Annotated in this window: 56 protein-coding genes, 1 pseudogene, 1 riboswitch and 1 other annotated feature; of the genes and pseudogenes, 17 read left to right on the top strand and 40 right to left on the bottom strand. The window is 47.2% G+C overall.

Annotation, left to right across the window (positions count from 1 at the left end; genetic code table 11):
* Positions 1-256: 256 nt before the first annotated feature.
* From DFQ00_RS15330 to DFQ00_RS15305, 6 genes are all read right to left on the bottom strand, one after another.
* A complete protein-coding gene (locus DFQ00_RS15330) occupies positions 257-598 on the bottom strand; it encodes a hypothetical protein (RefSeq protein ID WP_110897360.1) in 342 nt (113 codons plus the stop codon).
* Between the two features lie 14 nt (positions 599-612).
* Positions 613-1,890, bottom strand: a complete 1,278-nt coding sequence (locus DFQ00_RS15325) for an MFS transporter (protein ID WP_110897359.1) — start codon at positions 1,888-1,890, stop codon at positions 613-615.
* Positions 1,891-1,908: 18 nt separating this feature from the next.
* The gene (locus DFQ00_RS15320; protein WP_110897358.1) at positions 1,909-2,361 is read right to left on the bottom strand and encodes an NUDIX domain-containing protein; all 453 of its coding nucleotides are present in this window, start codon (positions 2,359-2,361) and stop codon (positions 1,909-1,911) included.
* Between the two features lie 186 nt (positions 2,362-2,547).
* A complete protein-coding gene (gene rarD, locus DFQ00_RS15315; RefSeq protein WP_110897357.1) occupies positions 2,548-3,426 on the bottom strand; it encodes an EamA family transporter RarD in 879 nt (292 codons plus the stop codon).
* Between the two features lie 252 nt (positions 3,427-3,678).
* Positions 3,679-4,320, bottom strand: a complete 642-nt coding sequence (locus DFQ00_RS15310; protein WP_110897356.1) for an NAD(P)-dependent oxidoreductase — start codon at positions 4,318-4,320, stop codon at positions 3,679-3,681.
* A gap of 202 nt (positions 4,321-4,522) precedes the next feature.
* Positions 4,523-4,879 (bottom strand): HesB/IscA family protein, encoded by a 357-nt coding sequence (locus DFQ00_RS15305; RefSeq protein WP_110897355.1) that lies wholly within the window; start codon positions 4,877-4,879, stop codon positions 4,523-4,525.
* 448 nt (positions 4,880-5,327) lie between these two features.
* On the opposite strand from DFQ00_RS15305, the gene mqnE reads away from it, so the two are divergent.
* The gene (mqnE, locus tag DFQ00_RS15300) at positions 5,328-6,434 is read left to right on the top strand and encodes an aminofutalosine synthase MqnE (RefSeq protein WP_110897354.1); all 1,107 of its coding nucleotides are present in this window, start codon (positions 5,328-5,330) and stop codon (positions 6,432-6,434) included.
* Between the two features lie 263 nt (positions 6,435-6,697).
* Positions 6,698-7,759 carry an NAD(P)/FAD-dependent oxidoreductase gene (locus tag DFQ00_RS15295; RefSeq protein WP_110897353.1) on the top strand — a complete coding sequence of 354 codons (1,062 nt, stop codon included), beginning with the start codon at positions 6,698-6,700 and terminating at the stop codon, positions 7,757-7,759.
* Here the strand turns inward: DFQ00_RS15295 and DFQ00_RS15290 are convergent, their stop codons facing one another.
* The gene (locus DFQ00_RS15290; protein ID WP_110897352.1) at positions 7,760-8,014 is read right to left on the bottom strand and encodes a YuzB family protein; all 255 of its coding nucleotides are present in this window, start codon (positions 8,012-8,014) and stop codon (positions 7,760-7,762) included.
* 80 nt (positions 8,015-8,094) lie between these two features.
* Between DFQ00_RS15290 and DFQ00_RS15285 the strand changes: the two genes are divergently transcribed.
* Positions 8,095-8,340, top strand: a complete 246-nt coding sequence (locus DFQ00_RS15285; protein ID WP_053783253.1) for a NifU family protein — start codon at positions 8,095-8,097, stop codon at positions 8,338-8,340.
* Between the two features lie 77 nt (positions 8,341-8,417).
* Here the strand turns inward: DFQ00_RS15285 and DFQ00_RS15280 are convergent, their stop codons facing one another.
* Positions 8,418-9,185, bottom strand: coding sequence for an SDR family oxidoreductase (locus DFQ00_RS15280; RefSeq protein WP_110897351.1), 768 nt, complete (start codon positions 9,183-9,185; stop codon positions 8,418-8,420).
* A gap of 243 nt (positions 9,186-9,428) precedes the next feature.
* Here DFQ00_RS15280 and DFQ00_RS15275 point away from each other — a divergent pair, with 243 nt between their 5' ends.
* Positions 9,429-10,385, top strand: coding sequence for a DUF2167 domain-containing protein (locus DFQ00_RS15275; protein WP_167433742.1), 957 nt, complete (start codon positions 9,429-9,431; stop codon positions 10,383-10,385).
* A gap of 96 nt (positions 10,386-10,481) precedes the next feature.
* On the opposite strand, the gene DFQ00_RS15270 is transcribed toward DFQ00_RS15275, so the two are convergent.
* The 6 genes from DFQ00_RS15270 to DFQ00_RS15245 form a co-directional block, all read right to left on the bottom strand.
* Positions 10,482-11,318, bottom strand: a complete 837-nt coding sequence (locus DFQ00_RS15270; protein ID WP_110897349.1) for a MetQ/NlpA family ABC transporter substrate-binding protein — start codon at positions 11,316-11,318, stop codon at positions 10,482-10,484.
* 39 nt (positions 11,319-11,357) lie between these two features.
* The gene (locus DFQ00_RS15265; RefSeq protein ID WP_110897348.1) at positions 11,358-12,017 is read right to left on the bottom strand and encodes a methionine ABC transporter permease; all 660 of its coding nucleotides are present in this window, start codon (positions 12,015-12,017) and stop codon (positions 11,358-11,360) included.
* Positions 12,017-13,051: a methionine ABC transporter ATP-binding protein gene (locus tag DFQ00_RS15260; protein WP_110897347.1), complete on the bottom strand. Its 1,035-nt coding sequence runs from the start codon at positions 13,049-13,051 to the stop codon at positions 12,017-12,019. The genes DFQ00_RS15265 and DFQ00_RS15260 overlap by 1 nt, the downstream gene beginning before the upstream one ends.
* A gap of 126 nt (positions 13,052-13,177) precedes the next feature.
* Positions 13,178-13,317, bottom strand: a riboswitch (SAM riboswitch).
* A 209-nt stretch (positions 13,318-13,526) separates the two neighbouring features.
* Positions 13,527-14,246: a Cthe_2314 family HEPN domain-containing protein gene (locus tag DFQ00_RS15255; RefSeq protein ID WP_110897346.1), complete on the bottom strand. Its 720-nt coding sequence runs from the start codon at positions 14,244-14,246 to the stop codon at positions 13,527-13,529.
* 260 nt (positions 14,247-14,506) lie between these two features.
* Positions 14,507-15,394 (bottom strand): COX15/CtaA family protein, encoded by an 888-nt coding sequence (locus DFQ00_RS15250; RefSeq protein WP_244213864.1) that lies wholly within the window; start codon positions 15,392-15,394, stop codon positions 14,507-14,509.
* 601 nt (positions 15,395-15,995) lie between these two features.
* A complete protein-coding gene (locus DFQ00_RS15245; RefSeq protein WP_110897344.1) occupies positions 15,996-16,340 on the bottom strand; it encodes a thioredoxin family protein in 345 nt (114 codons plus the stop codon).
* 141 nt (positions 16,341-16,481) lie between these two features.
* Here DFQ00_RS15245 and DFQ00_RS15240 point away from each other — a divergent pair, with 141 nt between their 5' ends.
* Positions 16,482-17,771 (top strand): DUF2515 family protein, encoded by a 1,290-nt coding sequence (locus tag DFQ00_RS15240; RefSeq protein WP_110897343.1) that lies wholly within the window; start codon positions 16,482-16,484, stop codon positions 17,769-17,771.
* Between the two features lie 110 nt (positions 17,772-17,881).
* On the opposite strand, the gene DFQ00_RS15235 is transcribed toward DFQ00_RS15240, so the two are convergent.
* The 11 genes from DFQ00_RS15235 to DFQ00_RS15185 form a co-directional block, all read right to left on the bottom strand.
* A complete protein-coding gene (locus DFQ00_RS15235; protein ID WP_110897342.1) occupies positions 17,882-19,510 on the bottom strand; it encodes a putative polysaccharide biosynthesis protein in 1,629 nt (542 codons plus the stop codon).
* Positions 19,511-19,575: 65 nt separating this feature from the next.
* Positions 19,576-20,016, bottom strand: a complete 441-nt coding sequence (locus DFQ00_RS15230) for a DUF456 domain-containing protein (protein WP_110897472.1) — start codon at positions 20,014-20,016, stop codon at positions 19,576-19,578.
* Positions 20,017-20,070: 54 nt separating this feature from the next.
* On the bottom strand, positions 20,071-20,820 hold the full coding sequence (locus DFQ00_RS15225) for a Cof-type HAD-IIB family hydrolase (protein ID WP_110897341.1): 750 nt from the start codon (positions 20,818-20,820) through the stop codon (positions 20,071-20,073).
* Between the two features lie 290 nt (positions 20,821-21,110).
* A complete protein-coding gene (locus DFQ00_RS15220) occupies positions 21,111-21,983 on the bottom strand; it encodes a metal ABC transporter permease (protein ID WP_110897340.1) in 873 nt (290 codons plus the stop codon).
* Positions 21,984-22,943: a metal ABC transporter permease gene (locus tag DFQ00_RS15215; RefSeq protein WP_110897339.1), complete on the bottom strand. Its 960-nt coding sequence runs from the start codon at positions 22,941-22,943 to the stop codon at positions 21,984-21,986. It lies immediately after the preceding gene.
* Between the two features lie 3 nt (positions 22,944-22,946).
* Positions 22,947-23,711 carry a metal ABC transporter ATP-binding protein gene (locus DFQ00_RS15210; RefSeq protein ID WP_110897471.1) on the bottom strand — a complete coding sequence of 255 codons (765 nt, stop codon included), beginning with the start codon at positions 23,709-23,711 and terminating at the stop codon, positions 22,947-22,949.
* 104 nt (positions 23,712-23,815) lie between these two features.
* The gene (locus tag DFQ00_RS15205) at positions 23,816-24,727 is read right to left on the bottom strand and encodes a metal ABC transporter solute-binding protein, Zn/Mn family (protein ID WP_174812311.1); all 912 of its coding nucleotides are present in this window, start codon (positions 24,725-24,727) and stop codon (positions 23,816-23,818) included.
* A 329-nt stretch (positions 24,728-25,056) separates the two neighbouring features.
* A complete protein-coding gene (locus tag DFQ00_RS15200; RefSeq protein ID WP_110897338.1) occupies positions 25,057-27,027 on the bottom strand; it encodes a peptidoglycan D,D-transpeptidase FtsI family protein in 1,971 nt (656 codons plus the stop codon).
* 328 nt (positions 27,028-27,355) lie between these two features.
* Entirely contained in the window at positions 27,356-29,386 is a 2,031-nt protein-coding gene (locus DFQ00_RS15195) for a peptidoglycan D,D-transpeptidase FtsI family protein (RefSeq protein ID WP_110897337.1), read from the bottom strand.
* 105 nt (positions 29,387-29,491) lie between these two features.
* On the bottom strand, positions 29,492-30,637 hold the full coding sequence (locus DFQ00_RS15190; protein WP_110897336.1) for a transglutaminase domain-containing protein: 1,146 nt from the start codon (positions 30,635-30,637) through the stop codon (positions 29,492-29,494).
* Positions 30,638-30,656: 19 nt separating this feature from the next.
* Entirely contained in the window at positions 30,657-31,112 is a 456-nt protein-coding gene (locus DFQ00_RS15185; RefSeq protein WP_110897335.1) for an ATPase, read from the bottom strand.
* A 215-nt stretch (positions 31,113-31,327) separates the two neighbouring features.
* Here DFQ00_RS15185 and DFQ00_RS15180 point away from each other — a divergent pair, with 215 nt between their 5' ends.
* Positions 31,328-32,545 (top strand): MFS transporter, encoded by a 1,218-nt coding sequence (locus DFQ00_RS15180; RefSeq protein ID WP_110897334.1) that lies wholly within the window; start codon positions 31,328-31,330, stop codon positions 32,543-32,545.
* Positions 32,546-32,723: 178 nt separating this feature from the next.
* Positions 32,724-33,068, top strand: coding sequence for a toprim domain-containing protein (locus DFQ00_RS15175; RefSeq protein WP_110897333.1), 345 nt, complete (start codon positions 32,724-32,726; stop codon positions 33,066-33,068).
* Between the two features lie 94 nt (positions 33,069-33,162).
* Here the strand turns inward: DFQ00_RS15175 and DFQ00_RS15170 are convergent, their stop codons facing one another.
* Entirely contained in the window at positions 33,163-33,780 is a 618-nt protein-coding gene (locus DFQ00_RS15170) for an SCO family protein (RefSeq protein ID WP_110897332.1), read from the bottom strand.
* A 399-nt stretch (positions 33,781-34,179) separates the two neighbouring features.
* On the opposite strand from DFQ00_RS15170, the gene DFQ00_RS15165 reads away from it, so the two are divergent.
* On the top strand, positions 34,180-35,160 hold the full coding sequence (locus tag DFQ00_RS15165) for a metal-dependent hydrolase (RefSeq protein ID WP_110897331.1): 981 nt from the start codon (positions 34,180-34,182) through the stop codon (positions 35,158-35,160).
* 101 nt (positions 35,161-35,261) lie between these two features.
* Here the strand turns inward: DFQ00_RS15165 and DFQ00_RS15160 are convergent, their stop codons facing one another.
* Positions 35,262-35,477: an alpha/beta-type small acid-soluble spore protein gene (locus tag DFQ00_RS15160; RefSeq protein ID WP_090919614.1), complete on the bottom strand. Its 216-nt coding sequence runs from the start codon at positions 35,475-35,477 to the stop codon at positions 35,262-35,264.
* Positions 35,478-35,596: 119 nt separating this feature from the next.
* Between DFQ00_RS15160 and DFQ00_RS15155 the strand changes: the two genes are divergently transcribed.
* The gene (locus tag DFQ00_RS15155) at positions 35,597-35,794 is read left to right on the top strand and encodes a hypothetical protein (protein ID WP_110897330.1); all 198 of its coding nucleotides are present in this window, start codon (positions 35,597-35,599) and stop codon (positions 35,792-35,794) included.
* 154 nt (positions 35,795-35,948) lie between these two features.
* Here DFQ00_RS15155 and trpS read toward each other — a convergent pair whose 3' ends face one another.
* A complete protein-coding gene (trpS, locus tag DFQ00_RS15150) occupies positions 35,949-36,941 on the bottom strand; it encodes a tryptophan--tRNA ligase (protein WP_110897469.1) in 993 nt (330 codons plus the stop codon).
* Between the two features lie 101 nt (positions 36,942-37,042).
* Positions 37,043-37,304, bottom strand: a binding site (T-box leader).
* Between the two features lie 254 nt (positions 37,305-37,558).
* Between trpS and DFQ00_RS15145 the strand changes: the two genes are divergently transcribed.
* Together DFQ00_RS15145 and DFQ00_RS15140 are read left to right on the top strand one after the other, a co-directional pair.
* A complete protein-coding gene (locus tag DFQ00_RS15145) occupies positions 37,559-38,536 on the top strand; it encodes an aldose 1-epimerase (protein ID WP_110897329.1) in 978 nt (325 codons plus the stop codon).
* Between the two features lie 208 nt (positions 38,537-38,744).
* On the top strand, positions 38,745-38,978 hold the full coding sequence (locus DFQ00_RS15140) for an alpha/beta-type small acid-soluble spore protein (protein ID WP_076211017.1): 234 nt from the start codon (positions 38,745-38,747) through the stop codon (positions 38,976-38,978).
* Positions 38,979-39,057: 79 nt separating this feature from the next.
* Here the strand turns inward: DFQ00_RS15140 and DFQ00_RS15135 are convergent, their stop codons facing one another.
* Complete coding sequence (locus DFQ00_RS15135) at positions 39,058-39,465, bottom strand: O-methyltransferase (protein WP_174812162.1); 408 nt, start codon at positions 39,463-39,465, stop codon at positions 39,058-39,060.
* Between the two features lie 289 nt (positions 39,466-39,754).
* Entirely contained in the window at positions 39,755-41,554 is a 1,800-nt protein-coding gene (locus tag DFQ00_RS15130; RefSeq protein WP_110897327.1) for a M3 family oligoendopeptidase, read from the bottom strand.
* A gap of 121 nt (positions 41,555-41,675) precedes the next feature.
* Between DFQ00_RS15130 and DFQ00_RS15125 the strand changes: the two genes are divergently transcribed.
* Both DFQ00_RS15125 and DFQ00_RS15120 read left to right on the top strand, forming a co-directional pair.
* Complete coding sequence (locus DFQ00_RS15125) at positions 41,676-41,846, top strand: YycC family protein (RefSeq protein WP_110897326.1); 171 nt, start codon at positions 41,676-41,678, stop codon at positions 41,844-41,846.
* Positions 41,843-42,073, top strand: coding sequence for a hypothetical protein (locus DFQ00_RS15120; RefSeq protein WP_110897325.1), 231 nt, complete (start codon positions 41,843-41,845; stop codon positions 42,071-42,073). The genes DFQ00_RS15125 and DFQ00_RS15120 overlap by 4 nt, the downstream gene beginning before the upstream one ends.
* A 17-nt stretch (positions 42,074-42,090) precedes the next feature.
* Here the strand turns inward: DFQ00_RS15120 and DFQ00_RS15115 are convergent, their stop codons facing one another.
* From DFQ00_RS15115 to DFQ00_RS30165, 3 genes are all read right to left on the bottom strand, one after another.
* Positions 42,091-42,822, bottom strand: a complete 732-nt coding sequence (locus tag DFQ00_RS15115; RefSeq protein WP_110897468.1) for a DUF2225 domain-containing protein — start codon at positions 42,820-42,822, stop codon at positions 42,091-42,093.
* Positions 42,823-42,863: 41 nt separating this feature from the next.
* Positions 42,864-43,241, bottom strand: a complete 378-nt coding sequence (locus DFQ00_RS15110) for a globin domain-containing protein (protein WP_110897324.1) — start codon at positions 43,239-43,241, stop codon at positions 42,864-42,866.
* Between the two features lie 327 nt (positions 43,242-43,568).
* Complete coding sequence (locus tag DFQ00_RS30165; protein ID WP_279630415.1) at positions 43,569-43,703, bottom strand: hypothetical protein; 135 nt, start codon at positions 43,701-43,703, stop codon at positions 43,569-43,571.
* 15 nt (positions 43,704-43,718) lie between these two features.
* Here DFQ00_RS30165 and ylbJ point away from each other — a divergent pair, with 15 nt between their 5' ends.
* Complete coding sequence (ylbJ, locus tag DFQ00_RS15105; RefSeq protein WP_110897323.1) at positions 43,719-44,957, top strand: sporulation integral membrane protein YlbJ; 1,239 nt, start codon at positions 43,719-43,721, stop codon at positions 44,955-44,957.
* Positions 44,958-45,059: 102 nt separating this feature from the next.
* Positions 45,060-45,863: an NAD kinase gene (locus DFQ00_RS15100; protein WP_110897322.1), complete on the top strand. Its 804-nt coding sequence runs from the start codon at positions 45,060-45,062 to the stop codon at positions 45,861-45,863.
* A gap of 73 nt (positions 45,864-45,936) precedes the next feature.
* Here DFQ00_RS15100 and DFQ00_RS15095 read toward each other — a convergent pair whose 3' ends face one another.
* Positions 45,937-46,341, bottom strand: a complete 405-nt coding sequence (locus DFQ00_RS15095) for a YutD family protein (RefSeq protein ID WP_244213856.1) — start codon at positions 46,339-46,341, stop codon at positions 45,937-45,939.
* Positions 46,342-46,355: 14 nt separating this feature from the next.
* Positions 46,356-47,255, bottom strand: a complete 900-nt coding sequence (gene lipA, locus DFQ00_RS15090) for a lipoyl synthase (RefSeq protein WP_110897321.1) — start codon at positions 47,253-47,255, stop codon at positions 46,356-46,358.
* Positions 47,256-47,498: 243 nt separating this feature from the next.
* On the opposite strand from lipA, the gene DFQ00_RS15085 reads away from it, so the two are divergent.
* Positions 47,499-48,530 carry a M23 family metallopeptidase gene (locus DFQ00_RS15085; RefSeq protein WP_110897466.1) on the top strand — a complete coding sequence of 344 codons (1,032 nt, stop codon included), beginning with the start codon at positions 47,499-47,501 and terminating at the stop codon, positions 48,528-48,530.
* Between the two features lie 170 nt (positions 48,531-48,700).
* Here DFQ00_RS15085 and yunB read toward each other — a convergent pair whose 3' ends face one another.
* The 3 genes from yunB to zwf all read right to left on the bottom strand — a co-directional run bounded on the left by yunB (position 48,701) and on the right by zwf (position 52,685).
* Entirely contained in the window at positions 48,701-49,639 is a 939-nt protein-coding gene (gene yunB / locus DFQ00_RS15080; protein ID WP_110897320.1) for a sporulation protein YunB, read from the bottom strand.
* Positions 49,640-49,957: 318 nt separating this feature from the next.
* The gene (gene gnd, locus DFQ00_RS15075) at positions 49,958-50,851 is read right to left on the bottom strand and encodes a phosphogluconate dehydrogenase (NAD(+)-dependent, decarboxylating) (RefSeq protein ID WP_110897319.1); all 894 of its coding nucleotides are present in this window, start codon (positions 50,849-50,851) and stop codon (positions 49,958-49,960) included.
* 379 nt (positions 50,852-51,230) lie between these two features.
* Entirely contained in the window at positions 51,231-52,685 is a 1,455-nt protein-coding gene (gene zwf / locus DFQ00_RS15070; protein WP_110897318.1) for a glucose-6-phosphate dehydrogenase, read from the bottom strand.
* Between the two features lie 438 nt (positions 52,686-53,123).
* On the opposite strand from zwf, the gene DFQ00_RS15065 reads away from it, so the two are divergent.
* Positions 53,124-53,444 carry a winged helix-turn-helix transcriptional regulator gene (locus tag DFQ00_RS15065; protein ID WP_110897317.1) on the top strand — a complete coding sequence of 107 codons (321 nt, stop codon included), beginning with the start codon at positions 53,124-53,126 and terminating at the stop codon, positions 53,442-53,444.
* Between the two features lie 108 nt (positions 53,445-53,552).
* Here the strand turns inward: DFQ00_RS15065 and DFQ00_RS15060 are convergent, their stop codons facing one another.
* Both DFQ00_RS15060 and DFQ00_RS15055 read right to left on the bottom strand, forming a co-directional pair.
* Entirely contained in the window at positions 53,553-53,825 is a 273-nt protein-coding gene (locus tag DFQ00_RS15060; RefSeq protein WP_110897316.1) for a hypothetical protein, read from the bottom strand.
* A 134-nt stretch (positions 53,826-53,959) separates the two neighbouring features.
* Positions 53,960-54,174 (bottom strand): annotated as a pseudogene (locus tag DFQ00_RS15055) (lipase family protein); the annotation flags it as partial.

Below are 54,174 nucleotides of genomic sequence, written 5' to 3'. Positions count from 1 at the left end.
CAGGGCACTTCAGGCGTTTAGGGCCGGAGCTGCGGGTGGACGCTCCGGGGGCGGGGTGTTCTTCCGATCGCTGGTTGTCCTCGGATTTACTTGAATTCCCCTTTATAGGGGAAAATCCGTGGACAAACGCGAGCGCTTCGCTTCTACAGAATCACTCCCGCCCCCCTCCACTACGCGCTACTCCTTGGAAAGCTTCTAAAACGTGCTCTGACTTGGCACAGGAGCAGGGTAAAGCAAGACGAAAAGCGATAGCTCTCTACATGATCAACATAGCAGTCACAAGACATGCAGCAAAGCTCATGACAGCAATTAACGCTTGAATGCAGCTGAAGGACAGGTTTTCAAGCCAGATGATGCGTTTTCTCTGCACAGCATATGAATATATAAAAGCCGGAAGCATAACAGGCAGATATTGATGCAGATCCGCTCCATCTGTGCTTGGCAGAATTTTGTTGATATAAATAATTGCCGTTTCGTTAGTAATCAGCGCAGCATATATAACACCAATCATCATTGAAAATATAAAGGGAGAGATAAGGCGGCCCTTTCTTTGCCGAACGAAACGACCATTTTTTGGGCTCAAATCATCGTTGACCATTGCACTCCCTCCTTTTAATTCATCTTCTGAGGATGAACCGTTCTATCCTGAAAAGCACGGTAGTTCAGCAGACCCGCGGCGATTGCCAGTAGCGTCAGAACGGCTGCGAACAGATAGAGATTGATAATTCCGATATATTCGGCAAGCCCTGCCATACCCAGTAAAGAAATGCAAAATACGAGATGCATCATCGAGGCTTGAGCAGACAACACTTTGGGCAGCATTAGAGCAGCCACACTACTCTGAATCAACGTACGTCGGTTGATCATAGCAAGCTCGGCAAATGGCCCCATTAGCATCACAAGGATCAATGCAGTAAACGGCTGCGAATTGACTGCATATATTGCGGTCAAGACACCATACCCTGCCATACCCAGCAGCATCACTCCAAAATATCGGCGTCCAATAACCTTGGATAGAGCAAGCACCAGCAATCCACCGCCAATTGTACCGGCAAAATAAGCCGCATTGATGAAGCCCCACCATTCTTCTCCTTGACCAAGTGCCACCTGGACGAACGCTAATGTAAATGCACCTACCCAGATGGCCCCTCCTAGCATGTCAATCATATCCATGAACGTAAGCACGCGTAAACGCGGTGTTTGCCAGATCATTTTCCAGCCTTCCGTTAAGGTATGCCACCTGCTCATGCCCGTATCCGTTGTAATTTCCGCCGAATATTGCAATTTGCTCTGCGCCAAGTCTGTGTCGTTTGGCTCCTTGACTCCAATGGTAAAGGCTGCAGCCAAGCCATAAATTACAGCAGTAATCAGCAGCGTTGGGCTTGAACCGATCAAGGCAACGATTACACCACTTAATCCCCAGCCGGCGAACTGCACAACTTGGTCACTAACACTCATGAGCCCATTCGCTTTAAGTAAACCCTGCTCATGTGCCACCAACCGTGGTATTAATGCATTACGTGCGGGAGTTGTCCATCCATCAAGAAAAGACATCACAAATACAAGCGAGAATACAAGCAGCAAAGAGGATGAAGCCGCATGAAGCTGTAGATACAAGGCAAGACAAATAAATAGCAGAAACTGCCCTGTTTGTGACAATAGAAGCAGTCTGGACAATGGAAACCGTTGAATAAGCAGCGGTGCAGCAAGACTGCTTAACATCTGGGCTCCACTGCGCATCAAGGGCAAAAGGGCCGCAGATACAAGTGAATTGGTGCGGTCCAGCACCATGACTGTCAGGGCCATAATATATAACACATCAGCAGCATTTGCTGCCGTCTGGGTAGTCCATAAATAGTAAAAAGAACGAGTTAAATATGAAGACTTCATACATATGTTGCTCCGTTTCTATATCTGGTTGTGAAAAAGCGTCAATGGATACTCTTTATTAGATATCATATTGCTTGTAATCTGCTTCATCACAACTCGATCACGCAGCTCCAGTGATTCCGAATTGAATAGTTCCATAGGTGTGATCCACTTCGCATCTGCAATTTCCGCTGTATCCAGCTTCAGCGAACCACCCATAATTTCACCGAGAAAATGAAACAAAACCACTTGCTGCTGCAAGCTGCTTATGAAATTGTACACTCCTGTCGCCGCTGTCAGTCTAACATCATATCCCGTCTCTTCTCTCGCTTCCCGACGCGCCGCTTCCATTAGCTCTTCCCCATACTCCACTCTACCTGAAGGGAAATTCCAGGTATTCCGGACAGATGCCTTGTTCTCTTTGATGATAAGCACCTTACCCTCATGCAGGATCGAAACACTAACAACCAACATAATTCCATGCTGCTTCATTGTTAAAAAAAACCTCCACAATCCGAAAATTTCCACTCCTATAATTAGAACATACGTTCCTTTATTTGTAAATAAAAGAATCATTCAAACTTTCTTTATCTATGCACAACAGTAATAAAACAGCCCTCTCCATCCTAAAGGACGGAAAGGGCTGCGCGATAATATCTTATTACTTCTGTAATTCATTTACACTGCCTTTGCCATTTTAGCCGCACGCATTGATGAAACAGCATAGACGATAAGTGCTGTCCAGATCAAAGCAAATCCGCCAAGCAGCACAGGAGAAACCGATTCCTTAAATACAAATATGCTTAAAATCAGCATGATGGTTGGACCGATATACTGAACAAATCCGAGTGTAGAGAGTGACATACGCGCAGCTGCTCGTGCAAAGAACAACAGCGGAAGCGCCGTCACAACACCCGAAAGCAGCAATTCGAAGAACATCGTTGGCGGAAGCGTCCAGGCTGTTGTTTGACCAGCAATCCCTAGATAAATCCAGTATCCTAATGCAAGGGGCAGGACAATTGCAGTCTCTGACAACAGCCCCACCGAAGCATCCTGCTTAATTTTTTTCTTTGCCAGACCATATAAACCAAAGGAGGCCGCCAACGATATGGAAATCCACGGGAAACGCCCGTAGTCAACAGCGATAATCAGCACCGCAACTGCTGCTATAGCGATAGCAACCCATTGTCCCCGGTTTGGTTTTTCATGAAGAAAAACTACGGCGAGCAGCACGTTCAGCAGTGGGTTCAAGTAGTAACCCAGGCTGGTCTCTACCACATGCCCATTGTTAACAGCCCAGATGAAGATCAGCCAGTTGATCGCAATCAAAAGTCCGCTGGCTGTAAGCGGCAGTAAAAGTGAGCGGCTGGTCCAGATTCGTTTGACATCACTCCAGCGGCGCTGAATCGCAACTAATATTCCCATAAACACAAATGACCACACAACACGATGGGACAAAATTTCACCTGCCGGCACATCATTAAACAATTTCCAATATAGCGGGAGCACGCCCCACATAATATAAGCGATAATGGCATTAATTAATCCGTTGTTCATGATTCCTACCTCTCTTTTTTGTTCTCTCTTTCTATCTCTCATGTCTCAACGGATTATACGCCCCGTCCCTTCCATAAGTAAAGAAATACTTATAGACCGCCCATATAGACTCATCAGGTACAAGGTCGAATGATCTCTGCCGCTTACCGTGCAAGCTTTCTTCCCTCGCGACGAGCTACAACAAAAACGCTGATCTGCTTCGACCAGCGCTCGTTTGAAAGATGGATATCTTTTATAAACAGGATTAAGGAATTACTTCGCTTCGCCAACTACTGTAAAACGCTCATTTTTGTGCTGCGGATTTTCAATCTCGTCCACCAGCGCAATCGCATAATCGGCGTAGCTGATGTAGCTGTTGCCTTCACTGTTCACAATCATAACATCATTGCCTGATTGATATTTGCCAGTACGCACGCCTTCAGGATTGAAGAATCCAGCCGGGCTAAGGAACGTCCATTGCATGCCGGAGGAAGCTTGAAGATCCTTGAGGTTTTGCCCTTGATTCGAAGCCGTTGCTTTATACGCATCCGGGAACCCAGGGGAATCGACAAGACGCAGCGTTTTGGATTCGTCTGTAAACAGGCTGCCAGCACCACCCACAACGATCAGACGGGTATTCGGGGTTTCCTTGAGAATGTTAATCAGAGCTTGTCCCACTTCTACATGCAGATGTTCTTTGCCCGCTGGTGCACCAAATGCATTAACAACGACATCAAAACCTTCCACGTCCGAAGCCGTGAGATCAAACACATCTTTTTCCAGTACATTCAGGCTCTTGTCTTGCAGCTTGGATGCATTACGCACAATCGCCGTTACTTCATGTCCACGGTCCGCGGCTTCTTTCAAAATGATACTTCCTGCTTTACCTGTTGCACCAATAACTGCAATGTTCATTAATGATCTCTCCCTTAAAATCAAATTTATTATGAGATTGTGTTTGTTTAGAATGCTATAATGTAACTATAATTGTTACAACTAATTCTGTCAACCTTTCCTCTCATTAAAGCTACAACAATTCAAAAACTAACAAAAAAAGCCCCCGTAACGTAATTAGCTCATTCCTAATCCGCCACAGAGGCCTTGATTTCAACCCTATTTAACAATCTTTATCCGGTACACCCGCTTCTTCTCTCGTACGGAACGATGAGCCGCAGCCGCATGTTGCTACTGCGTTCGGGTTATGAATGGTGAACCCACCAGACATGCCGGATTCTTCAAAATCAATTTCGAGTCCATTCAAATATTTCAAATTCTCTTTCTCCACGACAACCTTCATGTCCTGAATGTCCATATATATATCCTCATCGGACTCTTTATCGTCAAAGCCCATGGCGTACGAAAATCCGGTACAACCGCCCGGTGCTACGCCAAGACGCAGGAACATTCCGGGTGTCTCTTGCTGTGCAAGCATTTCTTTCAATCGGTCCGCAGCTGTTTCGCTGATGCTAATCATGCCAGGTCACTCTCCTTTTCATCGACTCTTCCCTTAAATTATACTCCACCCCGTCAAGGGGCTCAAGTCATGTTTACCCGTTTCCGCGTTCACCCTGAACTCCTTTTTCTTCCCAGTGTATTGAACCCCCGGGACACGAGGTTTATAATGGATAGGTGGTCACTCTGAAACTGTCAATATTTTGCCACGACTTATTCGGATGATGGTCATATATGGAGTTGTAATTTTTTTCACATTTCGAGACTGTACTACAGTCCCCAATGCATATAGAGTCGTCAGACTCATTTTAGGAAAAAAGAATTTTTCGCATGCAGCACAGGCTGCACCGGGTAATAAGAGTTAGTCTTTCACAAGAAGGCGGCAGTTGACCGCATCTTTGCTATGTAGTTCTGCTTAGAAGCCCTACACATCACAACTCGAATTCCGGTAAAGAACAGGAGGAAACAGCATGTCTACATTGGTAACACCGTTCACAGACAAAAGAATGGCTGAAATCGTGGAGAAAGTACAGAACGGCGTAAGGCTGAGTGTAGAAGACGGCGTCTATCTGTATCAAACAGATGATCTGCTGACTTTGGGCCAGCTGGCCAATGAGGCCAATCTGCGGAAGAATGGTAAGAAAGTATACTTTATCGAGAACATGAGCCTTTATTTCACCAACGTCTGCGAAGCTCGCTGTGCGTTTTGTAATTTCCGCAAAGATCAGGGTGAGGAAGGCTCTTATACGTTATCTGGTGCGGAAATGATTGATTATGTGGAACAGCATATTCATCCGGGTGTGCGTGAGTTCCACATTGTCGGCGGACATAACAACCATGTTCCTTTTCAATATTATGTCGATTCCCTGCGTGCTTTAAACGAGAAATATCCAGAAGTTACGCTGAAGGCGTACACTGCGGCAGAGATTGATTTCTTCACTCGCATCAGCGGCCTGAGCATCAAGGAAGTGCTGCAAGAGCTGCAGAAGGCTGGCCTCAAATCACTGACGGGCGGCGGCGCAGAGATTCTGTCGGATGAATATCGCAAAAAAATGCGCGTGGACAAAGCGAACGTAGATCGCTATCTCGAAGTACACCGCACAGCACACAATCTGGGCATGCGTACTCATACAACGATGCTGTATGGTTCCATCGAATCCTATGAGGATCGTGTTAACCATATGGTACAGATTCGGGAATTGCAGGATGAAACGAATGGATTCATGGTGTTCATTCCACTCTCCATGCAGCCGAAAAGCAAATCCGCCAGTATTATGCGCCGCAACTCCGCGTATGAGGATCTCAAAACGATTGCCATCAGCCGTCTGATGCTGGATAACATTCAACACGTGAAGGCTTACTTCATTAATATTGGTCCACAGCTGACACAAGTGGCGCTGAGCTTTGGTGCTTCTGACGTGCATGGTACCATTGTACGCGAGAAAATCAGTCATGCTGCTGGCGCACTAACACCAGAAGGACTGACACGCAAAGAGCTGATCTGGCTCGTCAAAGGGGCAGGTCGTATTCCAGTAGAGCGTGATACGTTCTACAACGAAATTCAGGTTTATGAATAATCTTGCTCACTCACATCAATTATAATTTGAATTTATGATGACTGCAGTAGAGGCATCACTCATCGAACGAACTTGCTTGAACCAGGGGTACGTTCGATACAGAGTGATGCTTCACTGTGATTTCATATTTCAAATTTTGATTTTCACTTTTTCAAATATTGGATTTAGACCAAAACAACACACGGAGCAGCTATGTCAATACATAGCTGTTCTGCAGGTTACAGCCCCAAAGCTTGGGACTGATGCAGAAAGGAAGCCGAGTCATGAAAAATTTCGTCATTCTTGGAGGCGGCTATGGCGGCCTCACGATCATCAAGGAACTTCTGGAAGGTAAAATTCCTGCAGACACACAGATTATTCTGGTGGACCGCAGTCCCTTTCAGGGGTTGAAGACTGAATACTACGCACTCGCAGCAGGAACCGTATCCGATTACGACCTGCGCATCCACTTTCCGGTGAATGAGAAAGTCACCCACCGTTACGGTGAAGTAACTGCCATTAACCTGGAGCAGCGTCAGATTGAATTTGAAGGCCAGGAGGCACTTGAATATGACAAGCTCGTCATTGGACTCGGATGTACGGATCGTTTCCACAACACTCCCGGCGCCGAGGAATATAGCTGTACCATTCAAAGCTTTAGCAAAACACGCGAGACTTATCTTCGGCTTAACGAAGTTAAGGCCTATGGACATGTTCACATCGTGGGCGGCGGCTTGAGTGGAGTTGAGATGGCTGCCGAGCTTCGTGAGAGCAGACCCGACCTGAATATCAGCATTCTGGATCGGGGGGAGCGAGTACTTTCCGCATTCCCTCAACGTCTCTCCTCTTATGTCCATGAATGGTTCAGTGAGCATCAGGTGGAAACGCGTGGACATATCGCGATCTCTCGCGTTGAGCCTAATGCCATTTATAACCGGGACGAGCAGATTCAGACGGATGCCGTTGTATGGACCGCCGGTATTCAGCCAGTGAAGGTCGTTCAGGACCTCGATGTAACCAAGGACCCGCAGGGCCGTGTCGTATTAAACGAATATTATCAAATTCCGGAGTACACCGATGTTTATGTCGTAGGTGATTGTGCAAGTGTACCTTATGCGCCAAGTGGTCAGGCTGCGGAGGTTCAGGGTGAGCAGATCGCTCATATTCAGCATGCGCTCTGGAAAGGCGAAAAGCCCAATCCCCAGCCACTCAAGCTTCGCGGCACATTAGGCGCACTCGGCAAGAAGGCTGGATTTGGGCTCATGGGCAAAACATCCATGATGGGACGTGTGCCTCGTATTTTGAAAAGCGGTGTGCTCTGGATGTCCAAACGCCATCTCGGTTAGTTATTCGAGATCGAGGGCATCCCAGGCATCCGCTTCAGCGATTTTGGCAAGAATGGCGTTGTATAGATCCTCCACCTTGTCCGTGGTAACCACTTCACCGTTGACCAAGGCAAAAGGTGTCATATAACATTGACCGCAATTGGTCAGACAGCCATATTCAATGACGTCGTAGTCCGGATTTTCATCTAGCTGGTCCATGACTTCATCCGTGCCAAAATGCATATTGTTAGCACAAAATTCAATAATTGGTCTCATTTCAGTTCACCTGCTTTGTTTGACCATTTTAATTTGTGGTCGTTTGTAATATACTATAAGGAGGAAAGGAGTTGAACAATATGAGCGAAAACGCACAAAGCACCATGTATGATGAGGTATCTGATGTGCTTGATAAACTTCGTCCGTTCCTGCAACGCGATGGCGGTGACGTGGAACTGGTCGACGTGGAGGACGGCATCATTAAGCTGAAACTGGTCGGTGCCTGCGGCAGTTGCCCAAGCTCCACCATTACCTTAAAAGCCGGGATTGAACGCGCCCTTCTTGAAGAAGTTGAGGGTGTACAAGAAGTCGTACAAGTATTCTAAATCAATCCTTCACGAAATAAACCTCAGAGAGCCTTTCGCTTCGCAAGAAGCGGAGGGCTCTTTTTTTGAAAGATACTCTATTGTATTGTAGGCCGAATTGGATCAAGCCCTCCAGACACATCCATTATGTTCCCTGTGATAAAATCCGAATGATCCAGACACAGATACGTAATCACTCGTGCTATATCTTCTCCGCTACCCGGTCTCCCTCTGGGCGTTTCTTTATCAGGTATGTCCGCAATGTCATCAATCGTTTTCTCTTTGTTCGCTCCGCGAATATCTCCGGGACATACCATATTCACCGTAATTCCGTAAGGTGCTTCTTCCACGGCAAGTGTCTTCGTAAATGAAACCAGACCCACCTTCGCAGCAGCATACACTGCACGATGAGGCCACGACCTCGCTTCACCCGCATGACTGAAGCCAAAATGAATAATTCGCCCCCACTGCTTGCGGCGCATTTCCGGTAGAACGAGCTGATCCAGAATCATTGGTCCCAGCAGGTTTCCCTGCACTAACATCTGAACCTCTGCCTCGGAATAGTCCGCAAACACCCGGCGCTCACGTACGAACGGCCCCGCATTATTCACTAAAATATCTATATGCCCTAGCTGCGCTTCCACGGCAGCCACGAGCGCATGAATCTCGTCTGCTTTGGATATGTCCGCCTGCACAGCAATACAGCGCACGCCTTTGGCGATAATTAGAGCCTGCAGTGCTTCAGCCTCTGATCGGCTGTGCACATAATTGAGGGCAATATGGCATCCTTGATCTGCCAAACGAAGTGCTGTCATTTTCCCAAGGCCTTTGGCACTTCCCGTTATGAGGGCAATCTTTCCCTTCACGTTCATCCCCCTCTTCAAAGAACAGTCACTCATCCAGTATAAAAGATTTATCCCTCGCCCACAACTTGCCCGTGGTTCACAATCCGTTCCAGCTGAAAATAAACCCTGATCATCCAAATTTATCTTGATCTTGATCTGAATGCTATGATACTCTCGATAAGTCCTCATGGTCTTATGATGATAACGGCAACATACATATTAATGTGCAAATCACTACTCAGATCGTTTGAAAGGATTAATAAAATGAAAAAGAAATGGTACCTCTTCGTTTTCACCTTGCTTCTTTTGACCTCACTTCCATTTTCAACAGCAAAAGTTATTGCAGGAAGCTACGGTTCAGCCGACGGGCTTGAGTGGCAGAATGGTCCCGCAACAATATCTTTAGATGGTATAGCTACAATAAATGTTCCAGATAATTTCGCTTTTTTTGATGAGGAAAATGCTAAGAGGTTTATGCAAGAAAACTCTCCTCCTCCAAATGGATCAGAAATCGGAGCTCTGTATAACATGAAAATGCAGTTATTTTGGAACGTCATTTTCGAGTACCATAACACAGGATACATCAATGATAGTGACAAAAGTGACCTGGATGCAGATGAATTACTTGAAAGCTACCAACAGAGTCCTGAAGGACAACGTGAGAAAGCCACCGCAGAAAGTAAATCCTCTGTGTTGCGCTGGGATGTTGAGCCTAAGTATGAAGAAGATAAACATCAGTTACGATATTCTTTAGGATGGCGAGATTCTTTGCAGAGCGGGTTGGTAAAATACAAAGTAAACTTTTTAACACGCGAAGGATACTTTAGTGTCATACTTGTAACAACAAGTCATAAATTTGAAGAAAGTCAAAAGCAGTTCGAAGACATGGTGCTCCAACATATTACAATCAATAACGGCCATACATACGAGGAATTTAATGCTTCCGTAGATAAAAAATCTGAGCTGGGTCTAACAAATCTAATTCCTGGCGGTGACAAAGTAGCCTCTACCAAAAAATCAGAAAGGGTAGCTTTACTCATAAGAGTCATAATTTTCATTGTTGCTGCAAGCGCTGTAGCTAGTATAAGCATCGCGCTTTACCGCAAGCAGAAACATCGCCAGCCCATTGCTTCCTTATCATCAACAGAATTGACAGAGGCTGTTACACCGACACACATTGAAGCGGTTGATCAACCACATCCTGAGAAACACAAATATTAAAATATTTAAAACGTGCAGCAGATCAATGAAAAGAGCCCCGCAATTCTCTAGATGAGAAAAGCGGGGCTTCTTAGCTATGGCTAATGGTTATGAACCTTAAAACGCAGGTTCAACTGCACCTTGGTAACGTTCTTTGATGAATTTTTTCACTTCCTCGGAGTGAAGAGCTTCAGCCAGTTTTTTGATAGCATCTGCGTCCTTGTTATCCTCACGGGACACCAGAATGTTGGCATATGGATTGCCTTGCAGATCTTCGATTAGCAACGCATCCTTAGCCGGATTAAGATTTGCCTCCAGTGCATAGTTTGCATTGATGAACACCAGGTCTGCTTCGTCCAGCTGACGAGGCATCATTGCTGCATCCAGCTCAATGATATCCAGGTTTTTCGGATTCGCTGTAATGTCCTTCTTTGTCGATGTAATATTTGTATCGTCTTTAAGTGTAATCAGACCTTTCTTCGCCAGCAGCAAGAGTGCACGTCCACCATTGGATGGGTCATTTGGAATCGCTACTTTCGCGCCGTCTTTCAGCTCATCCAACGATTTAATCTTCTTGGAGTAACCGCCAAAAGGTTCAACATGAACCGGCGTTACAGCAACAAGATGAAATCCACGCTCTTTATTTTGTACATCCAGATACGGCTGATGCTGGAAGAAGTTTGCATCCAGCTTGCCATCTTCCAGCTGTTGATTCGGCTGTACGTAATCGTTGAATGTAACAACCTGCAAACGAATGCCCTGTGCTTCAAGCGCAGGCTTGATGCTTTCCAGAATTTCAGCATGAGGTGTAGGTGAAGCGCCTACCTTCAGCTCAACAGTACGCGGAGCTCCTGCAGAATTATCCGCACCGCTGTCCGATTTCTTGTTGTTGCCGCAAGCTGCAAGCACTGCAATCAGCATCAAACTGAGTAGAACAATAGACCATTTTTTCATCTGTAAAACCCCTTCGCCTTATATTTTTTCATCTATGTGTTATTTCCTGGTGAAATAAATGACCAAACGATCACCAATCATCTGCAAAAGCTGGACCAGTATAATCATGGATATTACAGAAATAATCATGATTTCATTCTGATAACGATAGTATCCATAGTTAATTGCCAGTGTTCCCAAACCGCCGCCACCTACCATACCCGCCATAGCAGTGTAGGAAACCAGCGTAACAACTGTGATGGTAATTCCGGCAAGCAACCCCGGTAACGCTTCTGGCAGCAGCACACGTCTAACAATCTGTCCTGTGGACGCCCCCATTGCCTGTGCCGCTTCAATTACCCCGCGATCCACTTCACGCAAAGTATTCTCTACGAGACGTGCAAAATACGGAGCAGCCGAAATCACCAGCGGTGGAATGACACCAAGCACTCCTGTCGCTGTACCCACCAGTACACGTGTAAACGGAATAAGAGCAACAATTAATATAATAAAAGGTACAGAACGTAAGATGTTAACGATGACGGACAAAATAATGTAGGTTACCCGTGATCTCGCTGATGCGGAACGACCCGTCATGAACAAAATGACACCCAGCGGAAGACCCAGCAGAACGGTAAACAAGCCGGATGCGGCCAATATTTGTAACGTCTCGATAGAGGCCGTGCCAACCTCGTCCCAACTCACTGTTGAAAAGTCCATTATCGCAGCACCTCCACATCAAGTCCTTCTGCGGTCAATTCAGATATAGTCTGCTCGATGGCCCCGATATCGCCCTCAAAACGTACAGTCAATTGACCATAGGGAACTTGCTTGATGGTAGAGATTGTGCCCTGCAGAATGGCAAAGTCCACGCCCGTTTTGCGAACGGTTCGGGATAAAATCGCTTCATACGTTTTGTGTCCCAGAAATGACACCTTCACCAGCTTGGACGATACACCTGTCCCGAGCTCGCTTCCCGCATTCGCCAGCACCATTTCTTCCAGCGCCACTCCACCCTCGTGATCACGACTCACAAAATCCCGAGTAATTGCATGCTGTGGTTTCAGGAACACCTCCGTTACGGGCCCTTGCTCCACAATGCCACCTTGATGAATGACCGCCACCCGGTCACAGATATTCTGAATAACATGCATTTCGTGGGTGATAAGCACAATCGTCAGATTATACTTTTTGTTGATATCCAGCAGCAGCTTCAGAATTGAATCTGTGGTCTGCGGGTCAAGTGCAGAGGTCGCCTCATCACAGAGCAGCACGCTTGGATCACTTGCAAGCGCCCGTGCTATGCCAACCCGCTGCTTCTGTCCACCAGACAGCTGTGCGGGATATTTGCTGCTATGCTGCTCCAGGCCAACCAGCGTCAGCATCTCCTTCACCTTGCGGTCAATCGCATCCTTGGGTGTATTGACCAGCTTTAATGGAAAAGCAACGTTATCGTACACCGTAGCAGAAGACAGCAGATTAAAATGCTGAAAGATCATGCCGATCTTGCGTCTTTGCTGCTGCAGCTCGCTTTTGCTCAGCTCGGTCAGGTTCCTTCCATCTACCCATACCTCACCCTCTGTGGGGCGCTCAAGCAAGTTGATACATCGAATCAGCGTACTTTTCCCCGCACCCGAGTGACCAATAACGCCAAATATTTCACCCTTCTGAATGCTTAAATCAAGCTTTGACAACGCCGTGGTTGTCTTGCTACGTCTACCATATGTTTTGGTTAATCCAACCAGCTCAATCAATAGTACGGCTCCTTCCCCATCACCTAACCTACATATATCTTTACCCGAAGGAGAGGAAAACTCCCCTTTCTATGCAAAAAAAGAGCCCTTTGCAGATACAAAGATGGCTCTTCACGTGAAATGACCTTCTCATCTGCCAAAACCATAATTGCTATGATTCTGTAGGAATTAGCACCTAACATCTGTAATGAAACATATTCATGCCATCATTACTGATCGGTTGCCGGGCTTCATCGGGCCTGTCCCTCCGCCACTCTCGATAAGAGAAATATGAAATTGTAGGATTATATAAGTTCTTGTAGTTTGTCATGTATAATGATCAAACTGCATTAAATATTACATCTTTATACTGCTTTAAGCTTTAGAATAAATACATAAATCCATGTAAGTTTTGATCTGCAACTCAGTATAGTCCAAGTATTCCGATTTGTCAAAGGGTATTATTTCATAAGTTAACGTAATAGGCTTGATGCCATTAACGCCTTATGCCCTGTTTACGCCAGATTCGCGTGATATAGCGATACGCCGTATGCAATGTTTCACAGACCATATCCACACCCTGCTGCATCTCCAGCAGATGCTGATCCAGATCCTCCAGCTTGACTTTCCCCTTCATCGTCTGATGTAGCTGCCATAGATCATCCTGCATTTCAGAGTTCATGTAATGAATCTCCATGTTGCGCCGCTTGCGAAGCTTGCTCATGGGTTCACGATAATTTTCCTTGATCTTGATTAATTGCAAAGCAAGCGCATGATGCTCCCGGTGGTAATCAAACTGCCTAAGTACCGTATAATAAGAGAAATGCACCTTTGTCTTTGAAGTATTCAATTGAAATATTTCGTTTAAAACCGTTCCCAGTTTATCCAAAATGGCAAAGCAACGAATAAATGCATCCTTATAAAAATAAACATAACGTGCATACTCCGCCTTTTCGGCAGAGGTCATATCTTCTGTAGAGCCGGCAACCACTTTTTTACGAAAATGAGCTGCCGCGAAATAACTCTGCTCCAACTCATCCAACGACGATATCAGCCCTTGTGTCCATATATACAGCTTCCTGTAATCATGATTCGGATCATGATCCACATGCATCTGGCGCTCAAATGAATCCAGCGTATGTGCCATCGTATCCATCGCTTCCTTCAATATGCCTTGGTTGACCCGCGGCTTCTCACCAAGTAACGTACGCAGCATAGATGTCCTCCTCTTTCCACTGATGTTGCAAAATATATGATGTCACAGCTGCTGGACAGGTACAACTTCTCCCCCAAGAACTGCTGCAAATCCTGTCTTCATTATAACTTGGTTTAGGTTGCCCTGTTGATTCGAACATCAAACAAAAGTCCACCCATTCAAGTGATCTGTATCACCGAAGGGTGGACTTTCCAATTCGTGCTTTTCAATAACGTTTGTGTAAGGCTTGATCACGTTGTTATGGCGTAGATCGTTCCAGCTTAGAGACGATTTACCGGCCGATACAGCTTATACACCAGGAAGCTCATATACGTTAGAACACCAAACAATATCGCAATGTCCAGCATATGTGCGAGTGCAACAAACATATACACCTCTGGGCGACTCATCGTCCACATCATACACATCCCGATAACCACTTGCATCAAAATCAAAATTACGGATAACACACCGAGCGTACGAAGTTCCCGATTATCCGGGTGTTTACGATAAGCAAAATGTCCAAGAATCGCAATGACAATCACTAACGATGCGGCAGCCAGACGGTGAGCAAACGCTACAGCTACTCCGCCAGATAGTTCAGGAACAATCTGCCCGTTACAGAGCGGGAACCCGGAGCAGCCTCCAGCAGAGCTTGTATGACTCACAAATGCTCCAGTATAAACGACCATATACGTATAGATCGTGGAGAACCAGACCAGATTACGGAAGCCTTTGCTGACGCGTGGATATTTGTTCAGGCGCTCCAGACCGCCATATCTGGCTTCCTGTCGAATACCCAGAGCCATCATCAGGGAGCTTGCAAACGCAATTAACGCAAATCCGAAGTGAAGCGCCATGACCGCTGAGGATTGTGAGAATACCACGGCAAAAGCGCCCATAATTCCCTGTATAATGACAAACACAAGGGTCAGAAATGAGAACAGCTGCAAATCACGACGCTGCTTGCCAAATCGTAGAAAGGCAAGAAACGAAGCGATGGATAGCATGCCCGCCAGTGCACTCACGGCACGGTGGGAGTATTCAATCAACGAGGCGACAGTATGTGCAGGTACGAGCTTCCCGTTACATAAAGGCCATTCGTTACCACATCCGAGGCCTGATTCTGTTTTGGTCACAATCCCGCCGCCAAAAGTAGCTAGGAACATAACAAGACAGGTTAATACGGTTAACCATTTAAACAATGTTAAGTGCTTCAATTTTTTCTCACCCGCTGTTGGTTTAAGATGGCGAAGAGCATCTTCGCTTCATGGTCGTTCTATATTTTTCACTTTGACACTAATTTCACAACTAAATTTATTATAACGGATAAAAGCATCATTGACGTCGTGCTTTGTGACAAAATGTTAACGTCTGTTAAATTTTTGACCGGCTAGTCATATTATTGCCTGCTTTAGAGAAATCGCTTTGGTTGTGTGGCTTACGTATGTAATACTTCAGCATTAGTTCAACTACTGGCTGAATTGATAATCCTGCCATTTGCAGTAAATTTTTCAATGGCTACAGTAGGCTTTGCACATCAGCGTATCACAAGGCATCTTATCTGGGCTTCAGCAGCCTGTGGCTTTTTACATGATGACACAGAAAACAGGGCTGTCTTGAACCAGATTACGGCTCAACCGACAGCCCTGTGTTTAAGAAACATGCTCACAGTATGCCCTTCATGTATTACATCAATTCATTGCCTGCTTATCTTATGACGGCTTTCCATCATGTCACAACGAGACGAATCACACCATGCCCCTACACTTACTTGTGAATCGTGTTATATACCTCGACGGCACGATCCAGAAACTGCTCGATTTCTTCACGCGATTTGCGCAGCTTGTTCACATAACGCACCAGTTCGCGTCCATCCGTATAGGCAACAAAGCTCGGAATACCCAAAATATTCTGTTCCTGACTTACCGGGCCCACCTGATCAACGTCTACTTCAATCAGTGTCAGTTCGCGTGAATACTTCGTTTCTACCTCTGGCATAAACGGATCAATGTATTTGCAATCCCCGCACCAGTCCGCCTTGAATACGGCTACCGTCAAACGCGGAGATTGAATCGCCACATCAAATTCCGGCTTGGATGTAATCTGTTCCATAGTCACATCTCCCTTTCTGTACCTTGTCTCCATCTTAGTGAAGCAAATTGGTGATTGGAAGTCAAATGTTCAGCGCATACTTAGAATAACCACAAGTCCTGGCAGATCAAACACCATTTTTCATGAAAGGATGTTCCATTCATGACTTCTACCAGAAGTGACACGTCAGAATCCCATCTCCCTGCTTCGATTTTGCAGATGGTTCGATCTATTCCCGGAGCGGCCCGTGAAGTATGGCGCGGCAAACAGGCAGCTTGGCAGGCATCCTCCCAGCTGAGGCATCCTCTGCGTGATCTGGGCTGGAACTCGGATACAGCAGCTGCTCTACACGCTGAGGTTGAACGGCTATTACCCGGAACAGGCAAAATATCACCATCACGCAGCATTCAAGCGAGTAGTGCACTCGTGTGCGAGGATGATTGCATCATCCTTGAGGACATCAAAACATTGACGCAGCAGCATAATCGCAGTAACGTTACCCGCACAGCTGCGTATCTGGACTGTTACGAGCAGTACCCCGAGCTACACTGGGCCCTGCTGGCGCATATGGTATCCCGCAACGGCGGATATCATATGACTGATCTGCACAGCGATCTGATGCATAATCTGCTGAATCAGCAGGATCGGGAGCATATGTACCGCATGCTGGAGCGATGCAATGCCCTTATTTTTCAGGATGCGTATCCGCAGCTGCAGCTCTATATTCACAGTCGACGGCTCGGTCGAAGCTGCTTCCACCTGCTGTCCCATTTTCACGTATCAGCGTTTATGACCCCGTTCTGGGAGCGCTTCTGGCTGGAACGATGCAGCTCTATATTAAGTGTGGCCCTAATTATTAATGAGCAGAATTATATTGAGAGCAGAGTCGTACAGCATCCGTATTTTCAAAAAGAAGTGCTCTCCAAGCCCGCTTTTCATCTGCACAATCTGGCCGGACTGAATCACATCATCTTCCCCCTTGGACAAGGAGCAGGACTCACCGGGCGGGTCATTGAACACTTTGGCAAAATTAATGAGCGTATCCAGTTCGGCAAAGGCTTGTATGCCCTGTTATTCGGCGTAGAGCAGGTGCTCCAGCAGGTGCTGGAATACGCGCGGGCCGTACCTCACAGAGGTTCACGAGCTGAATATTGGCCCGGGCTGTTCACCAGACAACACGCTGGACCACAGGATCACAAGCTGTATGCTGAAGCTCTGCTGAACGAGGAATGGCTGCCAGAAGATCAGCGTCTGTATTCGCCAGATCTGACGGCCATGTGGGGGGATACGCCGTATGAGCCGATCACGAGACATGACTGGCTCCAAACAAGAGATTGTCTCGGATACCTGACGGCCCCCCGCAGACCATGGCTCTTCGAGATGAGCCATGAGCATCGGTACGGCATGCTAAAAACTGCTCTGGCTCATGATATACAGGAGATTACTCACTAGCTCGAGCACCCAAACTCAAACATGCATAACGTACACAACAACATCTGCAAAAAAAAATAAAACAAAGCGCCATTCGCTACAATAGCGAACAGCGCTTTGTTTATCTCAGCTTATCCCCGTTGTCCGGCACCGCGTTGCAAACGCATGAGCGGACGGAGAATTTTTTGCAGAATCCGTGGATAACTGCCCAGCTCGTCCTTACGTAGTACGCGAAGCACCACCATCAGAACGAGGTATACCACAACGACCAGCACGCCAACCACCATACAGGTTAACAGGAAGGATACACGCGCAGGCAGGAAGGCACCGAATACCTGGTTGCCACTCCAATTGGCTGCAAAGCCCACTCCTGCTGCGATAAGCACTGTAAGAATGAATCCAAGCCAGCGATCACCCATGATAGAGAAGTCTACCATTTTGCGCAGCACCCTCAGGTTCAAATACGTAATCACCAGGAAGCATAGTGCAGTTGCAATAATGATGCCGTAGATGCCAAAGATCGGCGCCAACAGTAAACTGGCAATCAGCTTGACGATAATGCCTGCCGCTACACTGATCATCGTAATTCGCGGTTTACCTACGCCCAGCAGGATCGAGTTGGTAGTCATCATCGTAATCTGGAAGATGGTACCGAACGTGAGCAGTGCAATAATCGGCGTTCCATCCGGACTTGTGAATAACAGACCATTAACCGAATATGCCGCTGCACACAACGCAATCACAATCGGCATGCCGGTGAGGATGGAAATCCGCATCGCCAAAGTAACCTGATTTTTCAGATGCAGCTCATCCTTACGCGCAAAAGCCGCGGAGATAACAGGCACCAGAGACTGACTGAGTGCAATTGCCAGAATTGGCGGAATACCCGCAATACTCTGTGCCTTGGCACCGAGAATAGCCAGCACGCCGGTCGCTTCCTCCAGCCCAATTCGTCCACTGAGCAGTGGAACAACGAGGGATGAGTCAATAAAGTTGATTGCCGGAACTGCCAGAGAAGACAATACAATCGGAATGGATAATTTGAAAATATCGGCATAGATGCCCCGCATCGGGAGCTGTTCTGCCCGCTCATCATTCAGTTGTGCTGCACGATCATTCTTGCGCAGCTTTAATGTAAAATACAGCATGACGGCAAATGCGCCGATACTGCCAAACACACCCCCAAAGGATGCTCCCGCCGCAATGGTCTGATCATCATAATTCCATTGCAGCAACACATATGCTACAACAATCGCTGTACCTACACGCGCGAACTGCTCCACAATCTGCGATATACCGCCCGCGGTCATATTACCACGTCCCTGGAAGTACCCCCGCATCATTGCTATTGCCGGGAAGAGCAGCAGGGCCGGAGCCAACGCCCGAATGGCACTCACGGATTCTGGCACTTTGGAAATATGGTTAGCATAGAACGGTGCCGCAAACCATAACAGCACAGACATGACCACACCCGCTACTGCCGCAAAGATCAGGGCTGCACGGTAAATCTGCTGCGCTTCCCCAGCGCGTCCGAGCGCGTAGCGTTCCGAAACCATTTTACTCAGCGTGCTTGGGATACCTGCGGTTGCAACGGTTAACAGCATTAAATAAACCGTGTTGGAGATCGTAAAGGATGCGTTACCGATATCTCCAAGGATATGCTCCAGTGGCACGCGCTGCACCAGACCAAGCACCCTTGCAATCAGTGCGGCAGCCGCCAATATGAGCGTACCCCTAATGAATGTTTCCTTCTTAGACAAACAAATTCCCCTTCTTTCCCCCACACCGGACCTTTCTCCGGCCTTAAACTAGCCAACCCTGGATTTTAGGCGAATCGAACCACCCAAATAATGAATATCACAATCATGACGATTTGCAAAATAATTTTCATCACCGTGCTCGTAAACAGCCCGACGACAGAGCCAAATCCAACCTTGGATGCCTTGGAAGGTGAAGACCCTCCAATTAATTCCCCGATAAATGCGCCAAGAAAGGGACCCAGAACAAGTCCAAATGCCGGAATTACAAACGGCCCAATAATTACACCTATTGTACTAAGCGTTGTAGATAGCTTGGAGCCGCCGAACCTTTTGACCCCCCAAGCACTGACCACGTAGTCTGCCACGAACAGCACAACGACAATCAGAATTTGAATGATCCAGAACCAAACACCGAACGGATCAAAGCTGAAGAACCAGCCGTAGACCAGAAACGCGAAGAATATCGCAATCGCACCCGGCAGAATCGGATAGACCGTGCCCGCCATACCTACTGCAAACAGCAGTACAATTAAAATCCAGCCAACGGTTGCAAGCAAAGGTTATTCCCCCTTCAAAATATGTTCACGAATCAGGTGGGCAATACCGTCCTCATTGTTACTTCCAATAATCATATCCGCTGCCTGCTTCACCTGCTCCTGAGCATTGCCCATGGCAACACCCAGACCTACAGCTTCAATGACTGCCAGATCGTTCAGACTGTCGCCCACAGCGACTACTTCGGACATGTCTATGCCTAGCAGCTGGCATACTTCGGCTACACCGGTTGCTTTGGATACATTCGCCGGATTCACCTCAATGTTCACAGGAGAGGAGTTGGTCATTTGCAGACCGCCCATCTCCTGCAGCTCCATCATAATCTGATGACGAATCGCATCATCCTCGGTGGTAAATCCGAATTTCAGCCATTCCAGCCCGTCGATGTTATCCGTCCAGCGGTCACGATTGAACAGCTCCTCCACGGAGTATGCCCAGTACCAGCTGTTATATTTCTCCCCGATCTCATACATCTTGCGAATCAAGGACGGGTCCATCAGATGACGCATATGCAGTTCATGCGGTGCTTTCCAGACCTCACTCCCGTTGACCGTTACCATAGGTGTTTCCAGTCCAAGCTGCACCGCATAAGGCATAGCGTGGTATACAGCTCTTCCTGTAGACAAGCACACATGCACCCCACGACGAATCGCAATCTGTATCCACTTGGACGTCTCCTGTGTAATTTCATGATTATCATTCAGCAGCGTGCCGTCCATGTCCAGGGCAAGCAGCTTGTATTTCAGTTCACTCATGCTGTAAATCCTCCTCCAGTATTTCTCTCTCCTATTAAACCGTCTTGCATCCAAACGACGCCTACGTGCACTTGTTCCAAATCTTTCTTCTAAAACAACAAGATCGCCCGGTATCCGCGAAATCGCAGACGCCCCGGACGTCACAGCTAACGACATTTTACCACAGATCATCCATATGCAACAAAGGTACCTGTATTCCGTGCTATAGCATTTCGTTTTATTTATCTTCCCAAAAAATAAAGCACTAAAAACCGCCTGCTGCTGCAGACGGTCTTTGTCATGCTCCCTGTTCAACGTGCCACATATTTACGACGTACATAACGAAGCACGATGCCATGTTTCGGTGACAGCAACAACGCAAGTACAAACAGAATGCCAGCTACAGCCACCATGCAGCCTGCAATCGAAGCATCCATCGCATACGCCATCAGGTAACCGCCAACAGAGGAAGCCACACCGATCAGCACAGCATACAGAATCATTCGGCCAAGCTGATCCGTGAGCAGATAAGCCGCCGCCGCAGGGACTATCAACATGCCTACAACGAGAATGGAGCCTACACTTTCAAAAGAAGCCACCGATGTCATGGACACCAGCCCCATGAGTGCATAATGAAACAGCACAACCGGAATGCCGCAAGCCGCAGCCAGAGCCGGATCAAAGGCACATAATTTGAACTGCTTGTAGAACAGTCCCACTACTACAAGAATGATAAGCAACGTAATGCCCAGCATCCACACCGCTCTTGGCCCAACGTCCATGCCCCACAACGTTAACGTATCCCACTGTACATAGGCAATTTCGCCGAACAGTACACAGTCCAGATCCAGATCAATATGCTGAGCATTCAGACTGATCAGGATGACGCCTACGGCGAAGAGCGCCGTGAATACAATGCCAATGGAGGCATCCGAGGAAAGCCCTCCCGCCTGAAGGGTCTGAATAAAAAATACGGTCAATAATCCAAATACGGTTGCACCAAGCAACATCCACAGGGAGTCTCTTGATCCGCTCCACAGAAACGCAATTGCAATTCCGGGCAGCACGGCATGACTGATCGCATCACCCACCAGTGCCATTCGGCGCAGAATCAGGAAGCAACCAAGAATGGCACAAGCAGAGGAAACTAATATTGCCGTTAAAATAATCCAGAAGGCCGCCATCTATATCTCCCCCCGTTCCTGTACCTTGGTCTGAGTAGAGAGGGTCTGCAGCGATGCGTGCTCTTCACGCATGTATTCAGTCCTCGCCTGAATGCTACGCAGCTTGCGAGCCAGCAGTCCACGTCTTGGTGCAAGCAGCGCCGATCCAGCAAACAGCACCGTGGCCGCAAGCACCGTGACCGGTCCTGTGGGCAGGTTCGGGACAAGGGTGCTGAACAACGTGCCTGCGGCACCACTTAACGCACCAAATATCCCTGCCAGCAGCACCATCAGTGCCAGCGAATCCGTCCAGCATCTTGCCGCCGCCGCTGGAGTGACCAGGAGGGCTGCAACCAGCACCACACCCACTGCCTGAATACCTGCGACAACAGCAATGACCGTAAGCAGCAGGATGAGTTGTTCCAGAACGCCTACGGGCAGCCCCATACCTCTTGCAAATCCAGGATCAAAGCTCACTAGTTTAAACTCCTTGAACCAGACAAGGCAGGCGATCAGCAGCACAAGACACACTCCACCCATGACGTACACATCCGTGAGTACCATGGATGCCGCTTGCCCGAACAGGTACTTGTCGAGCCCGCTCTGACTCCCGCTGGCACTGTGCTGAATTCGTGTCAGCATCACCACACCGATTCCGAAAAATACAGTTAACACAATGCCCATCGCCGTATCCTGCTTGATTCGTGAGAATCGGGTAATCCACGAAATACCGAAGGTCGCTACAATGCCCGCAACCAGCGCACCGAACAGAAACCATCCGATCGACTTCGTTTCTGTCAGCATAAATGCAATACATATTCCGGGCAGTGCCGCGTGAGCCAGTGTATCTCCCATCAGACTTTGACGACGAAGAAAGGTGAAGGAGCCAATAATGCCACTGCTGAAGCCTAGCAGTAAACAGCCGAGCAAAATCCAACGAGTGTTCGGATCAGACAGAATGGAAAACACCCAGTCCCACATAACCTACACCTGTCCTTTCTCCGTCCGACTGCCGATCATTGCAATCCGGCCTCCGTAGGTGTCCTGTAGCGTATCCGGCACAAATACTTCATTGGTTGGTCCAGCGGCAACCAAACGCCCATTAAGCAGCAATATATGATCAAAATATTCTTCCACTGTAGCCAGATCATGATGAACTACCAGCACCGTTTTGCCCTGCCTCTTCAGCTGTTCCAGCAGCGAGATAATCGCTTTCTCCGTTGTAGCGTCCACCCCTGCAAACGGTTCATCCATGAAATACAGATCGGCATCCTGCACCAAAGCTCTCGCAAGAAATACGCGCTGCTGCTGTCCGCCGGATAGCTGACTGATCTGCCTGTACATGTAATCCCCCATACCGACCTGCTCCAGACAATGAGCAGCCAGTTCCTTCTCCTTTTTACCAGGACGGCGGAACCAGCCCAGATGTCCATATCTGCCCATCATGACCACATCCAGGGCATGGGTCGGAAAATCCCAATCCACAGATTCCCTTTGTGGCACATATCCGATACGCCGCCGTGTTTCGCGATAAGATCGTCCAAAGATTTCTATGTCACCGTGCATCTTGGGCACAAGCCCCAGAATGGCTTTGATCAACGTTGACTTACCCGCCCCATTCGGTCCGAGAATCCCGATCAGTTGCCCTTCAGGAACATCAAAGGACACGTTGCTGAGCACAGGCTTTTTATGATAAGCGACAGCCAGATTCCTTACTCGAAGAGGAGCAGATGCCGGTTTGGCACCAATTCCGTGTTCTCCGTGCAATGTAAGCCCCACAGGCTCCGACGTTTGCTGTGATGCGTTCATCTCATTCATCATAAGTTAACTCTCCTCTCTCTCCAGAAATAACATTATTTCAAAGCCGCCACGATCGTTTCGACATTGTGTCGTACCATTCCGATGTAAGTGCCCTCTTTCGTGCCTTCGGCTCCCATCGCGTCCGAGAACAATTCACCGCCAATGCTGACGGTATGGCCCTTCTCAGCCGCACCGGCAATGATCGCTTCCATCGCTTTTGCCGGAACACTCGATTCGATGAATACGGCCTTGATCTGGTTTTCCACAAGAAAATCCCGCAGTTCACTTACATCCTTGGCCCCATATTCCGCAGCTGTGCTGATGCCCTGAAGCCCCATCACTTTAATGCCGTAGGCTTGACCAAAATAGCCAAATGCATCATGTGCTGTAACGAGCACACGGCTTGCCTCAGGAATCAGCGTGATTTTCTCCCGCACTTCTGCATCCAGCGCATTCAGCTTTTCGAGATAACTCTCGGCCTGTGCTTTATACTGCTCCGCATGATCAGGGTCCGCTTCTGTAAGTGTGTCGCGAACCGCTTCCGCTGCACGCATCCAGTGTTTAACGTTGAACCAGACATGCGGATCATACTCTGTGCCACCCGTCGCTTGACCAGAATGTAATTCCTCTGTCGGGATCCTCTCGGCTACTGCCGTTACCAGCTTGCTTTTGGACATTTTCTCCAAGATACTGGTCATCTTGCCCTCCAAATGCAGACCGTTATAGAAAATCACCTTGGCTTGCTCCAGCTTGCGAATATCTCCTTGCGATGCTTTATACAAATGCGGGTCTACCCCAGGACCCATCAAGCCGGTAACCTCAACATATGCTCCGCCTATTTCTCGCGCGATGTCCGCAATCATGCCTGTAGTCGCAGTAACCCGAACCTTGCCATCGCTCTCGGTACCCGCAGTACCTGAACAAGCTGTCAGCACGATCATCAGCACAACACACGCCAGTGTCATGATTCCGCGATGAATACTCCTCATCTTCACCTTAATCAAATCTCACTTCCCCTTTCCCTACCCTAAAATATTTGTCCATAACTAATTAACTTGTACAAGGCACTAATTTTTAAACAAGTCTAATAATGTTTCCCTTGTGCAAATTTTATCCGATGACAAAACAAAAGGCAAGGGATAATTTCCCTTGCCTGTCCATACGTATGTGGGATTGGAATTTGCAGACCAGATCAACAGGCCTCTTAACCTTGTGGATATATACATAATCGTAAGAAAAGCCACAAACGACAATCCTGCTTTACTGCTTTACTGCTTTACTCTTACTCTTACTCTTACTCTTGCTTCTGATCCTTCTTGCCCTTAGGGATGCCGTCAAGACCATACACCTCATCATACGCATCAAAGATTTTGCGTGCGATTGGTGAGGCACTGACCGAACCAAATCCACCCTCTGGTACAACTACCGCCACAGCAAGCTTGGGATTGTCTCTTGGTGCAAAGGCGATAAACACACCATTTTCCTTTTTATTCGGCCCTGCACCTTGCTCGGATGTTCCTGTTTTTCTGGCAAATTCATAAGGGAACCCGTCAAAGGAGCTTACTTTGGTCACCATACCCTTGTGCACCTCGTTCCAGTGTGCATCTGTAAACTGCACCTCATTCAGCACCTTCGGTTTGAATTTCTTCACCACATTGCCCTTTGCATCCCGAATCTCCTTGACCAGATGTGGCTCCATCCGTTTGCCCTTGTTCGCCAGCATCGTCGTGTATTGGGCCAGCTGCATCGTCGTATATTTGGCTTGCTGACCAAAAGACGCAAACGCCAGACGTGTCAGAGCCGTTTCATGCTCCTCTCTGTACTCCAATCGGCCAAGAAATTCATTCGGCAGATCAATGCCTGTGGACACACCCAAACCAAAGCTCTTCATGTATTCGTCCCATTTATCAACGCCCTTGACTCCACCGTATTTGCTTAACAACCGCTTGCCTACCATATCAATCATGAATGCATTGGATGATTTTTCGATGGCTCTCCGCGCAGTAATGTTTCCGTTGTACGCCGAGTGCGAGTTTTTCACTTGACGTCCGTCCTTGCCAAGCACGGCATAACCCTTATCATGGTACGTCTGTCCAGCGGTGAACAGTCCTTCCTTCAACCCGATGAGCACGCTGAGCGGTTTAATAACCGATCCCAGCAATACAACGGATTCGGCATGACGCGGCTTGTTATCATTCGGGGGAAAAGACTCTGTTGTACCGTTGCGGAATACAAACTTGATCTTGTCATAATCCCAGTCATTCGGATCATAGTCCGGCATGCTTGCCATCGCTACAACATTACCCGTGTCTACTTCCATGGCTACAGCATACCCCGTAATGGCCTTAGGCAGCTTACGTATTTCATCCGTAATCGCCTGTTGTGCTGCAAGCTGAATTTCCTTGTTGATCGTAGAAATCAGACTGTACCCCTTCTCGGGCGGAGTCAACTCCATTGTGCCCGTAGGCAAATTACGAGAGTCAATATCAATGGATTGATACCCGCTTCGCCCACGAAGCTCCTGCTGATATTGCAGCTCCAGTCCATCAAATCCAACCTTTTCATCCTGGGAGTACACCAAGCCCGGATCACGCTGAGAGGCTGATTGCTGCATAATGGTCTGGTATTGCTTCATCGTCGTTGGAACACGCTTGAATTCCCTTGTGTAACCAATAACCTGCACAGCAACCCGGTCCGGGTCATATCGGCGCACATTTTCTTCCAGCACCATAATGCCAGGATACTCCGTTTTTTTCTCCATAAAATATGCTATTTCCTCGGTCGACAAATCGGACTTGACCAGCCTTGGCACATAACCAAACGTTTTCTGGTGATCCAGATCGAGTCGTTTGATAATCTCCTGCGCATCGGGCTGCTTCTCATCTCCCGGATTGAAGCGTTTGAATATATCAGCCAGCTCTTGTGCCAGTTCCTCCGCTTCCTGCCTACGGTCATCATTGCGATAGTCTTCATATAACAGAACGTACAGGGATTGCACCGGCTCTGAATAAGCAAGCGCTACTTTCCCGGTGGCATCGTAGATGGGACCGCGTACCGGAGCAAGCGGAATATCCTTGGTATTGCGGGTGGACTCCATATATGTCAGCTCAGGTCCCTCGACAAATTGCACAAACGCCAGCCGGAAAATAAGAATACTGAATATAACAAATGCTGCGAAAAAGAACATGTTCAGCCTGGCTGTGGAAGGTTTGTTAACCGCATTCTCGTCTTCATTCGGCGGTTTGCCCTTGAATCGTTTGAACATAGGCAATGTATCTCTCCGTTCTTCATAAGTTGGTAAAAGACCAAATGTATTTTCACATCAAAACGTCATGACAGACTGTAATAGCATCGTTCTAACTCTTTAAGTCTAACAAAAGCCTACTGTCACGTCCTTCTATTTTTGGTTACATTTTCGTCATAAGCTTCATATGACAAAATCATACACAAACACTATTTCAAGAATTACAACATTTGCTCCCCTCTGTATATAACGTTATACCCATCATTAGGTTACATAAAAATGCAACAAAAAAAGGCCCCAGCAAAGCATGCTGAGTCCTTCTTCTGCTTGTAGTGTCTCCACTACCCGATTACGGCGTATTTGTTTCTGTTTCTTTGCTTTGATTTTTTTTAGGCACACCATCCAGACCAAATTCCTGATCGTAGGCATCAAAGATGGCCCGCGCAACCGGAGCCGCACTGGTGGCACCGAATCCACCTTCCGGGATCACAACGGCAACAGCCAGCTTTGGATTGTTACGGGGCGCATAAGCGATAAACACTCCGTTATCCACTGGTTTGCCGCCAATACTTTGTGTCGACGTACCTGTTTTTCTGGCAAAGTCATAAGGGAAGCCGCTAAAGGAAGAAACCTCGGTGGCCATACCACGCTGGACCTCATTCCAATATGCATCACTGAAGTCTACTGTGCTCAGCACCTTCGGTTTTACTTTCTCCACCACATTGCCGTCCGAATCACGGAACTCTTTCACAAGCTGCGGCTCCATGCGTTTTCCTTTGTTCGCAAGCATTACTGTATACTGTGCCAACTGCATTGTTGTATATTTACCTTGTTGTCCAAAGGAAGCATAAACCAGCTTGGTCAATGAGGTTTCAGAGCTTTCTCTGTATTCTTTACGCCCAGGCCATTCATTCGGCAAATCCACTCCTGTTTTTATACCAAGACCAAACTGCTCCATATACTTGTCCCACACGTCAACGCCTTCTGCACCGTACCGGGAATATAGCTTCTTCCCGATCTCGTCAATCATAAACACATTGGAGGAATGACGTATGGCATCTCGTGGATACATGGCTCCATAGACGTGACCCGATGAGTTCTGGACACGGCGATTGTCACCACCAAATGTTGTTGAACCACGATCAATGTAGACTGTGTTGGTTGTAAAAAAGCCTTCCTTCAAGCCGATTAGAACACTGAGCGGTTTGATCGTTGAACCAAGCAGTACAACCGATTCCGCACGTTTATTTGAATCACTAGGCAGGAAGCCACGGATTGTACCATTCTGATAAATATATTTGATCTTATCGTAATCTTCCGTGCTGATGCTGCCTGTTCTCCACACATTGGTATCATAATCAGGCATACTGGCAGCCGCTACAATTTTACCTGTGTCCACTTCCATAGCCACGGCAAAGCCTGTTTTGGCGTTGGGATGCAATTTACCGGATACCGGATTACGATGCAGCCAGCTCAGCTGATCCAAAATCGCCTGTTCCGTTTTCACCTGCACATTTTTGTTGATGCTGGAAATCAGGTCATACCCTTTTTGCGGCGGCGTAGTGCCTGCTACACCCTCAGGCAAGTTACGTAAATCAACGTCAACGGATGTATACCCGCTTTTGCCCCGGAGTTTATCCTGATACTGCAGCTCCAGCCCATCAAATCCGACAAACTCGTTTTCCGTATATACCAAGCCCGGATCGGTTTGCGTTTTGTTCGCTTCATCCACTTCTTTATACTTGTTCAACGTTTTGGAGCTTTTGAATTTTTTCAAATAACCAATGGTTTGCACCGCAACGGTATCTGGATCGTAATAACGCACGCTCTCCTCCACAATCTGAATGCCCTTGAATTCATCCTTGTGCTGGAGAAAATACGCAACCTCTCCTTCGGACAAATCACTCTTGATCAGACGTGGCATAAATCCATTCGCCTTGCGTGAATTCAGATCCATCTCCTCGATAATCTGATCCACGGTCAAGGATGCGGAATCAGGGGCCTTATACTTTTCAAATACATCATGCAAGCGTGCGGCCATCTCCTGCACTTCACCAATTTTCGGATTGGGCTGGCCATCCACATCTCCATAGTTTTTGTATAATGTGAGATACAAAGACTGAATCGGCTTGGAATAAGCCAGCTTCACTGTGGCTGTCGAATCATAGATCGTTCCTCTCACCGGAGCCAGCGGCACATCCTTTGTAATGTTACTCGCTTCTTCCTGACTGAGTTCCGGCCCTTCGACAAACTGCAAATAGGCCAAACGCACAATAATTACACTAAAAATAATAAAGGAAGCGAAGAAAAATACGTTCATTCGGTAACTAAAACGCCGTTTGTCCGTAAGTTCATCCTTCTCATTGGAATGCTTTTTCATTGTTCTTACCTCTTTCATGACTTGATGCATATCGCAGAAACTGAAATATTTCCGGCATGATTACCTGACAACGTCGTCATGTTCCACAGCTAGTCTGACCTGCACTCAAGCAGACTGATCCTTCAGATGAGTATCCGCAAAGTTCGGCGGATTAAACCAGTCTCCACTGATGGCCCACGTCGGATCAAGCGGAATCCAGCCTTCGGTGTCTGAAACGTATACCTCATTCCACGCATGAGGGCCGTAGCCTCCCTGACCGTTGTAGCCAAGACCTGTGACAACCTTGACATCCAGCCCTTGGGAACGAGCCATCACCGCATAAAGACGAGCATAGTCAATACATACCCCTTTGCGTGTATCAAATGTATTTTGCGGGGTCTGCTCATGCCAGATGCCCTTCTGCTCATAATCATCCACTTTCCCGTAGTCATATTGAATACGGGTGCCTACCCAGTCATATAAAGCTCTTGCTTTCGCTTCATTTGTAGATTTGCCTTTGACAATCTCCTGTGCAGCCTGTTCAATATCTGCCGGAATGTTGTGATCAATGACCTCATACTTCCGCTGCAGAATACCTCCGAGTTCCTTCTGAACCGCCTGTGTAAATACGGGAAGCTTGTCCTTGATAAACGTACCGGACAACGGCTCGATCACCGATTTGGCCCCTTGCATATAGATCGGTGACGCCTCTACATAACGGCTGAACATGCTGCCGGGATAGAGACTGACAATCATGAACAATACAGCAATAACAATCATGCCACGAACGGAACCGATAATAGCTCCGATCACCGCACCAGTCAGTCGGCTGATGACCCCTTTGGGTGAACCCTGTTCGTGCCCTGCATGCCTCCTGCTGATGATCAAAGAGGACAAGAAACCAAGAACCATACGAATAATGCCGTAGCTGAGTACAAATAATACAGCGAATCGCATCAGCGGAAAATCAGCAATCGCTGTGACCAGCGTATAATACAACTGCTCCCATCGGTTCAGCTCACGATTAGGCATGGCTGAAGCATACTCGGATAACCACCGCTGTACATATGGCGCAAGCCACAAGGTTAAACCGATAGATAATAAAATACCGATCACTGCCATAATACCGTCCATCAGGAAACCAAAGAGTCTGCCCGCAGAACGTGAAGCCCCTCTGGACCATCCCTGCAATAAGGAAGCCGCTACAATAAGCAGCAGCAAAATCGTTATACCATTAAATTCCTTCAGGCTGTCCAGCCAAGTTTGCAGCACGTTTTAATTCCTCCTTTGACTACGAAGCTGGTGCTGTTTTGTTCTTTCTTGCCTGTTCGACAAAGGTTCGGACCGTTTCGTTGTCGAGCTTCCATTCTCCTACCGAAATGCCGCGAATCATCACATTCACTTTATCAGACTTCGTGCTGCCCTTAATCTCCACATTGGGACTGGTAATTGTAAATTCTCCATTTTTCCCCGCCGCATAGGTTGCCTTCGAAGCCTCATTCAGCATAATGCTTGTCGCTTCCTTCTTGAGTGTATCCATCGTGCTGGACTGCACATCAGTGACTGTCTGTTTGATCTGTTCAATGGAGATACCACTGTATATCAATAGAGCCGCAATAATGATAATAGCAATCGCCCATTTCAGCATCGTTTTGACCACATTCAGAACAAAGAACAAAATGATCAACGCAACAACGATCACAAGCCAGTTCTGCATTACAAATTCCTTTATAACTTCTATGTTCATGGCTACACCTTCCGTATTAGAGTTAATCAGGACACTTCCCGAATATTATACATGATTTCCGAACCTGCTGTCAGCTAAGCCCTTTCCGGTAAAAATAAACGGTCTAAGTTCGTCCTGCGGGGCGTACAAGTAGTACCATGAGGATTCGTCCGACGAACGTAGATACGTTCCAGACCTGTATATCAACAGGCATCGCCTAACAAGGAGGGGCTTTTGTGAAGACGGCCATCTGGCTATACCTGTTTTTGTTTCTAGCTGTATTTGATCTGCACGCCCAGTATCCCATCCTGACGCCTTTTGCTATATCACTCGGTGCGGCTCCAACGTTCATCGGCTGGATGATGGGCATTTATTCCCTGACACATCTGCCTGGCAATCTGATCGCTGGAACACAGATAGATAAACATGGCAGCCGAAGATATATTGTGTTCAGCCTGGTAGGTGCAGGCATCATCCTGCTCTTGCAGGCCCATGTTCATACCCCTTGGCAATTGCTTGCCCTGCGTTCAATCAGCGGCTTTGTATTGGCCTTTTTGTCACCGGCCTGTCTGGCCCTGCTCGCTCAGCTCTCCAATGATCCCGTCAAGCAAGGGAAATATATGTCTGGACATGGTGTCGTGCACACGCTGGCCTCTGTTGTGTCACCTGCCGCGGGAGCCGTTATTGTAGGTGCTATGGGCTTCTCTGCCACCTTCTCCAGTCTTGGTTACCTCCTGATCCTGACGGGAGTCATTGCACTGTTAACTATGCCAAAGGGTTTGATTCGCCATCCGCAGCCTGCAAACGAACCCGTAAAGTCTGTCGCTGCGCCCTCTGGCTTCGCCAAGGCTAAATCCGGTCATACACCAGCAGGGTCATCCAAACCATTCCTGCCCGTATCCTGGCGTTATTTTATTCTACCTTTGGTCATCGCCTGTGCACAGGGAATCCTGTTCTTTGAACTGCCTCTGCGGGGCGGGGGGAATTCCTCAATGATGTCTACCGGGCTGTTGTTCTCCATCATCAGCATCGGTGCTTTGTTTACACTCAGCATGCTATTTCTGAACCGTTATTCGCCCAAGCTTCGTTTAGTCGCTGGTGTGCTGCTCATGTCGTTGAGCTTTTTTGTTATGGCGGCCATCCCGCAAATTTCGTTATCCATCGTGTTATTTTTGCTTGGCATGTCTAAAGGTATTATTTTCCCGGCCATGGCTACACTTTTCATTCATTTAAGCGGCGGCACCAAGCTCGGACGCATTTTTTCTTTGCAATCCATTGCCACCTCCATTGGCTCATTCATCGGTCCCATTACAGCAGGGCAGCTCCGCACCGGAGTGTCTCCCTATTTTATTGCTTTTATTTTACTCATGATTGGCATCATGTTGCTCCCGTATTATACATCCAGATCTATCACTTCCCTCTCTTCTTCTGATGCCAAGAGTGCACTCTTGTAATTCACTTCAACTCGATTTTAATATGCAAAAGAAAAGTTCCAATTATATGGCACAGTCACATATAAAACTTTGCATCATTCGCCCATTTCCAGATACACTATAGGTACATTCAGTCGATTTTCGCTGTAACATTTCCCGGGGAATGTCGACATCAGCTCTCGAATCAGGGGTGAACACGATGCCTATTCATGTCATTGTTGAAGGTAAAAACGATCGCAGCAAGCTTAAACGTCTGGTCGGCCCAGAGATCAATATTTTATGCACGTTTGGCACACTGAACTCCCTCAAACTGGAGACGTTACGCAAGCAAGTCGGGTATGATGAGGTTTATTTGTTTATGGATAACGATAGCTCTGGCAAAAAAATAAGAGGGGTGCTTCGTGATGCTTTCCCCGATGCCGTGCAGATGTATACCAGACGTGGGTACGCTGGGGTAGAAGGCACACCTGACGAATACATTATTGCTCAATTGGAGAAGGCCGGATTAGAGGAATATATTCAATACCCCGACCAGCCATCGTAATAAAATCAACGAAAAAAGGCTGTTTACGGTTAAAGCAACCGGAGACAGCCTTTCATTCATTGAACCCGTTTCTCACCCTGAACTGTTCATTAGTTTATTCCTTAATCAGTCTGCGAATATCCTCCGCAATCACTTCCGGCTGCACGTCCTCTGTATTAAAGGCGTTGTACACTTTGCGCAGCTGGTTGTTCTCATCCACCAGACCAATCATGTTCATATGGGCAAAATCATCCTTGTTCTCGCCTTCAATCAGAATCTGGAAAGATTCTTTGGCGAACTGTTTGGTTTTATCCATATCTCCTCGCAGAAAATACCAGCCAGAATAGTCTGCATGGAACCGATCGGCAAACGTTTTGATCTTCTCTCTCGTATCCACTTTTGGATCAAAGGAAATGGATACAAAGGACGCCTTGTCCCCAAAAGTGCCATCCTCTTTCAACAAGTCCTGCACCTGAGACAGCGTAAATGTCGTAATCGGACACACATCGGGGCAGCTCGTAAAATAAAAGTAGAACAATCGAACTTTACCTTGCGTATCCGCCAGCGATACGGTGCGCCCGTCTACATTTTCCATCGAAAACGATTGGATCTCCCGAATCTCGGGTAATTTCTCCTTGCTGGCAAAAGCCGTATTCCACATTAAGTACACCGCCATGATCAGTGCAATCCCAAGTAATATCCAAGTCCATTTGTATTTCCTCATGACCTGCATTCTCTTCTCTTCCTCCCAACAATATAAAGGTGAATACGCATACATATTGGATCAATGTAAAACATTCTCTGCTTGAACGCATCTCTGGAGCTGTCTTATCGTCATATGCTGCAACAGACAGAGCACATATCAATTAAAATTGCGTTATCGCGATGGCACAGTGGTACATATGTATACAAAGGTGGATAAATTTCCGATTCCATCCGATATAAATTTTATCACAGGTATCCGCGGAATAGTTTGACAATGTTCGTACATTTGTTGGAAAACAGACAGGTTCCTTCCAAAGTTATTCAGGTTTTGCATCTATACAGGCGGATAATATACACTAGATATGGGTATCACCTAGATAGAGAAGTATGATGCTGGAACACGATACACCTCATAAAGGAGACGTTTATGGATACCTCTACACATTTTGTCATGGGCATTGGCCTGGCTGGGCTCGCCTACATTGATCCTGTCGTTGCAGCCGATCCGATGCTTGCTGCAGCGGTCATGGTTGGCACCATTGCCGGCTCCCAGGCCCCGGATATTGATACTGCTCTGCGCTTCAAAAGCAATTCGCTCTACATTCGGAATCATCGGGGGATGTCCCACTCACTGCCATTTCTAATGCTCTGGGTGCTTATGATTACAGGTGTAATCGGATTAATCTTTTCGGGAATTCCACTTGCACACGTCGTGCTCTGGACTGCTGTCGCTGTAGGCGTGCATGTATTTACTGACTTGTTTAATACGTACGGAACCCAGGCCGCGCGCCCTTTTACTGAACGCTGGATTGCCTGGAACGTTATTCATATTTTTGACCCGTTTCTGTTCACCACTCATGTTATTGCTATTCTGCTATGGGCCTTTGATCTGGTACAGCCTGCTCCACTCTTCACCGCGCTGTATATTCTGATCGGAGTATATTATATCTGGCGTACGATCGCTCGTGTATTGGTGGTCCGAAAGGTGAAACAGATGGATAACAGCCCGGAGATTGCCAAGTACATCGTCATTCCCACCATCTCCTGGAGCCGCTGGCATGTTGTAAAAACGAACAAGGACGGTAGTTATGAGCTTGGCAAAATAGATGGAAACGAGCTAACCTGGAGCCTGCATGCCACCTCATCCACGCATGCCGCCGTAGCTGCTTCACGTAAACTACCGGAGGTAAGTGCATTTCTCTATTTCACCTCCTACGCGGTGGCAGAGGTTGAGGAGCTTCCCGCAGGGTACAAGGTCCGCTGGGCAGATGTTCGGTATCGACACCGAAAACAGTATCCTTTTGTCGCGGTTGTGGTCATGGATCGCAATTTTGAAACCATTGATACGTATGTAGGCTGGCTAAGTGATGAAAAGATGGATAAAAAACTTTTATCCGCTCGCCCTTGACGCAGGCATTGATTGCGGGGCACAATCAGGTATAGGAACGATTGCGCGGCAAAAGCCCGGGGCGTTATCCGCTCCGGGCTTTTGATGCATTGGTATATAAGTTATTTGCCAGACAGAGACTGCTCAGCGATTTGTACCAGACGTTTCGTGATGTAACCACCCAAAGATCCAGTTTCACGGGAAGTGTAGTTACCATAGTATCCGTCTTGAGGAATGGTTACACCCAGTTCCTGTGCAGCCTCCATTTTCAATTGTTGCAGTGCTGCTGTCGCTTGAGGTACCACCAAGTTGTTAGAAGAGCGAGATCCTTGAGCCATATTTAAAATCTCCTTTCAATCTGTGTCTGTAATGTATTGCAAGCTTGCAAGATTATTATGGCTCGCACGCTTCAGGTTATACGAAAATTCATTAAATTTGTACATGGAGGTTTTTCCCAATGAGCAAAGGCTTATCCTTATGGTTTGCATTTTCTTCAATCCTTTTGTTAACGGTTACAGCCATCACGATTTCTTACAACGGCTGGCTTGCCACGTTACTGTTTATTCTCTCTATGGCTAATATCGTTTGGGGATTTATCATTCGTGCCAAAAAAGAACGTCAGGAAGCCCGCTCGGCTTCTGAACCAACTTCTTAACCGTTCCCGGCTAGGTAACGATTATTACATGCCCAAAAAAAGAGGAGGCGGATTATACATCCGTCTCCTCTTTTTCTTAACAGCATAAACGATTTATAGGCTTGAACATCGACACCCCTTCACCTTGCTCAGGCTGGAGTTTAACTCCGTTCGATTACAGCTTGCGTCTAGGAACAAAGCCCATACGCTCTTTCACCGCATCCAGCGTTTTCGCAGCAGCCTCTTCCGCACGACGCGCCGATGTCTCTAACACTTCCACAAGTTCGCCAGACTCGCGAATTTCGTTGTATCTGGCCTGAAGCGGTTCAATGACAGATACCACAACCTCCGCCAGCTCCTTTTTAAACGGACCATACATTTTGCCTTCGTAACGCTCTGCAACCTCATTTAATGTCATACCTGCACATTCCGCATAGATACTCATTAGATTGCTGACTTCCGGCTTATTGGCAGGATCGTAGACCACTTCACGCCCTGAATCCGTTGTGGCACGGCTAATTTTTTTGCGAATAACATCCGGCGGGTCTAACAGAGCGATATAACTGCCAGCGTTAGGATTACTTTTGCTCATTTTCGAGGATGCATCATCCAGTGACATCACACGGGCACCCACCTGTGGAATGTAAGGCTCAGGAATCGTGAAATACTCCCCATAACGATGGTTAAAGCGGCCTGCCAGATCACGAGTCAATTCGAGATGCTGCTTCTGATCCTCGCCAACAGGCACCAGATCGGCATTATACAGCAAAATATCTGCAGCCATCAAAGACGGGTACACAAACAAACCTGCACCCACCGAATCTTTACCAGAGGATTTGTCCTTAAACTGTGTCATACGTTCCAGCTCACCCATCGAAGTGAGCGTAGTCATCAACCAGCCCAGCTCCGCGTGCTGTGGCACATGGGATTGCAGAAATACATTTGATTTGGAGGCATCAATACCTGCAGCCAGGAACAACGCAGCAACAGCCTCGGATTGCTCCCGAAGCGCTGCCGGCTCCTGTGGCACGGTAATGGCATGCATATCCACAACCATAAAATGACACTTGTAATCATGCTGTAATTTCACAAAATTTTTAATTGCGCCGATGTAATTCCCCAATGTCAGCTTGCCGCTTGGCTGAATTCCTGATAACACTGTTTTCATCATCAAAAACCTCCCTGATTTTAAAATTAAACGAATGATCCCTTCCCCTTAGACCGAGGCCACCATAATTCAAATTGTGAACGCAAAAAGGCCCCACATCCGCAAGGGACGTGAGACCGTGGTGCCACCCTTATTCGCTTGTTCTCCCGATATTCTGACAAAGCAGCCTACCAAAAGAAAAGCCTTCATTGTTCCGTAACGTGGAATATACGGCATACCCTACTGGGACGACCTACACTAGCAGTGTCCGTTCAGCTATACACTCAAGGGTCCATTCAACAAAGAGTTCACGCCAGTTCGCATCCACCACTGGCTTTCTGAAGAGAATATTCCTTGCCTACTTGTCCCTGTCATCGCTTTGACATCATTCAGTTCATAAATAACGTTCAGAATTCCATCTTAATGCGCGGAAGCCAGAATGTCAAAATGGGGATGCGTTTTTTTTCCCGATCGTTTAAAATCTGTTATGATGGTAGTGCCCATCCTGTCAGGTCTTGAGAAGCAGCTTGCAGGATGTCACACGACAAACTGGCATGAACACAACAATGACACGCCTGCAGCAGTGAGGCAACACATACTGATGCAGACAGATTTCAAGTGGGAAAAGGAGCATCGATATGAAACAAGTGACCAAAGGTCAATGGAATGGTTACGACACGTATATCCTACATAGCCGTGAATTGGAAATCACCCTGCTGCCACGTCTAGGAAATAATATCATTTCGATTCGCGATCTGGTGAATAACCGGGATATTGTTCGCCGTCCGGACGAAAATGATCTGGCCTTCTATTTGCAGAAGCCATATCATTTCGGGGTTCCGCTGCTCATACCACCTGGACGCATCCACCGGGGACAATTCGAATATGAAGGTGTACGTTATCAGTTCGATCAGAATACGGAGCACGGCAACCATATTCATGGTCTCCATCGCAGCCAGGCCTGGTGTGTCAGTGATATTGAGGAAGAGGAAGATGGATGCACCATCACAACGGAATTATTGACCGAAAATGAAGAGCACTGGATGAAGCAATTCCCCATCCCGTTGAAGCTTGAAATGACGTTCAGCCTGCAAAATGCGGTGCTGACCCAACGACTTCGTGTCACTAACCTGAGCACAACACCTGCTCCATTTGGAATGGGATATCATACATGGTTTTTGCTTGACGGACAGCCTGCCGACTGGACGCTGCAGCTGCCGGTTTCCGGGTTATACGCCCAAAATCAAGAACAGCTACCGACAGGTAAAATTGAAGCTTTACATGATGAATGGTCTTCTATTGGCGAAGGGATCAGCATGCAGGGCCGGAACTGGGATACACTGCTTCGCGCTGCGGAAGGTCAGCCCGCCGTTGCCTATTTGCGGAGAAAGGATGGATATACACTGAAATATTCAGTGGATGAAGCTTTTTTCAAACATTGGGTGCTGTATACCAAGGGTGAGTCGGATCAATTTTTGTGCATTGAACCCTACACTTGGCTGCCGGATGCACCGAACCTGCCCATGACCGATGATGTAACAGGATTGATCCGGCTTGAGCCAGAACAGCCAGTGGAGTTGATCTCACAAATTGAGGTTGTTTCAACGAACAGCTAGACCATGCTGAATGAAATATGATGCATTTGTCCGCTCATATTTTCATATCGGAATACCCCTGTACAAAAGCAGCCGATCCGCAATGGATCGGCTGTTTATGTTGACATGAACTCATTTGATTATCCATATATTCCCTTACGCCATATCATGTATATTTCCGCTTTCTCGATCCATACTAACATCACCAACCCATAAGGAGGTGAGACATATGTACGGAAGCCAAAACCAAGGTAGCGGAAGCCGCTCTAACAACCTGGTTGTTCCTCAAGCGAATGCAGCACTGCAACAATTGAAAATGGAAGCTGCACAAGAGCTGGGTGTAACAATCCCACAAGATGGTTACTACGGTAACTACACTTCCCGTGAGACAGGTTCTCTGGGTGGTTATATCACAAAACGTCTGGTACAAATCGCTGAGCAGCAATTATCGGGTCGTTCGTAAGCTCGAAATTATTGCTTCTGCCCTGAGTGGTGCTTGAACGGAAAGGCGGCCTTCTTCGGAAGTGCCGCTTTATTTTTGCTTAGGATGATTCCCTATTCGAATCCAGATATGTATTCGTTCTAGGATAGCGAATCATCAGGTTCGCCATATTATAATTCGACTCCATCGTTGCATCTACCATAATCATGCCCTGTCTAACCGTAAAGTCATAGCTTATTTCCCCATGAGTCCAATTGCGCTTGAACTTCAGCGTTTCCAGTGCCATGGCTCGGAAAGAAGCCCGTTGGGCGGAATTGAGGCCACCTTCCTCCATCTCCATCTGCCCATCACGTCCAGTTATCGGATTATGTCGAACACCAAATTTTCCGATAACATTATTTCGTATTTGCACAAAAACTTCCCCTGAATCGAGTCCTGACAACTCCTGATCAAGCTCTTTAAACACCAAATCTAACTGTCTTGCTAATGAAAGCTGTTCCATTTTCATGATAACACTCCTCCTAATATGCTTTTAGTCCTATACAATAAGGACTTACGACTCATTATATGACAACATATACGAACTCTCAACAAAATAAAACATTTTTGGGTAATTATTACTATATTTTGCGCAATTTATTGCCATTTGCATTCCTTAAAATGAGCTTTTTCCTTGATTTACGACAAAATAATTAACAAGCAGGAAAGGATTGTTCACAGCCAAAAAAGGCCGCAATTCATGTCTCTTCGACATTGAATTACGGCCCATCCTTTACTATGCTATGAAGGCTGTTATGTTATTTTACGTTCTCCGTCATCTGCAAAAACTGCTCTATATCTGCCGCGACCAGATCAGCAGCAGCCTGCCAAAAATCAGCCTGGGTCAGATCAGCACCAAGATGTTTCTGAGCCAGCTGCTCTACTGTCATCCGGCCTGTATCACGAAGCAGGTCATCATACTTATCGGCAAAAGCGGTGCCTTCCTGTTGAGCCCGGGCATAGATTCCCGCACTAAACATATATCCGAATGTATAAGGGAAATTATAGAAGGGAACACCTGTCAAATAAAAATGCAGCTTGGATGCCCAGAAATGCGGATGAGCGGAAGCCAGAATGCCACAGAAGGCCTCTTCCTGGGCCTCCACCATTAATCTGCTCAGCTCTTCGGCACTTACCAAGCCTTTCTTACGCTGCTCATAGAAACGATTTTCAAACAGGAACCGAGCATGGATATTCATAAAGAAGGCAACACTGCGTTGTATTTTATCCTCCAGCAACGCCAGCTTCTCCTGCTCATCACGCGCAGTTTGCACCAAGGCATCGGCGACAATCATCTCGGCAAATGTGGAAGCCGTCTCAGCCACATTCATCGCATAGCGCTGATTCAGAGCAGGCAGCTCTTCCATGATGTGCTGATGATAACCATGGCCAAGCTCATGAGCCAGCGTAGATACATTCGACGCGGTACCAGAGAAAGTCATGAAGATACGAGTCGCTTTACTCAGCGGCAATGATGTACAAAAGCCTCCCGGACGTTTACCCGGACGATCCTCAGCCTCAATCCAGCGTTTCTCAAACGCCATCTTCGCAAAGCTGGATAGCTTCGGACTAAATCTCGCAAACTGCTCAACAATCGTCAACGCTGCCTCGTCATAGGTTACTTTCCCCACAGACTTCCCTACCGGAGCATCTACGTCGCTCCAGCTGAGCTTGTCAACACCGAGCAGTTTGGCTTTTCGTTCCAGATACTTCACAAGCACAGGCTTGGTGCCATTAATCACGTTCCACATCGCATCCAGCGTCTGTCGTGACATCCGATTAATCGCCAGCGGCTCCTTCAAAATATCCTGCCAGCCACGCTTCTCGTAAAGCTTCAGGCGGAACCCGGCAAGATGATTCAGTGTATCTGCACAGAAATCTTCAACCTCGGTCCAGGCCTGCTCCCATGAGCTGAAGACCCGCTCACGAACGTCACGCTCACTATCACTTAACTTGTTGGCCGCTTGTCCGGCAGACAGCATAACCGTCTCTCCATCCTGCTCAAACGGAATATTCACTTTGCTTACGATGGTATTATAAAACTTTCCCCAGCCATGATAACCATCCACCCCAAGCTCAAGGGCCAGCCCCTCCAGCTCAGGCGACATTTTGTCCCTGGCCTGGGTTCTGCTTTCGTTTAATACAAAGGATAACGGCTGCATATCTGCTTGCGCGAGCCATTGATTCCATACATCATCCGGCGTCTCGCTAAACGTACTGTCCAGCATCGACTTGCTGCTATTCAGCATGGCCGCAATGGAGCTGACAGTGCCCTGAAGCTGGGCCGCTTTTTTATCCTGCTGGTTTTGCGCTGACAGACAGGAGACGAAGGCAGACCCCTCCGATATCCGCACATAACAGCTTTGCAGCAAGCTCAGAACAGGTTCAAAAGCAGCGGCGTCTTCCAGCGTGGCAGGAGCAGACATCTGCTGGACGGTTTGCTGCAATGTTCGTACATCTTTGTCCAGATCGTTAAGATATGCGGCGAATGCTTCGGAAGAAGAACCTCCACTAAAGATGGACTCCAGATCCCACACAGGGTGTAATGGCATTTTCATCTAATTAAGGCACCTCTTTCTGTAGATTCGATGTAACACTTTGAATTAAAAACTGGTTTTATACGCAACGTATCTCTATACTAGAGAAATAATGTAGCCATTTTTTTCAGGAGGTCAATGTATGAAACCTTTACAAGTATCGGCTGAAACTGCCGTCAAACTAGCAGCATCTCTCGGCGTGCCTCTGGAGCATCTGATGCATATGCCTCAACATATTCTCATGCAGAAGATTGCAGAACTGGCAAAGGAAGAAGCTGCCAAGCCTGCGGACAAAGAAGGCAACGCTGAATGATTCCATTCGAGAACAGCTGGCCATATGATATCATTATGGGGGATATTTATGTACAGCAGTGCCCCTTCTGTGATGCAAGTAATGTACTTTTACCCCTTAAACCTAAGGAACTCATCCGCATCCATGAAGGAAAAAAGAAATTACTTGTTTTCCCTTGCTGCAACAGCAACATAACGGTGGTTGATACCGATAACGATTATCTGTTGGCCAGTCGGCCTATCCGCTAATTAGATATGAGATCAGATTAAAGGGGGCTGCGTTTTGCAGCCTCTTTGTCACCTGCAAGCATTTCTTCAGGCAGCTCCATCTTGCCGGATATCATCTGTTCTCGTAGCAATGCCCACTGTTCCCTCGAAGCCCGGATCATGGCTGCATCCGTAATGCGCTTGTCATGAATAACTCGTCCAAACCATTGAACCGCCTCATGAAATCGTCCAACTCTGCGATTCAATTCCCCTAGCAAATACAATAGCTTGGCCTCATTGCCGCCTGTACCCTCACGTTCAAACACCTTGACGTAAGCCTCCAGGCTGAATTCAAGAAAACGATGCTCCTGTGTATGATCCTCCATGTACCTGTATAACCAGGCGATATGATGCAGTAGACCAGCAACCACGCGATCCTTCTCCTGGATTACTTGTGCACACAACAAGCCAAGTTTGTATGTAGCGAGTGCCTGTTCCAGATTTCTTGCACCACTATAATCCCGCTTCACCCAGCGGTTGCCTATCTGCTCCATAAACGCCTTGCGCTGCATATCATTCAAATTCCCCGTTGAATTTTCTGTTGAAGCGAATCCACATGAAGGGCAGATCCGCACGACATAAAAATCGGGATTCTCCTGTTTGTAATACGCACAAAAATCAGAATCTGTTCGGTAAGGCCGTTTTAAGCTAGGTCTTACCCGTGAGGTTTCAAATTCGGTCTCGCAATAATGACACGTCACCTTCACCTTATACAGCGGCTCTAATTCCACTTGTTCCATCCCTCTCCCGTAAGGCTTGTTGTATATTGGAACTATGGCGTGTTCACAAAATGGTGTGCCGGTCCTGATAAACGCTGCAAAATAAACGTATGCAAGGGCTCCTCTACACCGATTTGTGTTAACGCTTGATTCATGCATGCAAGCCATGCTTCCGCTCGTTCTACCGTTACTTCGAAATGCATATGACGCGCACGCATCATCGGATGTCCATAGGCCTCGGAGAACAACGCCGGTCCTCCAAAAAATTGAGACAGGAACATGTATTGCTTGTCTATTACCGGCTGAATATCTTCCGGAAAAAGAGGTGCGAGCTGTTCATTCTGCAACACAATCGGATAGAAGGCCTCAACCAATGCACGAACACCTGGAGCACCTCCAAGATTATCATAAATACTTAAACTGGGATTCATGGTTCTCCCCCTTCCTGCTGTCGAATTTTGCAATATAATACACGTCACATGAACATGGTGAACATTAGGTCAACAAACCTGGCCCTTAAAGCCAGCATCTCCATTCTATCAAAAAAAGACAAAAAAAGCGCCACCCCTAAGGCTGGCGCACCACATATTCCATTAATAACTTCGCCAATCTTCCTCTTCGGTACGTACCAATGAGGCACGTATAACATACACAAATGCACAGACCAGGACTCCGGCGACAAGACTCATGATCATCACTCCATCCATATTGATTCCACCTTATTGACCATTAGGTGACGTTCAGGCGTTTTACCTATTTTAGCATACATCATTTAAAAACACAGCCACTTTTGCAAACGCTTTCCAAATAATATTTTGTACTGTTTGTCCGATTTTTTTCATATATTGATGGCAAAAGCCCGTGATCGGCTGCAGATCATTCATTTCAACCATAAAGGAGAAAAATTCATGACTGCTCCTCAGCGCGTCATACCCTTGCTGATTACACTGGCTCTCCTGGTTTTTTGTAGCCTGATGGCGCTGTATCCCGCAGAGACCTGGCATGCAAGCGTCAGAGGCTTATCCATCTGGTGGGATGTGCTGTTTCCCTCCCTGTTCCCCTTTCTTGTATTGTCCGAGCTGCTGCTCGGCTTTGGCATCGTGCATTTTCTCGGTACACTGCTTAATCCACTCATGCGGCCACTGTTTCGTGTTCCGGGAAGCGGGGGCTTTGTATTTGCAGTAAGCTGTGCTTCAGGTTATCCGACGGGAGCCAAGCTGACCGCGCAGCTATGGGAGCAGAAGCTGGTTACACGAGAGGAGGGCGAGCGTCTGGTCGCCTTCACCACCTCATCTGATCCGATCTTTATGATCGGAGCGGTATCGGTCGGTTTTTTTCACAATACTTCCATTGCTCCGATTCTTGTGGCCTCTCATTATGCTGCTGCTATTTTTGTCGGAGTGCTCATGCGTTTTCATGGTCGCTCCAGTCCCGCTTCTTCCGCGGCACCTGTGGCACAAGGAGGCCATCGCGGCCGCTTCATGCGCGCCATATACGCGATGCACAATGCAAGACAAGCAGATGGCAGAGCTTTTGGTGAGTTGTTGCGACAGGCTGTTGCCTCTTCCCTTCGTCTTATTATTATCGTAGGCGGGCTTGTTGTATTCTTTTCCGTCATTATGGAATTATTGGTTCAGACCGGATGGCTTGGGGTTTTATATTCTCTTACAGAACAGGGGCTGCAGCTCGCCGGTTTGCCGCCTTCACTTTCTCATAGTCTGGTCGGAGGTTTGTTCGAAGTCACTCTAGGCGCCAAGGAAGCTGGTGCTACAGCCTCCTCGATTCCTCTGGTCTTTAAAGTCGCTGCCGCTTCCTTTGTGCTCTCCTGGGGCGGGCTGTCCGTACATGCGCAAATTATGAGCGTGTTAAGCAGCACCCCGATGCGATATGCACCGTTCTTGCTGGCAAGAGCGCTTCATGCAGCCATAGCCCCACTGCTTGTTGTCCTGTTATGGCCGCTTCTGATGGGCAGTACAGCTTCACCTGCTTTTCTCGATCATGCATTAATGCCTCTGACCACAGCTTATTCGTCAGATTGGAAGCTGATCGGCTTAACAGGAATCCGTGTGTTCAGCTCTATACTTGTTCTGATGTTATGTCTGGCCTGGATTGGCTCACAGCTAATGCTCAAGCGCGGTAAAAAATAGGGTTTTGTGCAAATAGTTTGGCCGGAAGTTCAATCGAACGTTGTGTTCTGGCGTGGAATTGATTATCATCGGTAGTATAATGACCACAAAGGAGCTTTCATCTTGAGATACTATGTTCAAGACCGCGGAGACCAGTTATCAATTGATCTCAGTCAGCAGTTTCATGCGCTGGCGAAGGAAGAAGGGTTCAAGCTGGATGCAGAATCGCCGGAGATTGTCATCTCCATCGGAGGCGATGGCACGATGTTGCAAGCTTTTCACAATTTCATCGACCGCATTCCGGACATTGCTTTTGTTGGGGTTCATACAGGCCATCTCGGCTTCTATGCCGACTGGAAGAAGGAAGAATTAAGGGAATTGATTCGGTTAATGAGCGGTAAAGGTGATCCTGACCTCCTTAAACCACGCATTGTGCAATACCCTTTATTGGAGCTGGAGATTCGTAAAAAGTCAGGAAATGCATCTTACATCGCACTGAATGAATTTACGTTAAAAGGCGTAGACGGTACAGTCGTCGCTCAGGTGGATATCAACGATGTAACCTTTGAGATGTTTCGAGGCGACGGCATCTGTGTATCCACACCTTCAGGCAGTACCGCCTATAACAAGGCGCTTGGTGGCGCCATGGTGCACCCGACCATTGAAGCGATCCAGATTGCAGAGATTGCCTCAATCAACAACCGTGTGTATCGAACATTAGGTTCACCTGTCATTTTGCCGAAGCATCACCATTGCGACATTTTCTCACGTAAGGATCAGCGTCTGTTGCTAACGATTGATCATGTCAACGTGATGGTGGAGGATCTGATCTCAGTACGTTGCCAAGTGTCGCAGCAAAAGGTCAGCTTCGCCCGGTTTCGCCCGTATCCGTTCTGGAATCGGGTGCGGACAGCTTTCCTGGATTAATACATCGAGTTCATGCTTCGCTAAGATCAGCATCGGATATGTACTTAAAAAGCATCAAAAAAAGCGGTCCTTCTCAGGAACCGCTTTTTGCTTTGGCTTGAGGCTGCTCTTTGCACTTCTGAAGCACAAAATATGCACAACCAAAGTTACAGTATTCGTTAATGTAATCCACCAGATACGAGATGGTAGAATCTTTCGTTGCTTTAGGATGATTGTCACGATAAAAACCTTTAAGTCTCAGTTGGCTATATCCCCAGTCGCCAATAATATAATCATACCGCTCCAGCACTTCGCTGTACCGGTCACGAAACACTTCAGGATTCCAGCCCTCTTTGTGGTTCTGAACAATTTCATAATTTTTGCTGCCGACCTGTACAATAACAGGCGCTTTAGGTTTCTCCTGAACGGTTTCCTGCACAGTCTCTTGCACTTGATGCTGGTCCTGCTGCTGTTCTTCCCTGTTTTTATCCTGTTCCAATCGAGACTCCTCCATCATGCGTGAGTTGCCGCCTGTTCCGCATGCTGATTCGCTGATTTCACCTGTTCATGCGCATGATAAGAACTGCGAACCATCGGACCGGATTCGACGTGACTGAAACCACGCTTCAACCCTTCCTGTTTCAGTGCTGCAAATTCTTCAGGCGGGTAATACTTTTCAACAAATAGATGTTTCTCCGATGGCTGCAAGTACTGTCCAATGGTCATAATATCACAGTTCACCGCACGAAGATCATCCATCGTTGCCAAAATTTCGTTATATTCCTCACCAACACCCAGCATAATGCTTGATTTCGTCGGAATGTTAGGCTGCATCTCTTTGGCACGAGCAAGCAATTCAAGTGAGCGTTTATACTTCGCTTTGGCACGTACTTTATCAGACAATCGCTCAACCGTTTCAATATTATGGTTCAAAATATCCGGCTTGGCATCCATAACAATCTGTAGCGAATCTTGATCTCCCATGAAATCCGGAATCAGCACCTCCACACTGCACAGCGGCAAACGTCTGCGCACAGCCTTAACCGTCTCTGCAAAGATCGTTGCTCCTCCGTCCTTCAAGTCATCCCGCGCCACACTGGTAATAACACAATGCTGAAGGTTCATCTGCTCCGCTGCTTCAGCCACACGTTCTGGCTCTTGCAAGTCGAGCTCTGTAGGTAAACCTGTATTCACCGCACAGAATCGGCATGCTCTTGTACAAATATCGCCCAAAATCATAAACGTGGCAGTTCGATTCGCCCAGCATTCATAAATATTCGGACACCGTGCTTCCTCACATACGGTATGCAATGTTTTGGAACGCATCATTGATTTTATTTCCTGATAGTTGTCTCCGGTTGTCAATTTAATCCGAATCCAGTCCGGTTTCGGCTCTTTCACACGTTTAGCCAATGCATAAACCTTCTTTCTACCTGAAGTTAGGCTGTTGCTCGGAACATATTATACCATGAAAGGCTTGGAAAAACCCCAATTTGTCACATCTTGTGCTTTCAAGCTGACATGGATAAAATCAGGGCTTTTGAAGAACGCTAGGGTATAGCTTGATTTATCGGGCACATGTGCATCATTTTAACGGAAAGGGGCTGCTTCCCTGTGCCACAGCACTGGATATTGCATAACACCTATGGCTTTTGCATGAAAACAATACTCGCAGGCGCACTGCTTCTCCCATTCCTGCCTGCTGATGTTTACGGTGAATCTGTCCATTCAGAGGCTCTGCCCGCACAGGCATCCGAGCCGAAACCTGCTGACATCTTCGCTGCAAGGCGTCATCTGTATGAAAGTATTGGGCAGATGACCCAGATTCCATGGTACAGATTAGCCGCTATTGATCAATATGAGCGTACCATTACACGCGCACATCCGAAGGATCGCAAGCATCCTGAGCGGTTAACCGGCATTTTCATGACTGCTCCAGCATGGAGAGGATGGCTGAACCCGGATGAAGCGGACCGACATCCGAGCTCGATTCTTTTTTTCAACGGCAACGGGCGGGATGGATCTGGAGACGGGGTAGCGGACCCCAACAATGATCTGGATGTGTTATACAGCATGGCCTCGATCGTACAACAGTACGGCAACAAGCAGGAGGATTTCGCCATTGGTTTGTGGGAATATTACCATAATTCCAGAGCAGTTCAACGAATACAGCAATTTGCGAAGATGTATGAGCATTTTGACAAGCTTGATTTATTCGGACACGCCTTTCCCGTTCCTCTGGGCACCAACTATTCGTATCGCAGCACCTGGGGAACAAAGCGTAGCTGGGGCGGATACCGTATACATGAAGGAACAGATATCTTTGCCCCACATGGTCTGCCTGTGCGCAGCACCTGTTACGGTATGGTGGAAATTAAAGGCTGGAACCCGTTTGGAGGATGGCGCATAGGCATTCGCGATCTAAATAATCATTATCACTATTATGCTCACCTGTCCGGCTTCGATAAAGCGGTTAAAATCGGTGATATCGTTACTCCCGGTCAGGTCGTGGGCTGGGTAGGCAGCTCTGGCTATGGCAAGCCGGGAACGCAAGGCAAATTCCCTCCGCATCTGCATTATGGCATTTACCGGGATAGCGGCCTGCATGAATGGTCCTTCGATCCCTACCCGTTGCTCAAACACTGGGAGCAGGATGAACGCCGTCACAAAAATAAAAAAAGCAAATAGATTTCTCCGAACGCAACGATACGCCAACAGATTTCTCTGTACACAATCAGATTTCCAGGTACGAAAACCGGATGCAAAAAGGGCCTTCGCATGATGCGCGAGGCCTTCTTTGCATTATTGGCTCTTTTTGCTCTTATGCTCTTTTGTTTTATTTGCTTATCGACGTTCACTTATGGATGCCCGCTCTGACCAGAGGAATTGCCGTTCAGATCAGGCGGGTCCAGTTCAAGCTCCAGCCCGTTCGACTGCGTATCGCTGCCTGGGACTTGCTGCGGGGCCTGAGGCTGAACCTGAAGTGGTAGAGATGTTCCACCGGCGCTGTTCCCACCATTTGAACCTGTACCATTCTCCGTTCCCGTATGACCACTGCCACCGCTGGATACCCCTGATTGACCTGACGGGAGCGCGATTGCCGGAGCGTTGCTGCCGTTACTACCAACCGGCTTGCCCTGATTATCATAATAATACATCGGCACGTCACCAACCACGAGCAGATATGAAATAGGTATTTCTGTATCAACTGTCTCTGGTTCCATGTCAAAAGGTACCACCACAGCAACTTCAGCAATGATGTGAATATATACCTCCACCAGAATCATGTTAATGCCAGCATTTTGCTGGCGAGTATTCAGATCCACCTTCACTGCACCCTGTGGTTCAATTCGAACGGGAATACTCGGGCCAAATGAAGCCAGCATGGGACTGCCCAAAGCCTGACCTAACGGAATCTTTTCCTTTAACATATGCACATTCTGAAGCGTAGACTGGACCACATTCATCGTGCTTGCAGTTATTCGCATATGCTCGTTGTAGTTCAGCATGAACCCCGATACTTTACCCTCGTTATTCGTCTTCCAGTCAATCAGCCCTTCTGTTGTCTTGCCTTCAGCGACCTGAGCTGTAATCGCTTTGTTAATGGCCTCTGTTGCAATCTGCTTCACCCGAATTTTAGCGAGGTGCATAATGGGAGGTTTCATTTTTTTGTCCACATATGCAAATCCCTGCATCAGGCATAACGCTGCTACGAGCAAAACAATGAACCACATCTTGCGCCTGCCGCTGGGCGGCTTCGGCCGCCTTCTTCGGCTTCGCCATCTCTTTCGCATCATCGAAGCGTCCCTCCCCTGCGGGATAAGCCATAGGCTTATATGTAATGCTTATGCAGCGTTGTCCTGAAAAAGAAGGACAGCGTCCTGCGATGGTTCCGCTTGGCGTTGCTGAAGGTGCTGTACAAGGTAACCGAACACAGCGAGGTTACCTTAGGTTGCACAATGCAGCTTGCCAAGCGTGTGGGGCTTATCCTGATTGTGTAATCCACAGGATGTACGAATCAGGATTAGGCAACACAAAAAAACCTTCCGCCCGCAGCAGATCCCATCTGCACAGGCGAAAGGTTTACTTTTTACAATAGCTGAACTTGGAATGAATTAGTTCTTCTCCACCGCATGTCCACCGAATTCGTTACGCAGAGCCGCAACGACTTTACCTGTGAACGTATCGGTTTCGAGGGAACGATAACGCATCAGCAGGGACAGGGCAATAACCGGTGTCGCCGTTTGCAGGTCAAACGCCGTTTCTACCGTCCAACGGCCTTCGCCGGAGGAGTGCATTACCCCTTTGATTTCGTCCAGGTTAGCATCCTTGGAGAAGGCACGCTCTGTCAATTCCATCAGCCAGGAACGGATTACGGAACCGTTGTTCCATACACGGGCTACCTGTTCAAAGTCGAAGTCAAAGCCGCTTTTCTCCAGTACGTCGAAGCCTTCACCGATGGAGGCCATCATGCCATACTCGATACCGTTGTGCACCATTTTGAGGAAGTGACCGCTGCCCGCTTTACCCGCATACAGATAACCGTTCTCCACGGCAGTATCTTTGAATGCTGGTTCAACAATCGCCCAAGCTTCAGGGTCCCCACCAATCATATAACATGCACCGTTGCGCGCACCTTCCATACCGCCGGATGTACCTGCATCCATGTAGTGAATGCCTTGTGGCTTCAGCTCTTCATAACGACGGATGGACTCTTTGTAGTGAGAGTTTCCTGCTTCGATGATGACATCACCTTTGGACAGCAGCGGGCTAATTTCAGCAAGCACTGCATCCACAACGTTGTGAGGAACCATGATCCACAGCACACGCGGGGATTCCAGAAATTCAACCATTTCTTTGTATGAGGACACGCCTTGGGCGCCATATTCTTTCATTTCTTTAACCGCTTCTGTATTCAGGTCAAAGGCAACCACTTCATGTTTGTGATCAATAAGGTTTCTGCCCAGGTTCAAGCCCATTTTTCCAAGTCCGATAAGTCCGAGTTTCATAATAAAATCCTCCTGTTATGCAAATATTTAGTGTTAAGTGTATTGTTAAAAACCAGTTCATAACCATCTAGCAAAATAATCCGTTCCGGTTACGAATCGTTCCTTCGAGCGCTGTTATCCCCGAATTTTTTGATGCTCTTATTTCGAGGGGAAAGTTCGGTGATAAAGGCGCACGCTTCGCTTCTTCGGAATCGCTTTCGTCCCCTACACTTCTCCTTGCTACCATGCGAAAACATTTTTAACAAACACCATCTATATAGAAAATGTTTGCGGCCTTTCGGCTTCGAAAGTCGAAAGGGCTTATGCAAAATTGAAACGGTATAATGTTTAGTAAAAAAAGATGCTTATTGTATAACTTGTCGCTTGTAATAAGCTCGGCTTACCACCAGCGGAAGCCATTCTCCGCAGTCAGGCGGTCAGCGGACTCTGGTCCACCTGATCCTGCATTGTATGTGTCAAGGGGGATTGCACCCGCTGCAAAAGCTTCCTGAATCGGTTGTACCCACTGCCAGGCCAGTTCCACTTCATTCCAGTGTGCAAAGAACGTTGCGTCACCACGCATTGCATCAAAGATCAGGTTCTCATACGCTTCTGGAACGTTGCGCTCTCCTGATTTAAAGGTCATATGCATCGGCTCCACCTCACCCTGGTTGAGCGGATTCTTCGCATTTAATTGAAGAGACATGCTCTCGCCCGGACCAATCTCAAGTGTCAACAGGTTCGGAGCCATTGTATTTTCGGACTCATGGCCTGTTTTGAGCGGCGACTTAAATTCGATGACGATACGAGTTGATTTCTCAGCCATGCGTTTGCCTGTACGAATGTAGAATGGAACCTCACTCCAGAACGGGTCATCCAGCCACAATCTTGCAGCCACATATGTCTCATTCTGCGATCCTGCGGGAATGCCTGGCTCGTCCAGATAACCAACTACGGAGGAGCCTTGAAGCTCTCCTGCACCATACTGAGCGCGAACAACTTCAGAGGCTACATTCTCTTTGGTTAGTGGCCGCAGCGCTTCAGCAATTTTTTTCTTTTTATATTGAATTTCCTGTGGTGTACAGCGTTTAGGCAGATGAAGGGCAATCATCATCAGCAGTTGAAGCATATGGTTCTGGAACATGTCGCGAAGCGCACCGCTTTGGTCATAATATGCTGCACGTTCCTCAACACCTACAGTTTCACTCGCTGTAATCTGCACATTGGCAATGTAGCGGTTAGACCATAGAGCCTGAATCACCGGATTGGCATACGTCAATGTTTCAATATTTTGCACCATCGGTTTGCCAAGGAAATGGTCGATACGATAAATCTCTTCTTCCGCAAACGTATTGCTCAGCTTCTCATTCAGTTCACGAGCAGATTGCAGGTCATGTCCAAACGGCTTCTCGATGATAAGCTTTTTCCAGCCCTTCGTATTACCCAAGCCACTCTCCTGGATGTTTAATGCGATGGGCTCAAAAAACTCAGGTGCAACCGACATGTAGAACATGCGATTTGCAGGAATATCAAGCTCTTGCTCCCGTTGCTCTACCAATTGAAGGAGTCGTGTATAATCTTCAAGTTTCGTGTTGTTAAGTGAGCAATAACGAAAAGCACCAATGAAATCACGTATTTGTGAAGCTTCCTCTGGCTTCTGACGGGAGAATTCATGCAGAGACTTTTCCACATTGGCCTGAAAGTCTGCATCCGACAGCTCGCGACGTCCCAAACCAATCACGGAGAATGCCTTAGGCATTTTTTGATCTACGTACAGATTGTATAATGCAGGGTAAATTTTGCGTTTGGCTAAATCGCCTGTTGCCCCGAACAGGACAAATGTCATTGCGTCCATTGGAGTGCCTCCTATGATCTGTGCAGTATAGTATATGATGTTGCAAAATGTTCAAATCCAAGCATGACAAAAGACGGAATAAGTGGGCACACCGCCCGCCTTGCCTCCGTTTATCCACATGACCTGAATCCAACCATGGGAACATTCCTTCTCTCCACAACCTGAATCACCTTCGACTTAGGTTATAAATTGTAACCACTAATAATTAACGTTACCCATATTACACCTGTCGTCACAATTCGTCAACATTCTTGTCTAAGATGTGAACTCCAGTTGTACCAAGGGTTACAGACATTTTTATTGAATGTTAACGCTTTATGTGGTAAGTTTAATAACAATTGGAATGTGATATTTTATACATATAACGTGTAGACAATGAGGTTACAATAAGTATACTAATGATATTACAAGCCATACTAAATTAAAGGAGTAACTGTTATGAACGATGATAAGAATGCCAAGCAATTATGCGAAAAGGTGGAACTCTCTTATCAGATCATTGGTCGGAAATGGGTAGCCCTGATTATCCATGCGTTGATGGAGGAGCCCAAACGCTTCAGTGAAATTCATGCTTATATTCCTGATTTGAGCAAACGTGTATTAAATGAACGTATGAAGGAATTAGAGGAAGAAGGGCTCGTCGTACGACATGTCATTACAGAGCGTCCCGTTCGAACGGAATATATGCTATCCCGCAAAGGAACCGAGCTAGGAAGAGCTTTAAGCGCGGTGGAGCGTTGGGCGGAGAAGTGGTTGTAGAGAAGCATAAAAATCCCAAATGTTCGTTCCATGTCAAGACATGATCATGAACATGGGATTTTTTTCAGATGCTTTTACATGCTGCACTCTAATTGAAAAAACCTTTATTTAATAACTACCATCTGCATCTTTTATTCTCTGGATTGCCTCTAACATTTCCTGCTTCTGTTTCAGAAGCTGCTGCGTACGTGTGTCTAACTGATAGAAGAATACCTCTACTTTAATCCGTAATTTTGTTGCTGACTGCCCCTTCCAAGCATTTAACTTTTCGTACAGCTTTCGAGCTTCACGTTCATTCTCCTTCAGTTCACTAAGGATAAGATCCAATTCACGTTCGGCTTGCAATAATTGATCCAAATCCATCGTTATGTTGTTGCTCATTCTCATGTTTCCTTTCTTTAGTCTTCTATAATTTTTCTAAAACCTATCAGCTGCTTCTTATGTAAAGTTCATACGCAATCCATTTAGCCTTAGTCGAATCGCCATCAGCAGACTGATCCCCTGAATTTCTACTTCTATCCCCCATCCGCCTTCACAAACAGATCGGCTTTATTCTGAATGTAATCCACAAGATCCGAGGTATGCTCCAGATGCCATTCATCCAGCTGCTTAATGCTCATCTGCAGATCCCATATGATCGGCACTAGACGCTTGCTATGACTGCTTTCCGTATATTCGAAAAAGTTACGTTGGATCCGTTCAAACGTTCGACTCATGTCTTGCGCCTGCT

It is taken from the genome of Paenibacillus barcinonensis (assembly GCF_003217495.1).
Taxonomy (GTDB): Bacteria; Bacillota; Bacilli; order Paenibacillales; family Paenibacillaceae; genus Paenibacillus; species Paenibacillus barcinonensis.
The sequence above is the reverse complement of the archived record's forward strand: the minus strand, read 5'-3'. Positions and strand labels throughout refer to the sequence as shown.

Coding starts and splice junctions, on each gene's coding strand:
- DFQ00_RS15325 (WP_110897359.1), bottom strand. CDS start 1,890: ATGAAGTCTTCATATTTAACTCGTTCTTTTTACTATTTATGGACTACC.
- DFQ00_RS15085 (WP_110897466.1), top strand. CDS start 47,499: ATGAAAACAATACTCGCAGGCGCACTGCTTCTCCCATTCCTGCCTGCT.
- DFQ00_RS15135 (WP_174812162.1), bottom strand. CDS start 39,465: ATGAAAATGGAACAGCTTTCATTAGCAAGACAGTTAGATTTGGTGTTT.
- DFQ00_RS15170 (WP_110897332.1), bottom strand. CDS start 33,780: ATGCAGGTCATGAGGAAATACAAATGGACTTGGATATTACTTGGGATT.
- DFQ00_RS15255 (WP_110897346.1), bottom strand. CDS start 14,246: ATGCTGCGTACGTTACTTGGTGAGAAGCCGCGGGTCAACCAAGGCATA.
- trpS (WP_110897469.1), bottom strand. CDS start 36,941: ATGAAAACAGTGTTATCAGGAATTCAGCCAAGCGGCAAGCTGACATTG.
- DFQ00_RS15230 (WP_110897472.1), bottom strand. CDS start 20,016: ATGGCGGGCACGGTCTATCCGATTCTGCCGGGTGCGATTGCGATATTC.
- yunB (WP_110897320.1), bottom strand. CDS start 49,639: ATGATGCGAAAGAGATGGCGAAGCCGAAGAAGGCGGCCGAAGCCGCCC.
- DFQ00_RS15200 (WP_110897338.1), bottom strand. CDS start 27,027: ATGTTCAAACGATTCAAGGGCAAACCGCCGAATGAAGACGAGAATGCG.
- DFQ00_RS15130 (WP_110897327.1), bottom strand. CDS start 41,554: ATGAAAATGCCATTACACCCTGTGTGGGATCTGGAGTCCATCTTTAGT.
- DFQ00_RS15060 (WP_110897316.1), bottom strand. CDS start 53,825: ATGAGCAACAACATAACGATGGATTTGGATCAATTATTGCAAGCCGAA.
- gnd (WP_110897319.1), bottom strand. CDS start 50,851: ATGAAACTCGGACTTATCGGACTTGGAAAAATGGGCTTGAACCTGGGC.
- DFQ00_RS15155 (WP_110897330.1), top strand. CDS start 35,597: ATGAGCAAAGGCTTATCCTTATGGTTTGCATTTTCTTCAATCCTTTTG.
- DFQ00_RS15305 (WP_110897355.1), bottom strand. CDS start 4,879: ATGATTAGCATCAGCGAAACAGCTGCGGACCGATTGAAAGAAATGCTT.
- DFQ00_RS15265 (WP_110897348.1), bottom strand. CDS start 12,017: ATGGACTTTTCAACAGTGAGTTGGGACGAGGTTGGCACGGCCTCTATC.
- DFQ00_RS15140 (WP_076211017.1), top strand. CDS start 38,745: ATGTACGGAAGCCAAAACCAAGGTAGCGGAAGCCGCTCTAACAACCTG.
- DFQ00_RS15275 (WP_167433742.1), top strand. CDS start 9,429: ATGAAAAAGAAATGGTACCTCTTCGTTTTCACCTTGCTTCTTTTGACC.
- DFQ00_RS15220 (WP_110897340.1), bottom strand. CDS start 21,983: ATGGCGGCCTTCTGGATTATTTTAACGGCAATATTAGTTTCCTCTGCT.
- DFQ00_RS15320 (WP_110897358.1), bottom strand. CDS start 2,361: ATGAAGCAGCATGGAATTATGTTGGTTGTTAGTGTTTCGATCCTGCAT.
- ylbJ (WP_110897323.1), top strand. CDS start 43,719: ATGACTGCTCCTCAGCGCGTCATACCCTTGCTGATTACACTGGCTCTC.
- DFQ00_RS15225 (WP_110897341.1), bottom strand. CDS start 20,820: ATGAGTGAACTGAAATACAAGCTGCTTGCCCTGGACATGGACGGCACG.
- rarD (WP_110897357.1), bottom strand. CDS start 3,426: ATGAACAACGGATTAATTAATGCCATTATCGCTTATATTATGTGGGGC.
- DFQ00_RS15145 (WP_110897329.1), top strand. CDS start 37,559: ATGAAACAAGTGACCAAAGGTCAATGGAATGGTTACGACACGTATATC.
- DFQ00_RS15195 (WP_110897337.1), bottom strand. CDS start 29,386: ATGAAAAAGCATTCCAATGAGAAGGATGAACTTACGGACAAACGGCGT.
- DFQ00_RS15295 (WP_110897353.1), top strand. CDS start 6,698: ATGAAAAATTTCGTCATTCTTGGAGGCGGCTATGGCGGCCTCACGATC.
- DFQ00_RS15290 (WP_110897352.1), bottom strand. CDS start 8,014: ATGAGACCAATTATTGAATTTTGTGCTAACAATATGCATTTTGGCACG.
- DFQ00_RS15250 (WP_244213864.1), bottom strand. CDS start 15,394: ATGTTCCTAGCTACTTTTGGCGGCGGGATTGTGACCAAAACAGAATCA.
- DFQ00_RS15065 (WP_110897317.1), top strand. CDS start 53,124: ATGAACGATGATAAGAATGCCAAGCAATTATGCGAAAAGGTGGAACTC.
- DFQ00_RS15270 (WP_110897349.1), bottom strand. CDS start 11,318: ATGAAAAAATGGTCTATTGTTCTACTCAGTTTGATGCTGATTGCAGTG.
- DFQ00_RS15175 (WP_110897333.1), top strand. CDS start 32,724: ATGCCTATTCATGTCATTGTTGAAGGTAAAAACGATCGCAGCAAGCTT.
- DFQ00_RS15110 (WP_110897324.1), bottom strand. CDS start 43,241: ATGAATCCCAGTTTAAGTATTTATGATAATCTTGGAGGTGCTCCAGGT.
- DFQ00_RS15185 (WP_110897335.1), bottom strand. CDS start 31,112: ATGAACATAGAAGTTATAAAGGAATTTGTAATGCAGAACTGGCTTGTG.
- DFQ00_RS15215 (WP_110897339.1), bottom strand. CDS start 22,943: ATGTGGGACTGGGTGTTTTCCATTCTGTCTGATCCGAACACTCGTTGG.
- DFQ00_RS15285 (WP_053783253.1), top strand. CDS start 8,095: ATGAGCGAAAACGCACAAAGCACCATGTATGATGAGGTATCTGATGTG.
- zwf (WP_110897318.1), bottom strand. CDS start 52,685: ATGGACGCAATGACATTTGTCCTGTTCGGGGCAACAGGCGATTTAGCC.
- DFQ00_RS15330 (WP_110897360.1), bottom strand. CDS start 598: ATGGTCAACGATGATTTGAGCCCAAAAAATGGTCGTTTCGTTCGGCAA.
- DFQ00_RS15205 (WP_174812311.1), bottom strand. CDS start 24,727: ATGACACTGGCGTGTGTTGTGCTGATGATCGTGCTGACAGCTTGTTCA.
- DFQ00_RS15125 (WP_110897326.1), top strand. CDS start 41,676: ATGAAACCTTTACAAGTATCGGCTGAAACTGCCGTCAAACTAGCAGCA.
- DFQ00_RS30165 (WP_279630415.1), bottom strand. CDS start 43,703: ATGGTTGAAATGAATGATCTGCAGCCGATCACGGGCTTTTGCCATCAA.
- DFQ00_RS15240 (WP_110897343.1), top strand. CDS start 16,482: ATGACTTCTACCAGAAGTGACACGTCAGAATCCCATCTCCCTGCTTCG.
- DFQ00_RS15310 (WP_110897356.1), bottom strand. CDS start 4,320: ATGAACATTGCAGTTATTGGTGCAACAGGTAAAGCAGGAAGTATCATT.
- DFQ00_RS15165 (WP_110897331.1), top strand. CDS start 34,180: ATGGATACCTCTACACATTTTGTCATGGGCATTGGCCTGGCTGGGCTC.
- mqnE (WP_110897354.1), top strand. CDS start 5,328: ATGTCTACATTGGTAACACCGTTCACAGACAAAAGAATGGCTGAAATC.
- DFQ00_RS15160 (WP_090919614.1), bottom strand. CDS start 35,477: ATGGCTCAAGGATCTCGCTCTTCTAACAACTTGGTGGTACCTCAAGCG.
- DFQ00_RS15245 (WP_110897344.1), bottom strand. CDS start 16,340: ATGGAACAGATTACATCCAAGCCGGAATTTGATGTGGCGATTCAATCT.
- DFQ00_RS15120 (WP_110897325.1), top strand. CDS start 41,843: ATGATTCCATTCGAGAACAGCTGGCCATATGATATCATTATGGGGGAT.